This is a genomic window from Danxiaibacter flavus, from assembly GCF_041060425.1.
GTDB lineage: Bacteria > Bacteroidota > Bacteroidia > Chitinophagales > Chitinophagaceae > Danxiaibacter > Danxiaibacter flavus.
In genome coordinates, this window is sequence record NZ_JAULBC010000001.1 from 218558 (window position 1) to 276228 (window position 57671).

Sequence of the window (57671 nt, forward strand, 5' to 3'; positions counted from 1 at the left end):
TCTTCCAGATTTTACTCGGTTTCAATTGGATTATCGATAGTTGGCTAACGTATTTTATTGATTGACAATGGTATATCCTGGAATATGATAAAAATCATATTTCTGATTGAGGAATCTCATATCCGCTGACAACCTCGCATACTAAATTGCATTAAAACCATAATTGTATGCATTTTAAAGGGCCCAGGAATAGTGTGGAGCAGGTATTAAGGCCGGATAGCATAATGCATATTATCGAATCAGAGTATCATCAAAAAATAAATGAATGTTGTAATATTGTAAACGACTTTGTATTACAACATTCACATGGTGATGATGTGGATCTCTCTGTTTCGGAATTGTTGCATTTGCTTATTGCAAAACTGAGCGATGAAATAAAACACCTTACACTAAAAGAAAGCGGCATCTTATATCCCATCATCAAAAAGGATTTGAAAAACACCACAGGAAAAGTTACGATCGACAGGCAAATTTTTGAATCTATAAAAACGCGGCACCTCGTCATCTCTGAGTTAATAAAAAGAATCAAGCGACTATTTAATGATCAAAATGAGCTGCTGGACTTAAATGACGACTGGAAGATTTTTTTTGAAACGTTGATGCTTTTGGAAGAAAAGATATACGAATGGATTTACCTGGAGCAGGATCTGTTGTTTCCCCAATTGACAGGAACACTGCCAGCCGCTCAGGCAAACTGAATAATATGGAAAGCACTATACATTCGCAGATAACATGCTATCACTGTGGTGAGAATGTTGGAAAATCACCTATACATGCTCATGATAAAGAGTTTTGCTGTGAAGGCTGTAGAATGGTCTATGAAATACTCAATGACAATGGTCTGTGTAATTATTACGATATAGAAAAGCACCCCGGTCTTTCTCAAAAAATTAAAGTAAGGCAGAATAAATTCGCTTTTCTGGACGACCTGGCAATAGCGCAATCTTTAGTAAGTTTTAAGAATGAAGAACAAACGCATATATCCTTGTATCTTCCCCAGATGCATTGCAGCAGTTGCTTATGGTTGTTAGAGAATCTTCATAAACTGAACCATCACATAATAAGCAGCAAGGTTAATTTTACAAGGAAAGAAGTTTACATTGTTTTTGATAATAACAAAACCTCTGTAAGAAAAATTGCAGAATTGCTGACCAGCATTGGATACGAACCTTATATCAGTCTTAATAATCTTTCAAAACGAAAATCTTTTTTAGATAAATCCAAGATATATAAGTTAGGCGTAGCTGGTTTTTGCTTTGCAAATATCATGCTGTTCAGTTTTCCTGAATATCTCGGTATTGATAGTAAGGAGGCCGGTTTGGCGTATATGTTCAGGCTACTGAACGTTATGCTTGCCCTGCCTGTATTTTTTTATAGTGCTACCGAATTTTATAGCAGTGCCTGGAAAAGTCTGAAACATGGGTTTCTGAATATCGATGCTCCGATTGTCCTGGCAATTTGGGTAACATTTGGCCGAAGTATGTATGAAGTGTTGACGAACACCGGTGCGGGGTATTTTGATTCGATGAGCGGCATCGTTTTCTTTATGTTGGTGGGAAGAGTATTACAGGACAAGACCTATCAGCAATTAAGTTTCGAACGTGACTACACATCTTACTTTCCTATTGCTATTACCCGCTTAAAAAATAGTGTTGAAGAAAGCGTGGCCTTACCTGAAATTAAATTAAATGACACGCTGCTTATCCATAACGAAGAGTTGATTCCTGCTGATGGAATTATAACGCGCGGAAAAGCGCTAATCGACTATAGTTTCGTTACCGGCGAAAGTGTTCCTGTTGAGAAGCAAATGGGCGAGATTGTTTATGCTGGTGGAAAACAGGTTGGAGGAAATATTGAAATCCTGGTTATCAAAGAAGTTGCACAAAGTTACCTGACACGCCTTTGGAATCGCGACGAGCTGCAAAAAGCGGGAAAAAACGACAACGAGCGATCTTTTGTGCACTTGTTAAGTCGTGGATTTACTTGGATTGTTTTAGGTATTGCTCTCACAGCCGCCGTTTATTGGTATGTTCAAGACGCTTCAAAAGTTTGGAATGCTGTTACAGCGGTACTGATCGTAGCTTGTCCATGCGCACTTTTACTTAGCAATACATTTACCAATGGTAATATTATCAGGATTCTTGGCAAAAATCATTTCTATCTCCGTAACGCGCAGGTGATTGAAGATATCGCCAATGTGGATTATATCGTGTTCGATAAGACGGGAACATTGACGACCGGCAAATACAGTGATGTGCAATATGAAGGTGCGGAGTTAACTACCGCTGTGCTAAGAAAAATTGTCGTTCTGGCCAATCAGTCAACTCATCCGATGAGCCGCTCAATTGTTGCATGGGCTGATATGAAAATAGCTGATCTTCCGGTAATGGCGTTTAAAGAGCACCAGGGTAAAGGAATTGAAGGCATTGTAGACGGGGATCTTATCATGCTGGGATCGCCTGAATTTGTAACGGGTAAAAAACATGACGGTCTTCAGTCCTGCGTTTATGTTTCTATTGAAGACAACATTATTGGGAAATTTGTGTTAGGCAATAATTATAGGCAGGACGTTGACGTGCTGATCAATCAATTAAAAAAAAGATACGCTTTAGCTGTCCTTAGCGGGGATAATACCGGAGAGAAGAAGAAGCTTCTTCAAATGCTGGGAGCCGGCACCCATCTTCGTTTTAATCAGCAGCCGGAAAATAAGCTTGAAGCGATCGGTGAGTTGCAAATGAAGGGACATAAAGTGATGATGATAGGTGATGGTCTTAATGATGCCGGGGCACTCAAGGCAGCCAACGTTGGTGTTGCACTTACGGATAGTTCTAATAATTTTACTCCGGCAAGTGATGTTATAATTGAAGCCGAACAGTTGCCTAAACTCCTGACATTTATCAGGTTGTGTAAAGTCAATAAAAAGGTGGTGCTAACTGCATTTGTAGTATCAGTTCTTTACAACATTATCGGTATTTATTTTGCTGTAACAGGCAATATGTCTCCATTGATAGCGGCGATATTAATGCCCTCAAGCAGTATCAGCATTCTATTGCTGACTTTTGGGACAAGTAACATTGTCGCAACCCTGCTAAAATTAAAACAGAATAAGCTCAACCTTACAACTCCCGATTAAAACTCAAATGAGGAGCACCGGCCTGAAGAAGACCGGTGCTTTTTTAAAAAACTGATTTATTGCGTTATTGAAAATTGATTGTTATATTTGATTGACGAGTAAATACGGTGTTTAAAGAGATTTAGGTGTTGATAATTTTTATTTGTGCCCCTTGTCATATGAGGAATGAAATAGCAAAAACACCGGCAAACTTTCTCCCGTCCCCCACCAGCAGAACATGACAAAAATCATAATGGCCCGTGAGTAAAATCATGTCGGCGCCTCCGTGCTCATTCTACATTTGTGAAATATTTAATCTATGAGTGTAATCATCGTGTTACTCTGTGCGAGTATATCTGTTGCAGGGTTATTTCTTGCGGCATTCATCTGGAGTGTAAAGAACGGGCAATATGATGATGAAGCGAGCCCACCAATCAGAATGCTATTCGATGACAATCCGGATAAAAAGAATGTTTCATAACGTCCCTCTCATAATTCTCAATACCAAACAAACACAAATCGCATGCAAGTAGAAAAGTTTTATTATGATAACAAGATTGTAAAGATGTTTGCCTATGCCACTATACTATGGGGTGTAGTGGGTATGCTTGCAGGTTTATTGGCCGCGATACAAATTTATCTTCCCGGCGCAAATTTTAATTTGGCACCCACAACCTTCGGGCGCGTAAGGCCGGTACACACTAACGCCGTAATCTTTGCATTTGTTGGAAACGGCATCTTTATGGGCGTTTATTATTCTCTTCAACGTCTTTGTAAAGCCCGTATGTTTAGTGATGCACTAAGCAAGTTCCACTTCTGGGGTTGGCAGTTGATCATTGTTTCTGCCGCAGTTACGCTTCTTGCCGGTTATACTACCGGTAAAGAATACGCAGAGCTGGAATGGCCCATCGATATTGCAATTGCTGTTGTTTGGGTGGTATTTGGCATTAACATGTTCGGAACGATCATTAAAAGAAGGGAAAGCCATCTGTATGTTGCTATTTGGTTTTATATAGCAACCTGGGTAACGGTAGCAATGTTGCACATTGTAAATTCCTTTGAAATACCATTCTCCGCATTTAAGAGCTATAGTTGGTATGCTGGTGTTCAGGATGCACTTGTACAGTGGTGGTATGGACATAATGCAGTTGCCTTCTTCCTTACAACGCCATACCTCGGTTTAATGTATTATTTCTTGCCCAAGGCTGCAAATCGTCCTGTATACAGTTACAGGCTATCAATTGTGCATTTCTGGGCCCTGATCTTTATTTATATATGGGCAGGACCACACCATTTGTTGTATACAGCTTTACCTGACTGGGCGCAGAGCCTGGGGGTTGTATTTAGTGTGATGCTTATTGCTCCAAGCTGGGGAGGTATGCTGAATGGTTTGTTTACATTAAGAGGCGCCTGGGACAAAGTAAGGGAAGATCCGGTTTTAAAATTTATGGTAGTTGCTATTACCTGCTATGGGATGGCTACATTTGAAGGCCCAATGCTGAGTTTGAAAAGTGTAAACGCAATTTCACACTTTACGGATTGGACGATTGCTCACGTGCATGTTGGTGCTCTTGGCTGGAACGGCTTCCTGACCTTTAGTGTTTTATATTGGATTATCCCTAAAATATTTAATACAACGCTTTATTCTAAAAAGCTGGCATCTACACATTTCTGGATAGGAACAATAGGCATAGTTCTTTACGCTGTGCCCCTCTACTGGGCTGGTTTTACACAAGCAATGATGTGGAAGAATTTTACAGATGACGGAACCCTTAAATTCCAGTTCCTTGAAACTGTGACCAACATCATCCCAATGTATATAACACGTAGCGCTGGTGGTGCTTTATATCTTGTTGGCGTGTTTGTGATGGTTTACAATTTATGGAAGACAGTTGCGTCCGGCAGTCTTGTTGCAAATGAAGAGGCAGAAGCTGCTCCGCTTGCTAAAATCACAGAAACTCACGGCAAAGAACACTGGCACAGATGGATTGAAAAACGTCCTGTTCAGATGTTGGTGTTTAGTTTGATTGCAGTTGCCATCGGCGGTGTGCTTGAATTAGTACCTACCTTTTTGGTTAAGAGCAATGTTCCTACAATTGCTTCAGTAAAACCATATACACCATTGGAACTCCAGGGACGGGATATTTATGTGAGAGAGGGTTGTTACACTTGCCACTCTCAGATGATCCGCCCGTTCAGAGATGAAGTAGCGAGATATGGTGAGTATAGCAAAGCCGGTGAATTTGTCTATGATCACCCGTTCCAATGGGGAAGTAAAAGAACCGGCCCTGACCTGGCAAGGGAAGGCGGTAAATATCCGGACAGCTGGCACTACAATCACATGCTTGATCCAAGAAGCATGAGCCCAGGATCAATAATGCCAAATTATCCATGGTTGTTTAAAAATGATTTGAATACAGAAATTACTCCTGCGAAGATCAGGGCAATGCAAACGCTGGGTGTGCCTTACGAAAAAGGATATGATGAAGTTGCAAATAAGGACCTGAATAAACAGGCCAAAGCAATCGCTGGACGACTGCAAAACGATGAGCAGATTAAAAAACTGGCGGCTGTAAGTGATGAGATAGATCTCAAGAATATTGATAAGAAAGAAATCGTTGCCCTGATCGCTTACCTGCAACGCATTGGTACGGATATAAAAGGCGAACACAAGCAAGTGGCAGAATTAAAATGATTCGAAATAATTAGTGCTGATTATGTGTCAGCCTCGGTATAAGAGTTAATTAAAAACATCTCAATTACTAAAAATGAAATTCATTCATTATCTCGAAAAGATTACCGGTGTTGATATTTATGCAATGGCGGCTTTTATCATCTTTTTTTCCATATTCATCATTATGGCTATTTGGGCATGGAAGGCAGATAAAAAAATGATCAATTACTTAAGAAATATTCCCCTGGAAGATTAAGGTTTCGATGCTTAAAAAAATATTTATGACTACAAAATGTTATACACCTGATAAAAAAATAATCGCAAGATTATGCTCCCTTTTTGTGCTTTGTCTTCCTTTGACGGCACTGGCAGATGGCCCGAGAAAGCCGTCTGATATCAGCAACCCTATTGCGCTAATCTTTCTTACTGTTATAGTGGGCTTATTGATAGTAATATGTCTGTTGGCAGGAATAATCATCAGCACAGCCCGGACATACGCTGAGCGGTATAGAAAAAATAATGCGGCCGGTGTCGGCAAAACATTATTAATACTTGCACTCTGCCTTGCTTCAGCACCGTTGATGGCTCAGGATAGTACTGCTGTAGCAACCGAGGCAATTAAACCGCCTGTAGCATTATCCAGCATGTCTTTGTATGCTCTGGTAGCAACGGTATTTGTGGAGATCATTATCATATTGGGCTTGCTGCTAAATCTTAGGTCTTTACTGGCAAAGGATAAGGAAGTTGTGGAAGTTACCGCTGCAGTTGAAAAAGAATCTTTCTGGAAACGGCTATGGGCAAAGATGAACAACTTCAAGTCAATGAAGGAAGAAGCATCGCTTGATTTGGAACATAGTTATGATGGCATACGCGAGTTGGATAATCGCCTGCCACCATGGTGGTTGTACGGTTTCTATCTTACAATCATTGTCGCAGTAATTTATTTGTGGCGGTATCATGTGTCTCACTCAGCACCTTCAAGCATAGAAGAATATACTATGGAAGTTCAAAAAGCTGAAGGCGAAAAAGAAGCTTACCTGAAAAAATCTGCTAGCAATGTTGATGAAAATACTGTTGTTATGCTTGACGCATCAGGCATTGACGCCGGCAAAAAAATCTTCACAACAAATTGTGCCCCTTGTCACGGTCCTGATGGCGGAGGAGTAGTAGGCCCTAACTTAACTGACGACTACTGGCTGCATGGTGGAAACATAAAAGACGTTTTTAAAACCATAAAATATGGAGTTCCTGAAAAAGGCATGAAAAGCTGGAAAGACGATTTCTCACCAGTGCAAATTGCCCAGCTTTCAAGCTTTATAAAATCATTGCATGGAACAAAACCCGCAACCCCTAAAGAACCACAAGGAGAGATATATAAAGATGGTGATGGAGCAGCTCCGTCCGCAGACTCTACCGGCAAACAGGAGGTTAAAGGTGTTGCCGCAATAAAATAGAATATGGCTAAAGTTGTTGACCACAATGAATTAGACGATCACGAAACGTTTCGGGACAGATTAGCAACCGTTGATGAAAAGGGAAAACGAAACTGGGTATATGCGCAGAAACCGGTGGGTAAATTCTATAATATCCGCAGCTTTCTCAGTTATTTTTATTTTTTAATTTTCTTTGGTCTGCCCTTCATACACGTAAATGGCAGGCCTTTGTTTCAGTTTAATATTCCTGAAGCCAAATTCATTTTATTTGGAAAAGTGTTCTGGCCGCAGGACTTTTTCATATTTGGTCTTGGAATGGTGACTTTTATTTTCTTCATCGTTCTTTTTACTGCTGCTTTTGGTAGATTGTTTTGTGGATGGGCTTGTCCGCAAACCATTTTTATGGAAATGCTGTTCAGAAAGCTGGAGTATTTAATAATAGGTAACGCAAACGAACAGAGAAGACTGAAAGCTGCACCGTGGACCGCTTCCAAAATTGCGAAAGTTAGCACCAAGCATGTGGCTTTTTTTCTGCTGTCATTTATAATCGCGAACTTTTTTTTAGCGTATATAATCGGAATAAAGGAACTGGGAAAGATCATTACAGAGCCCGTTTTTGATCATCTTGCAGGATTGTCTTCGCTGCTTCTGTTCACCGGCGTTTTCTATGGCGTATATGCTTTTTTCCGCGAGCAGGTTTGTACAGTAGTTTGTCCTTACGGGCGGCTTCAAAGTGTGCTTGTTGATAAGAACTCTATGGTAGTTGCTTATGATTATAAGCGCGGTGAGCCAAGAGGTAATTTCAAGAAGAAGCATGAAGCTCCACTGGGCGACTGTATAGATTGTTTTCAGTGTGTGAAAGTATGTCCAACAGGTATAGATATTCGTAACGGCGTACAGATGGAGTGTGTCGGCTGCACTGCTTGTATAGATGCCTGTGATGCGGTAATGGATAAGATACACAAGCCAAGAGGCTTGATAAGATACGCTTCAGAAAATTCAATTGCGAATAATGAGCCTCTCAGATATACTACGCGCATGAAATTGTACACAGGCTTATGCCTGGTTGTTTTAGCCGGATTGTCTGTGTTGTTGATTACGCGTAAAGATGTATCCGCCACGGTTATTCGCACCCCTGGTATGCTCTTCCAGGAACGTGGTGTTGACAGTATTTCTAATTTGTACAATATCAAAATGGAGAATAAAACAGCCCATAATATGAGGCTCACGGTTAAAGATGAGACTACAGGCGGCATTGTACAAATAATTGGAAAACCTTTTATTGATGTGCAAAAGGACGGACAAGGCAATGGGACTTTCTTTATAGTGATGGATAAGAAAAGTATTAAGAAAAAGAAGACTGAAATAAAATTAGGCTTGTACGAAGAAGGTAAAAGGATTGCAGAAGCAAAAACAACATTTCTTGGACCCGTTGGCGAGTAAAGTACTTGCCAGCCAAAATATAGTATATGAACTGGGGAAATAAATTGCTAATCGTTTTTGGTGTATTCGCCATAGGCATGGGAACACTTGTATATAAATGCATGAATGTAAAGTTTGACCTGGTAAGTAAGGATTACTATAAGGATGAGCTGCGATACCAGGACAAGATTGACGGAATGAAAAATGCTTCTCAAATAGGGGAGATCAACGTGAGTGAAAATGACAGGCAGGTGATCATTGCTTTTCCCGCAGAAGTAAAGGGTTACAAAATAAAGGCAGATGCCTGGTTCTATTGTAAAACAAACGCAGATCTGGACAGAAGGCTTACATTGTCAGTTAATGATGATGGAACGAGCGTAATTGATAAAAACCTTTTACTGAAACAGGATTATCAATTGAAATTAAGCTGGGAGACAGGTGATAAAAAATACTATACAGAAAAAGATATAAAAGTGAATTAATGAGTTGGGGAATTATGATATCAGGTTTAGCGTTGGGTGCAATTAGCAGCTTTCACTGTGTAGGGATGTGCGGCCCCATAGCATTTGCATTGCCTGTGCAATTATTACCACAACAACAAAAAGTTATTGGGATTATATTGTACAATCTGGGGCGGATTACAACCTACAGCCTGTTTGGATTAATAGTGGGTTTATTTGGAAGGCAGATCTTTATAGCGGGCTATCAACAGGTGTTTTCCATAATAGCGGGCATCCTGGTACTGATAGTTTTGGCAGGGGGAATTTTGCAGCGAAAGATTATCCGGATTGGGTTTATTGAGCGAAGCAAAATCAGGTTGCAAAAATTAGTGGCGGAGCAGTTGAAAAGAAAAAGTCTTTTGAGCATGTTTACAATAGGGATGGCAAATGGCTTTTTACCTTGCGGATTGGTTTACCTGGCTTTAACTGCCGCAATGGCGGCCGGTTCGCTGCAAAATGGCATCCTGTTCATGACAGCATACGGAGCAGGAACCCTTCCTGCAATGTTTGCAATTTCCTATTTCGGTGCTATGATAAATTTAACAACCAGAAATATGATTAAGAAAATGTTACCTTATGGGATAGCAATCGTCGGTATATTATTGATTCTCAGGGGGATGAATCTGAACATACCGTATGTAAGTCCTTTTTTTGACAATTCCTCAGCAAAAGTTATCATTTGTCACTGACACTTAACATTTTCTTATTAAACTTTTATAGCATCTTTGTGTCTCAGAATTACAGATGACAGAAGATAAAAAGATTGAAAAGCGAGTTTGGTTTGTGTTGAAAAAAATCTTAACTTACGAGTAAACAATCTGGCATCTCGTTTGTAAAATATAAATAAGCAAGTAGTCAATTTTCTCATAAGCAGTTAGTTTTGGTTGCGGCCCCTGTTTCCACAGGGGCTTACTTTTTTAGCTTACTTTTGCTTTTGATCTGTTTCTTCTTTTTAAAAATAAATATGCTATAAAACAGCCCACTCCGTCGGCAATAATGTCAGTAATATCAAACGAACGGTTCGGAACCCAATATTTCTGAACAAATTCCATCACTATACCATAAGCCCATCCCCAGATAGCTATTTTGAAGCATAAGGTAACGAAATTTGCCTGGTTTTTCAACGGAACGCAAAAGAGATAAACCAGCGCGCCAAAAAGTACTATATGCACGATTTTGTCGAAATGGATAGCGGCAAGAAACGGCGCGGGCGGAAGATCGTTTCCCGGAATGATCAATAAAATTAAAGAGAACGCAAACCACAATACCGCCGGCAGGAAGTAGAAAATCTTCGTTTTCAACATTAATGTTTTTGGGATTGAAATAAAATCAAGAGGATATTGTATTATAAAAAACGGCATTGATGAGATTGTCAATGCCGTTTAGGTATATTTTGGGATTCGATCTATTAGGCAACGAGTTTTTCGTAATCTTCGGCGCTCATTAATCCGTCAAGATCAGCAGGATCGGTTAGTTCAATTTTAACCATCCAACCATCACCGTAAGGATCGGTATTCACAAGCTCAGGTTGTTTTTCAAGTATAGCATTTACTTCGAGCACCTTGCCTGTTGCAGGTAAAAATAAATCACTTACAGTTTTAACCGCTTCAACTGTTCCAAATACTTCTTCTGCATTTAAACTCTGGCCGACGGTAGTGATATCAACATATACAATGTCTCCCAACTCGCCCTGCGCGAAATCTGTGATACCAATTAACGCGATATTACCGTCAACCAACTTGATCCATTCATGATCCTTAGTGTATTTTACGTCTTGTGGAAAGTTCATACTGTAAGTTTTTTGATGCACAAATATTCAACAAATAGTGATAACAAAATAATCATTTTTCAAACACCGCTTAAAAAGTCTCTTCGATGCTTTCACGTTGCATGCATTCAGTGCTAGTGCTTGTTGATATATTTTTTTATGGTTACGAAATTAACAATCCACAATACCAACATAATGAGTGCCGCGGAAATGATTGTGGTTATTGAGATAAAGCCGCTTACATAAATATGTTCTCCTGATAACCAATGTTTTACCCAGAACTGGAGAAGAGCGATGATGGCCAATGTAACAAACACGATGATAATATTGGGAGGGAAAAACTGCTTTATCAAAAACGTTTTTAGTTGTTTTGGCGCTGCACCAAGTGTAATGAGCAAAGCAATTTCATCTTTGCAGGATGCGATGGTGAGCTGGATAAACAAAGTAAAAATCAATAAAGCAAAAAGCAGCATTACTGCGCCGGTTATCCAGGAAATATTTACCACAATGTTTACAATCTGCCTGTACTTGCTAAAACGGGTTTTATCTGCATCTGTCGTTAATCCATGTTCTTTCAGATAGTTTAATAATTCCGGATTTCCAGGGTCTTTTGTCCTTATAACAATTCGTGAGGGACTTGCGGGCGGCTCAGTGCCAAATTTACTATTCGCCCAATCCATAAAACTTTGTGGAACAAGGATGGATGCGATCCGGTCGCTAAACCCAACAACTTTTGCATAATACTTTACCGGTCCGTTTGCTGACTGAATATTTATCTGCAAAGGGATATTTCTTACAAGGTCCTGCGAAAGTTTAGGCAAGCCTTGTGATGAAGCAAATCCAAAATTGTACATATCAAGAAAGGAATTGGGTATGATCAGTGGGATGAAGGTTGACTGGTCGTTCCATGCCCAATCCTTGTTATTTACATCCAGAAAATCATCAGGCACGCTTTCAAAAAAAAGATCTGTGTAGAACGGCAACTGATTGCTTGCGCCTTGAGCCGAGACTTTAAAGCGGCTGGATGTCAGTACGCCTAGTGCCTGAACAAAAGGCTGTTTTTTAACATCGCTGATCTGATTTTCGGTCAAGGCAGTTTGTCCAATAGTTTCGGACGTGATGACTTTATTAATAACCAGGAAATTGGCAATGCTGTCCTGGTTGGTTTTGTTGTGAAGGAGGTCGTCATAATTTGCCTGTATCTGCACTGCTGCAAGTATTAAAAACAAGGCAACAGATAAGCCAAGTATAGCAAGGATGAACCGGCTTCTGCCTGCACTCGTTTTGATCAGTTTTTTTAAAAGCAATGAAAGATTCATAATGTTTTTGATTGTTCTGGATAAAGGACTATAACGTCAGATTACGGGTGTAAGAGAAGTGTGTATCTTCATCAAGATCCGTCAAAATAAAACCAGCATTTCTTTTCCTGCATTCCTGAGCAATAAGCCGGGCAGCTCTTTCAGAGTTGTCCATATCAAGGTGGCTAAATGGCTCATCCATAAAAAGCCATTCAAAAGGCTGCATCAGCGCGCGGACTATTGCTATGCGTTGTTGTTCTCCATAACTGCACAGGCCGGTTCTTTGATTTAAAATATGGGTGATCTGAAGCGTATCCGCCATCTGTTCTATCATAGCGCTTTCGTAGTAGGGAGCCTGCAAAACTCTGTTTAGTTCGATGTTTTCTCTCGCGGTAAGATTTGCAAACAATCGCAAGTCCTGAAAAATGATGCTTATGTTTTGTTGCCGTAGCGATGCCAGCGCATCATCCTGTACTTCAAGAATGTTTTTATCATTATATGAAACACTGCCTTCATAATCTGTGCGAAGTTTATACAGGGAATGAATCAAGGTTGTTTTCCCCGTGCCGCTTGGCGCTTTGATCTTTATCCATTCGCCTTTATTGAACGTCACTTCAGTATTCCAGATGCTGGATTTGCGCACCTGGAATTTCTCTTTTAAGGGAACGGGAACAAGATTTTTTAGTTGTATCATTTTATTAAATAGTATTGCCGAAGATAACAAGATATGGCTGAAAGCAGAACGATCAATGATGGATGGCTGCTTGCTTATACCACGCATACTATTACTTTTGTTATAAACTTGATATAATTGAGCAGTATAAAAAAGCTGGCCGGACAAACTATTTGGTATGGATTAAGCAGTATTGCAGCCAGGTTCATAAATTATTTACTTACACCCTTGTTAACCTACTCGGCGGTAGTAAAGACTGCTGATTTTGGCAGACAAAACCTGTTATACTCAGCGCTTCCCGTGTTGAATGTGTTGTTTACTTACGGTTTTGAAACTGCTTATTTCAGGTTTTCCGCAAAGCCTGAGTACAAAAAAAGCATCTACGACACTGCCTTCTTTTCGCTATTTTTCTCAACCATCATTTTCACTTTCATATTGTGGCGGTTTCAAGGATTCCTGGGTGACATATCAGGCTTTCAGGATATCCCTCAGATCATTCAGCTTGCCATATTTATAGTAGCAACTGATGCGTTAAGTACAATACCATTCGCAAGGTTAAGGCAGGAAGGACGACCCAAGAAATATGCTTTTGTAAAAGTTGCCGGTATCATCACCAATCTTTTGTTGACCTGGTTTTTTATAAATTATTGTCCCGGCAAGATCCAGGAAACCCCGAATACCTGGGTGATTATGATTTTTGATGGAAACAAAAATCCGATTTACTATGTAGTGCTTGCCAATCTCGTGGGATCGTTGATTACATTATTATTGCTTAGCAATGAGATCCGGTCTGTGAAATTTAACTTTAATGCGAAGTTGTGGAAGGAAATGATTATTTACTCAATGCCGTTGGTGATTGTAGGTTTGGGCGGTATTGTAAACGAAACTTTTGACCGGTTAATGATTAAAGCCTGGTTGCCGGGGACGGAAGAATATAAAAACGAGCAGGTAGGTATCTATGGTGCTTGTTACAAATTGTCCTTGCTGATCTCCCTTTTTATCCAGGCGTTTCGCATGGCTGCAGAGCCTTTTTTCTTTAAACAGGCAGAAGGAGAGAACCCGCAGCGTACTTATGCCCGGGTTATGAAGTTCTTTGTGATTGTAATAACGTTCATGTTTTTGGCGGTCGCATTGTTCCTTCCCATTTGGTCGCTGATGGTAGGTCCGAAATACCGGGAAGGACTTAAAATTGTGCCTGTTTTATTACTTGCAAACATGTTCCTTGGCATTTACTATAACCTAAGCATCTGGTTCAAACTAAGTAATAAAACAATTGCAGGGACCTATATCACCCTGATCGGTACCGCCATTACAGTTGCTGTCAATTACTTTTTTGTTCCGCGGATCGGTTATATGGCAGGCGCTTGGGGTACTTTTTTATGCTACGGCACAATGATGGTAGTTAGTTATGTGTGGGGGCAGAAGGTTTATCCGGTGCCATATGTAAGGAAAAAGCTGATAGCTTATATGGTGATCGTGGTATTACTCTTCTTTATACACAAAGGCCTCACTGGTTTATATTCCAATCAGTATTTTTCTCTTGGGCTTGGTGCATTGCTAACTGCTATTTATGGATGGTTTATATTATTGGTGGAAAGGACTGAGTTTAAAAAGTTGCCTTATGTTGGACGATTCATCAGATAATCGTTCCGAAAAAAATCCAAACTAAATTTGGTCAGTTCTGCAAATCTGTTATTTTTGCGCCCCGTTGCGGATGTGGCGAAATTGGTAGACGCACTAGACTTAGGATCTAGCGCCGCGAGGCATGGGGGTTCGAGTCCCTCCATCCGCACCAGAAAAAGGAAGTCTTTGGCTTCCTTTTTTATTTGTGTCAATCGAAATGGTCTTTTTTCTGTCCAAATAAGCCAAAAATGGATTAAAATAATTGATGATTGCACATCTATAGCTAAAAAATATTAAAAAACCAATTACAAAGCTGTAACTTTGCAGCCCATTTTAGTTGAGTAAACGCAATCTTTATTCAACTGATCAAAATAACAATAGAAAACGATAAACAATATGGCTACAATCACCCGTGAGAATCTTGGCCTGCTGAATGATAAGCTTACTGTAAAGGTGGCCAGGGAAGATTATTTTCCGGCTTTTGAAAAAAGCATAAAGAATTATGCAAAAACTGCAAATATTCCGGGCTTTCGTAAAGGAATGGTGCCTGCTGGGCTTGTAAAGAAAATGTATGGCCAGAGCGTATTTACGGAAGAGGTTTTGCGCACGGTTGAAAAAGAGCTGAACGACTATATGGTGAAAGAGCAGTTGGACATTTTTGCTCAGCCTTTGCCTCTTGAAAGCCAGGACCGCATGTTTGATTTCAACAGCCCAAGCGATTATGTTTTTGCTTTTGAAATTGGGCTGAAACCCGCTTTCGACATCAACACAAAAGATTTCGCAGTTACACGTTACAAAATTCAGGTTACGGAAGATCAGGTAAACGAAGAAGTTAACCGTCTGCAGATCCGTAACGGTAAAATGACTGAACCTGAGGTTGTTGATTCAGAAGAGAACGTGTTAAATCTTGATTTTAAAGAAGTTAACGCTGACGGAACTGAGAAAGAAGGTGGTATTACTAAATCAAATTCCCTGCTGGTTAAATACTTTACTGAAGACCTCCGTAAAGAATTGATGGGTAAGAAAAAAGATGATTCTTTTGTTATTCAGCTAAGCAAAGCTTTTGCTGAAAAAGAAAGAGAGTGGGTAATAGGTGATTTGGGATTGAACAAAGATAACGCTGAAGATGCCGATAAATTCTTTTCATTGACCATTACAAAAGTTGGGTTGATTGAAAAGCCTGAAATGAACGAAGAGTTTTTTGAAGCTTCTTTCCCTGCAAGAGGTATTAAAACTGAAGAAGAGTTTCGCAATGCTGTAAAGGTTGAAATTGAAAACTACCTTGACAGCCAAAGCCGCAATCAGCTTCATGATCAGCTTTACCACCAGTTACTGGACAACACTCAGATCGAGTTCCCTAAAGAATTCCTGAAACGTTGGTTGCAGAATGGCGGTGAAAAAGCAAAAACTGTCGAAGAGGCAGAAGCTGAATACCCTTCATTTGAAAACCAGTTAAAATGGACATTGATCACATCCAAATTGATCAACGATCACAAAATAACTGTTGAAAACAACGAAATTAAAAACCATGCTGTAAAGCAAATGCTGGGCTATATGGGTCAGAGCGATGTTGACAACATGCCATGGTTGGATGAATATGCAAACAGAATGTTACAGGACAGGAAGTTTGTGGAAAACACTTATTTCCAGCTGCAGACTGAAAAGCTGTTCAACATCCTGGAAGGTGAAGTAAAAGTTACAGAAGAGCCAATCAGTGATGAAGAGTTTGCAAAAAAATTGCATCACCACCATCATTAACAGATAGAAAGAATGTAGAGCCGCACCAAAAAGGTGCGGCTTTTTTTTGCCGGTTATCCAGGAAATATGGGCCGAACGATGTTGTTATCATATCTTTAGTACATTCATAAAAATATATTATGCAGGAACTGATTGATCGTTTAAAGGATAAAGGGCTCACGGAAGAGCAAGCCTACGCGGCAATCGAAGTGATTAAGGATTTTGCCAAGGAGAAGTTCCCACTCTTTGCAGGAGCCATAAATAAGCTTTTTAGCAAATACGGAAACAAAGAGGAAGAAGAGGATTTTTTGGGGTAGGCCTAATCCACCGGTTGTCGTAAAACTGCCCTTTTGGCGGTAGAAAGTGTTTGCATGGTATTTGGTATTGAAAAAGGCTTTGACGTTAATTAGCGAAGGCTGATTGGTGTCAGAAAACCGCGATAGAGTACAATCGCTTATTTTCATTGAAAAATATTCAACTATGGATTTTGGAAAGGAATTTGAAAAATATGCTGTTAAGCATAAGGGCATAAGTAGCGCAACATTGCACAATTATAATAACAGCATAACCAACCTCACGCCATACATTATAGAAGAAAGGCCGCTAAACGTGGCTAGTATGGACGTATTTAGCCGTTTGATGATGGATAGGATCATCTTTCTGGGCGAACCAATTAATGACTACGTGGCAAATATTGTCACTGCACAGTTGTTGTTCCTCGAAAGTACAGACCGCACAAGAGACATCCAGATGTATATCAATAGCCCGGGAGGTAGTGTTTATGCCGGTTTAGGCATCTACGATACCATGCAGTTCATTAATCCGGAAGTTTCAACCATTTGCACCGGTATTGCCGCAAGCATGGGAGCTATTTTGTTGTGCGCAGGTGTTAACGGTAAAAGAACAGCGCTTAAACACGCCCGTATTATGCTGCACCAACCAAGCGGCGCAATAGGCGGACAGGCTACAGATATCGGTATCACTGCCCGTGAGATCAAGAAGATCAAACATGAGCTTTACGAAGTGATCAGTCATCACAGCGGAAAAGACATGGAAACAGTTGCAAAAGATTGTGACAGGGACTTTTGGATGACAGCCCAGGAAGGTAAAGATTACGGTCTTGTGGACGAAGTGCTTTTGACCAATCCGCGAAAGGAGAAAAAATAACCATTTTCGGTACTGTTTCCGAATGCTGATTTTACACTACTCTAAAATTTAGAAATATGATTAATTCAAAATATAGCGTCAATCCTTACTTAATGGAGGATGAAGAAGAAGAAGAACAGCCAAAAGATGATAAGCAGGAGCCGATGTCGCCTTTATTGATGAGGAAAATGGAAAAGCTTTTCCTTGAGAAAAGAGCGGTTTATTTATGGGGACCTGTTGATGATAAATCAGCAAGAGATGTAGTATCTAAGCTAATGTTGCTGGATGCTGATAAGCCAGGTGAAGAAATCAAATTTTATATCAACAGCCCGGGTGGAATGGTGACCAGTGGTATGGTGATCTATGATACCGTCAAATTGATCCAGTCTCCCGTTAGCACGATCTGTATGGGACTTGCAGCAAGTATGGGCTCAATATTGTTGAGTGTTGGGAAGAAGGGCAAAAGATACATTTATCCGCACGGAGAGGTAATGATACATCAGCCTAGTCTTGGTGGAATGTTTCAGGCTACTTCAGCAGACATTGAAATCCAGGCTATTCAGATGGAAAAAACAAAGCTGCTTGGTGCTAAGATCCTCGCAGACAATTGTGGCAAATCTGTAGACCAGATCCTCAAGGATTTTGACCGCGATTACTGGATGGATGCGCAGGAAGCGGTTCAATACGGAATCGTTGATAAGGTGTTAAATAAGCTTTAATACGAATATGTTCCGGAAAATGATCATTTTTCCGTAAAATTCCGGTTAAAGCGCCTTAAATAAATCTTTTCAAAACCGCTGTTATCAGCGGTTTTGTTATTTTTGTATTTAGGATTTTCTAAACGGCCTTAGGGCAAAAAAATATATCATGGCAAAACAATCGCATCTGCATTGTTCTTTTTGCGGTAGAAGTAGGGATGAGGTAAAAATTTTGATTGCCGGACAGGAAGGGCATATTTGCGAAAACTGTGTAGAGCATGCACAGGAAATTATAGCACAGGAATTACAGGCAAGGCAGGAACAACAATCTTCTCAGTTTAAGTTTACCGTTAAAAGACCAAAGGAGATCAAGTCATTTCTTGATCAGTACATTATTGGGCAGGATGAGGCTAAGAAAGTGATGTCCGTTGCCGTTTATAATCATTATAAACGAATTACTCAAAAGCAACAGGATGATATCGAGATTGAGAAGAGCAATATCGTAATGGTTGGTGAAACGGGTACGGGTAAAACGCTTCTTGCTAAAACGGTAGCACGTTTACTGAATGTGCCTTTTGCAATAGTCGATGCAACTGTATTTACAGAAGCCGGTTATGTAGGCGAGGACGTGGAAAGTATGCTTACCCGCCTGTTACAGGCATGTAACTATGACGTACAGGCTGCAGAAAAAGGAATTGTTTATATTGATGAGATTGATAAAATAGCACGTAAAGGAGATAACCCTTCTATAACGCGCGACGTTAGTGGGGAAGGTGTTCAACAGGGATTGCTGAAAATGTTGGAAGGTACAGAAGTACTCGTACCACCACAAGGCGGAAGAAAGCATCCTGAACAAAAAATGATCAAGGTTAACACGCAGAATATATTGTTTATATGCGGCGGTGCATTTGACGGAATTGACAAAGTGATCGCAAGACGTATCAATACAAATGCGATCGGCTTTAATGTTAACAAAGACGAACAGGAACTGCAACGTAAGAATCTGTTACGTTTCATCAATGCTACAGATTTGAAGAGCTTTGGTTTAATACCTGAGTTACTGGGCCGTTTGCCGATTGTTACGCATCTGGAACCACTGGATGTAGCAACATTGCGTTCAATTTTGACAGAGCCAAAGAACAGCCTGATAAAACAGTATACGAGGTTATTTGAGCTTGAAAATATCAAACTGGAAATTGAGCCGGCAGTATTGGATTTCATGGTCAGCAAAGCGATGGAGTTTAAGCTTGGTGCAAGAGGATTGAGAAGTATCTGCGAATACATTTTTACAGATGCTATGTTTGAAATGCCGGGTACTGATCAAAACCATTTCCTCGTGACGCTTGAATACGCCCAGAATAAATTTGACAAGAGTAAGTTGAGCTTGTTGAAAGTAGCGTAGAGAGGTGTGAGGTATCAGGTATCAGGTTTGAGGTATCAGGTGTGAGGTATCAGGTGTGAGGTATAGCACAAAGCATACAAATCTTTCACAGTAGGATAATTTAGAAAGGCTGTATCGAAAGTTCGATACAGCCTTTCTTTTCAATTAACTCAATATCGGTTTTCTAATAAAATCAATCAGGCTTGCTTTAGCTTTCTCATAAAAGGTAATTTATGAAATTGCACGGCTACAAACCTGAAACCTGACACCTGAAACCTCACGGCCTTACGCCTCACACCTGCCTCAAAATCCGTTGTTCTCAAAATACATCAGTATATGATCCTTCAGAAAGTTTTCCTGTTCTGGCAGAGCTATATTAGGCAGTTCCTTGAGTTGTTTAAAATGGGGCCAGCCATCTTTATCGTTCCCTTCAAGAAGGTAATATCCGCTGGGTGCAAGAATGGTACAGACGGCAACATGCATAAGATCCTGTTTTTGTTCTTTAGTGATTTTCTTTTGAACGAATCCCGTTTCCTGTACACCAATGAGAAATAAAATAGCGTCCATGTCCGGCTTTTTTCCAAAACGCTCAACCAGTTTTGCTTCCAGCGTCCACCAGCGTTGTTGTAAATCATCATTAATAAACATCATGGTGCAAAGGTAACAATGTGCGGCCAAAGGTTATCTTTGCGCAAATTTATTGTAGTATGCTCCAAGTAAGTGTTTTGCGTCAAAATGCGGAATGGGCCAAAGAAAGGCTTGCTGTGAGAAATTTTAAGCAGCCCGAATTGGTGGATGAGATTATAGCCCTGGATGATGAAAGAAAAAGAATACAGGCAGAATTTGATAACACGCAGGCAAAAGTAAACAGTGCCTCAAAAGATATAGGTAAATTGATGGCACAGGGGAAAAAAGACGAAGCAGAAGCCCTGAAAGCCGAAGTAGCCACACATAAAACCTCGATTTCATCCCTGAACGAAAAGATGTCGCAGACAGAGAAAACGTTGCAGGATAAACTGCTGTTGCTACCAAACTTACCCAGCGAAAAAGTTCCTCCGGGCAAAACACCTGAAGACAATATTATCGTAAGATCAGGTGGTGATGTTCCCGAGCTGCATGCAGGCGCGGTTCCTCACTGGGATCTTATAAAAGAATACAACCTGGTGGATTTTGAAACCGGGGCCAAAATAACAGGCAGTGGATTTCCGCTTTATCGCGGAAAAGGCGCCAAGTTACAAAGGTCTCTCATTCAGTATTTTCTTGATTTTAATACGGAAGCAGGCTATACCGAGTTTATTCCTCCATTTGTAGTGAACGAACTTTCGGCATATAGTACCGGGCAGTTGCCTGACAAAGAAGGACAGATGTATCATGTAACGGAAGATAACCTGTTCCTGATACCTACATCAGAGGTTCCGGTGACAAATATTTATCGCGATGAAATTTTGAAAGAGGCAGATCTGCCGCAAAAATTAACAGCTTATTCTCCCTGTTTCAGAAGAGAAGCCGGCAGCTTCGGAAAAGATGTTCGTGGCTTAAACAGGGTTCATCAGTTTGAAAAAGTTGAGATAATCCAGATCTGTCATCCGGAAAAAAGCTATGATGTACTGGAAGAAATGGTAAATCACGTCGAGAAGCTTGTTCAGTCGCTTGGTCTGCCTTACCGCATTTTAAAACTTTGCGGTGGCGACATGGGCTTTACCAGTGCGCTAACTTATGACTTTGAAGTTTACAGTACAGCTCAACAGCGCTGGTTAGAAGTAAGTAGTGTCAGCAACTTTGAAAGCTATCAGGCAAACAGGCTTAAATGCCGTTTCAAGGATAGTAATGGTAAAACGCAGCTTACACACACGCTTAATGGTAGCTCGCTCGCATTGCCTCGTATTTTGGCCAGCCTGCTGGAAAATAACCAAACAGAAGAAGGTATTAAAATACCAGGGGTGCTGCATGAATATTTCGGCGCAAAAGTCATAACTAAATAACCTCACTTTTAAATAGTCAAAAAGCTGCACAATTGTGCAGCTTTTTTCATTTGCGTCAGGCAGTAACAAGAAAGTTGTACGTTATAAGTTTTACGTTGTACGTTATTGGGCGTACAATCTGATACGAATCAATTAAGCTTTCACACAGACTAAAACGGGCTGGCAAGTTGTACGTTTTACGTTATAAGTTTTACGTTGATCGTAGCGAATGTTTAGTTACGAACCCTAAAATTAGACCTCCAACGTATAACGTAAAACGTACAACTTATAACTATCTCCTAATGGTAACCATTGTTCCAACGGGCACCATATTAAAGAGCTCATCTACATCTTTGTTTCTCATACTAATGCAGCCCCACGTCCAGTTTTGATAACTATCTACTGCAAAATCTTCTCTCGGCCACGTGCCATGTATACCGATTCCTCCGCCAATTTTTGCATTGGCCGGTATAACGCCCGCCGCTTTGCGTTGATTAAATTTGATCAGGCTTTCCTGGTTTGGATAATCGAGCATCATAAACTTGTGCCATTTTTCATGTACACGTTTATTGATGATATAAAAAGTTCCTTCTGGTGTTCTTCTGTCACCTTCCACAAATTTGTCACCTAAATCCTTGCTTCCAAAAACAACAGGATAGGTAACCAGCCAGCCTTTCTGATCATACACACTTAATTCGTAATCACTTTTATCAATGATGATGTAATACGGGTTAAACTTTAGAAAAGATGTTGAAATCAGCAGCACTGTAATCAATACACCAGTAACAGAAATTCTCCTCAACATGCAAACCTGTTTTGCATTAGAACGAAGAAATAAGTGAAAATTGTATGTGAGGGAAAGGAAAAGTAAAAAGTCAAAAGTAAAAACTATGCAGTTCAAATCTTTGATCTGTAAATGACCGGTATGCAGACCGCACCTAATGTTTTGAATTTTTGCTTTTGAATTTTGACTTGGCACTACTACCAGTTGCTAAACCGTATGCCCACTATGTAAGGGTATTGTTCAAGTGTTCTCTCGTGCAAGGGGTTAATGCTATAGCTGCCATAAAGTCTTACAGGTCCCATGCCCAGCTCACCTACATAAGCAAACCGCCAGTTGTTAAGACCTATATCGCCCTTTATTTTTTGCTTGCCTCTTTCATCGCTGATCTGTTTGTTACGGCTGTTATACAGGTAACCTGCACTTACTCCAAAGCTTATGCTAAGGCCATTTCTGCGGTCAGGCATGGTGTTAATGTTCACCATCATTGGAACTGTGATATAGTCGGCGGCCAGTTTGTTTTTAGAGAATAAAATAGTATCTCGGATTATATGTGGCGGATTGCGCAGATAGGATACATTGGTCTCGTAGCGGAAATTATACATGTTAATACCCAAACCATATTTCAGGTTGATAATGCCTTTATATACATTCAGCTTTTGCATAAAAAGCCAGATGTTTACGTTGGACGATTTTACAGTTCGAAGGTTAAAATCATCCTTTGTATATGGCTTGTTGGTTACGCCGGGTGTTTGCTGCAGGTATGTATCCGATGGACTGATGGCAGAGTAGTTTGTCTTGTCATTCCAGTTATTGAAGCCGAGATCGAAAATAAGCCAGTTGGTGCTTATAATGCTCCTGCGACTTTTTTTGTACGATGATGGTGTAGAACTGCTGCCAATCGTAATATCGAACGAGTTGCCGCTTGTGTCAGTTGGCGGGGAAGGCTCGCTATAAGCTTCCTTTTTGTCTTTCTTTATTATTATAAAGTTTCCAACACGGATTGTATCAGTCTTTTTGGTTGTACTGTCTGTCTGCGCAAAGCCTGACTGTGCCAGTAACATGGCTGCTGCAATGAATACAAATTTGTTCATGGCCGTAGATTTGATCGTTTATTTGGTTTCCTTTTCTATTTCAAAATTGGCAATCTGCAGCTTGCCATCGCTATCCTCATCCTGGGGTTTATTAAATAGGCGGGATGCTTTCTTAAAAAAGCCTTTTATCTTGGTTTTGTTGAGTTGCATAGATCCTACATAAACAGTGCGTGTGTTTGCGTCATCTGTATCCAGTTCTTTATAAACTATCGGTTCATCTGTCGGCAAAGATGCAGTTACTGCCTTAACGGGCGCTGCATCTTTATTGACGATCAGCTCCGGTTGTTGAGTTTCTGCTGGCTTATTATGTGCAATAACAGGCTCATCATTCACATTATTATTAGCAGTTTGCGATCTATAAGGTTCATTCGAAGCCGTTTGCTCCTGTTTAACCTCCGGAGCTTGCTTTATCCTGTTTATGTTCTCTTCTGTATTTCTCTTAGCCGTACTTTGGTTATCTGTTGGTGAAGCAGTTTGTGCAACTTCATCCTTTTTAGTACCCTCGTTCTGCAATTCTTTTATTGTGCCGGGTTGTTTAATTGGTTGAGTTTCTTCTTTGGGGGCAACCCGGGGCTGAACTTTTGTTATGTCATGATTGGTTAAAGAAGTATCTTTTTTACCAACTACCATCCATATTCCGGCGCAGGCTATCAGAATGGCTGCTGCAGCTGCTATACGCAGGAATGTAATGGGTATTACTCTTTTCTTTGAATGCCTGTATAACTTCTCTTTATGTTCAAATACAATTTCTTCCGGTTCCAGAACTACTTTTTGTAACAGGCTGAATTGCGCTTGTAATTGTGGATTTTGCAATACAAACTTTTCTACCGATTTCTTATCAGCTTCGTCAAGTTCATTGTCAACGTAAGAGAGCATGTACTCTTCATAGTTGCTCGCGTTTATGCCTTTGTTTGTTACATCCAGGAGAGATTGTTTGTCGTGGAATTTAATGTCCTCGTCAGGGTGCAGGCAGGCCTGCTGTAAAAGAGAAAGCTCATTAGCAAGATCTGGGTTCTGCTGAACAAACCATTCCACTTCCATGCGTTGATGAATACTGAGTTCATCGTCGATGTACATCAGAAAATACTCTTCATAATTTTGCCTGTTGATAGACATAGTTACTCCTGTTTCCAGTTTCAAATTTAAAAACCTTTACAACAATCGCACGCCGTTGTGCAAAAATGCGACGATTACATTACATTTTCCGGGCTCACCAAATAATTTCTCAGCGTTATTCTTGCCCTGTGAAGGTACACCTTCACCTGGCTGGCATTCAAACCGGTTATATGCCCTATTTCTTCATAGCTGTATCCTTCATAATCTTTCAGCATAACCAGGCTTTTTTGTGTGTCATTCAGCTTGTTTAACGCTTCACGTAATGTCTTCTTTACATCATGTGCGGGCGACTGGTGCGCCCTGGCATCGGATTGAACCTCATCTTTTAACTGAACCCTTTTCACTTTGCGAATGTGATCGATCATTTGGTTGTACGCAACAGTAAAAAGGTAAGATTTGGATTTGGCAGCGTCAACTGCCTCAATATTCCGCCAAAGCTTTTCGAAGGCAGTCTGAACAATATCCCGTGCGTCTTCCTCATGCCTTAAATTTTTCACTATAAAACGAAAAACATTATCTGCATAAAGGTTAACACATTCGTTATATTCTTTTTCTGTCATAAACGGTTTAATTCAGATTGATTGCCTTTCGTGATTGTTGTACGTAACAGCGAAGTAAATGTTACATAACAGGCGAAAATTTTTTACCGCAGGGTAGTTTTTATGGGGAACAGGCTTTCATGAAAAAGAAAATTGCCGTAATTGGAATCGCTGGAGTTAGCGCTTTCTCCATTGCAGTTCTCCTGCAAAAGCTGCGCATTGCTGGCCCGGGAAGTATAGATGTATGACAGCAAAAGCCAGGAAAGGATGAATATTGCAGTCATAACAAATAAGGGTAATATATTGATTGAGTATTTCACATTAGGAAGATTTGGTTCTACGAAGATAATCGTATATCTGAATTAAAACAACATTTTTTCCGCGATAATATCCATTTCACAAATCATTAACTTGAACGTTGAAGACTGTTTTTTGTTACAGGGCCTTTCTTAAAATGTTGAGTTTATTTCGCCGGGAGTTTAAACGTTAATGCTGTAGGATTGTTGTGTAATGGATTGTTAATTCGATTTTCCAGGTACGATTTACATGCCTACCCGTATGAATCCATTCAGGCGGGTACGAAGTACCTTACTCGGAGCGGGTGTATTTTTATTCAACTACGTAAATAACAATCTTGTTTTTATATTGTGATAATATATGTCTGAATTTAATATAACCTGTAAAGACAAAATGCTTACTGCAGGAAAGTAATAACTGCATTTGAAAACTCTTTCGTTTTTGATGCACCGCCATGATCTCCCGGAACCTTCACATATTTACTTCCCGGTATCATTGCTGCAAGATCAGGTGCAGCACCGTTATCCTCATCCTTATCTCCGCACACTAAAAGAACCGGTTTGCTTATTGTTCCCAGTTGTTTGGGTGTTGTAAACGGCTGCCATTTTTGTTGAAGAGCAAGTGCTGTTTGATCAAGTCCTGATTGCTGTACGTTTTTTACCACTGCAGCGAGCTGAGGCACATCTTTACCACTAAGTGCTTCATAGAACATGATCCTTCTGGGCCATGCACTATCAGTAAAGCCAGTGCCCATTCCACCCATCACTGCTTTTTGAACATTCTTGTCAAGCATTAATAATCTCGATACAATAATTGAACCTCTTGAATAACCCACTGCATAATAGTCATTGACATGCAGATAATGCAACAGACCAATGATGTCTTTGGCTTCAGCATCATTACTATATCCCTCATCAGTGTGCGGTTTCCCGGATTTGCCATTGCCGCGCAGATCAAGCAGTATAACTTTATATCCTGAAGATATAAGATCTGTATATAACTGGCTTTTTTTCCATGATTCGCCTTTCCCCATAAAGCCATGAACCAATACAACGGGTTTGCCCGCTCCGGACGTTTCATAGTAAATGGGCGTATTATCAAACGATTTGTAAAACCCGGAATCAGTTACTGGTGCAGTAGCTTTCTGTGCGTGGATCGAACAGGTAATAAACAATGCAAGTATGCAAAAAATATTTTTCATCGTAAGTAAGTTCGGTTTGTGAAATGCTGGTAATTTATTTTAGAGCCTGGTACACAACATTCCTGAATTTTTTTACAAATTCGCCATACTGCGCAAAGGGCTGTATGTTGGTATAAACTAGTAGAATCAAGTCTTCCTTCGTATCGATGGTATACTCACTGCAATACATTCCTCCCCATGTTAAAGATCCGGGCGAGGCGTTGTCTCCATAGTGCGATTCAGCTGTAATAATCTGCAGGCCCAAACCAAATTTATCTTTTCTGTCCCACACTTCAAGATCACCTATCTGATTCTTTTCCATCATTTCAACAGTCTTTCTTCCTAAAATTTGGGCATGATTAAAGCTGCCTTTGTTTAGAATCATCTGGCACAGGTTCGCGTAATCTCTAATGGTACTTACGATTCCCGCGCCGCCAGAAAAATATGTTCTGGCACCGGAAATAGAAAAGTTGCGGTAATCATTATTCGAATTCACTGTCAACTTATCGGCAGGGTTGTTTTTGCTGTACAGCTCAACGAGCCTGCGGGCTTTATTCTCAGGTAAATAGAAGTATGTATCATTCATGCCAAGCGGCTGCAATACTTTTTCTTTGAGAAAAACATCAAGTGGTTGTTTGCTTAATACTTCAATCAAATATCCGAGCACATCTGTATTGAGACCATAAACAAACTTTTCTCCCGGATCTGCAATTAAAGGACGGGCCGCAATCTTTTTTACAACTTCAGCCAGCACATCTGGTTTGGTAGAACCGAAATAGGGAATGCTGTTGAATGGGTCCAGTTTTTGCAATGGATGGTCATACGGAATACCTGCGGTATGCGAAAGTAAATGGCGTATCGTTATTTCCGAAGCAGCAGGCCTGGTTTCGTATTTGCCTGTTGCGGTATCGTAACTCACCAACACTTTTGGCTGGCGGAATTCTGGAATGTATTTGCTGATCGGATCATCCAGTACAAATTTGCCTTGTTCAAACAACGTCAATAGTCCCACCGTTACCACAAGTTTTGTTTGCGAGGCGATGCGGTAAATGTCATCCGTTTTGGCAGGCGTTTTCTTTTCCAGGCTGCTGTATCCGTATGCTTTATACTGAACTATTTTACCTTTTCGTGCGACAAAAGTAATTGCATTGGGAGCTATGCCTGCGTCAACGAAATATTGCATTAATGAATCAATCCTGCGCAGCCTGCTTTCTGAAAAACCATCCTGTTCGGGATTTGTTGACTGCGAAAATTGTTGAGGTGCTTCGTTCTGACTGAATGCAACTAGCGCAGCCAATACTAACGAGAAAAGCAAAGCAAGTTGTTTCATGGTTAAGTAGCAGTTATTGGTTATTTAAGATAGTAAGAAATCGTATTGCTACAAAACGACCAGGGAATATAGTTGACAAAATGGTAGCAGACACTGAAAAATGGCCGCAGGAAGAATAAAAAAAGGAGCGTTAAGCTCCTTCTTTTATTCAGTTTATCGATTACAATCTTTCTAAGGCAGGCTTTTCTTTATCCGGTTGTTTTTTGGATAAAGAGTTTATCAGTACCGGTAACAACACGAGGTTGGTAAATGTTCCGGTTACCAACGTGAGTGATGTAAGCCATCCTAATGTTTTAGTGCCTCCAAAGCTGCTAAAGCAAAAGATCACGAAACCTGCAATCAACACCAGTGAGGTATAAATAATACTCACGCCTGTATGGTGAATGGTTTGAACGAGCGTTTGCTTTACATGATTGTGATGTAACGGCAATTCCTGTTTATAATTGACCAGGAACCGTATCGTGACGTCGATAGCAATTCCTAATGCCACGCTGAATACAAGCACAGTCGATGGTTTTAATGCAATCTCAGTCCAACCCATTACGCCCGCCGTTACCAGCAATGGAATAACATTTGGAATTAAAGAGCAAAGCAATATTCTGAAAGAACGGAACAGGTAAAGCATACATAAAGCAATCAACAGGAATGCCCAGAAAATACTTTCTTTAAGGCCATTGATAATAAACGCAGATCCTTCTAAAAAAGTAACAGTGCTTCCGGTAAAAGTTACTTTGTAGTGAGCCGTATCAAATACCTTGTTAGCCTCTTGCTGAAAGTCATTTAATAATGCCGGAAGTTTTGCACTACCAATATCTTTCATATTTACACTTATTCTCGCCATTTGTTTCGAGCTGTCCATAAAAGTGTTCAGCAGTTTCGAGAAGCCGTTGTTTTTAGCGGCAGTGTCTTTGCTGCCTGACCCTTTAAGATATTTAGCCATTAAAGGAATATCAAACTCCGTCGGCGTAACATAATTGGTACTATCACCATCATAGTACCCCTGTTTAGCAAATTTTAAACCTTCCACGAACGAAAGTGGCTTTGCTGTTTCAGGCCTTTCTGCTACATAACGCGAGAACTCATCAATCTTTTCAATTGGTGAAAGCGATTTTGTAAGACCGTTTTTCTTTTTTGTGTCAACCACAATTTCAAGCGGCATAACACCATCAAAATTGCCTTCAAACCATTTCAGGTCTGTATAGATCTTATCGTTCTTGGGAAGGTCATCTACAATAAAACCTTCGCTTTTGATCCGTAGTATTCCAATTACCGCAATAGCAGTGATAATAAAAGAAATACCATACACCCATTTGCCGTGCTTAAATGCCCAGCGCTCAATGGTAAATAGTTGTCTTTGCAGAAACGCGTTGTCAAGATATTTTATATGGCGTTTTTTAGGCACCGACAAATAGCTTAGAACACTTGGGATGAATATCAACGAAATGATGAACAGTGCCATAATGTTTATGCCTGATACCACACCAAATTCTTTCAACAGATCGCTTTTGGTAAAAGCAAAAACAGCAAAACCAATAGCGGCTGCGATATTGCAGAATAATGTAACAATACCCATGCGTCCGACCATTGTGACCAGCGCTTTTTCTTTATTGCCGGTCTCCTTGTAAGCCGAGTGATATTTATTCAGGAAATATATGCAATTGGGAATGCCGATTACAACTACCAATGGGGGAATTAGCGCTGTTAGCAATGTTATTTTGTAACCACACATAACCATTGTTGCAAGGCTCCAGACAACACCCATTCCCACAACTAAAAGGCTCATTATTGTGGCGCTAACAGACCTGAAGAAAATTATTAAAGTAACAGCAGATAAAACAAGCGAACCAATAAGGAACCATCTCATCTCTGCTGCAATGCGGTCCGCTACCACTGTTCTGATAAAAGGCAACCCGCTTACATGTATTTGTCCACCTGCGGTCTGCTCAAATATTTTAACTTTTGCAATAATGTCATTTACGAGTATTGTCCGGTATTTGCTGTTTGCCAACTCTTTGTTCAGGCGAACACCCATCAGGTATGCATGTGTTTGGCGATTATACATGCGCGTGTCATAAAATGGAAGGTTTTCAAATACGGCCTTGTCGCTGTCCAGAAGAGCCTGGTCTGTATAGGGATAATTAAAGATTCTTTTGGGCACCAACTTTTCAGATGTGTCTTTTACCAGGTTAAGTGCTTCAGGGATACTGATGATTTCTTCAACACCCTTAACTGTTTTCAGTTCTTTATGCAACTTGCCGTATGCATTGAACACTTTTGTTGTATAAAAGTTTCCGGATTCAAGTCCAAGAACAAGTGTGCTGCCGTCGTCGCCGAATTTATTTCTGAATTGCTGGTATTCCTGGTATTTGATATTGTCGGTGGGAATGGCTCTTGTAAATTCATAACTCAACTGCACTTTTGATGCTTTAAATGCCATGAATGCTGTAATTCCCGCTAATACTACCAATAACGCAAGTCGATAACGTAAAATAAACCTGCCTAAACTATACCACATGTGCTAAATAGGTTATATGAAGAATGGCACAAAGAAAAGAATTATTGGCGAATGTGCTATCGGTTAAGGGGGCGGAGGGCCCTGCCGGAGTCCAAAAAATTCCCGGCATTTTAAAATGCTGATGGATATTAGGTGGATGACGGCTTTTTTTCAGTGTTTCGTTACCGATTCGGGGTAGTATGCAGCGCCTTTTCTTTTGAAAAAGAATGTTTTAACAAAATAAAAAGTTGGATGCATCAGTTTTATGTATTTACTTTGAATCACAAAGTGCTTTTATGGATGAAAAATCACAGCATCTGGATTCAATCAGGGATATTAAAAAAATGATGGAGAGAAGTAGCCGCTTTATCAGCCTCAGTGGTTTGAGCGGAGTAGCTGCAGGAATTTGTGCCCTGGTAGGAGCCTGGTTTGGTTACGGCATCGTTCATGGCAGCCATGGAGATGAAATTCGCAACAATCTGCTTCGCCTTCGTGATAAGGAGGGTGATATTTCCCTTGCTGATTATGCGGGCAATTCTTTATTAAAGATCGGTTTGCTGACATTTGCGGCAGCTTTTGTTTCAGCGTTTATTTTTACTTATATCAGAAGCAGGAAGAATCATACGCCGCTGTGGGGAACCACTGCAAGGCGCTTGATGGTAAATGTGTGTGTGCCAATAGCTGCTGGTGGCATTTACCTTTTAACATTATTGAAGTACGGCGTGTTTGGTCTGATCGCTCCGGGATGTCTTATATTTTATGGCCTGGCTTTAATTAATGCAAGCAAGTACACGTTGGTTGAAATCCGGTACCTCGGATACGGCCAGTTAATATTGGGAATAATAAATTTAGCTTATCCGGGTTACGGTCTTTATTTTTGGGCATTTGGATTTGGAATTTTACATATCGTGTATGGAACGGTAATGTGGTGGAAGTATGAGCGAAATTCCGGTGATGAGTCAGCCGTTCATAACCAATAGCGGTATATACATTAGCAGATAATGGCAATAGTTGCGCATGAAGAATCCCATTGAGCATTTAAATAAAGTTTTTGACAGCAGGATCCGCCTGGGTATCATGAGCTCCCTTATGGTAAATGAGGAAGTAAGCTTTAATGAATTGAAGGAGTTGATACAGGTTACGGATGGTAATCTTGCCAGCCATTTAAAGACGCTTGAGGAACATAAATTCGTTAAGGTACAGAAGGGATTTATCGGAAGAAAAACGAATACAACTTACTCAATTACAAAATCAGGTGAAAAAGCATTTAAGTCACACATTGAAGCATTGGAGCAAATGCTCAAGTTCTTAGAATAAATTTTTTTGTATTTAAACTTTGTAATTCAAAGTGCTTTTAAAAAATAAAATTGATATGACAAATCCTTATGAACCCGGTACAGTACAGCCAAGAAACTCAAACAAAACATTGGTTAAAGGTTTTATAACAGGCTTACTGATACTTGTTATGCTTATTCCGACCTTGTTTGTTCAAAGTCTTATCGTCGAGAGAAAAGAAAGGCAGAAAGAAGTGGTCGAGGAGGTAAGTAGTAAATGGGCGGGCGCCCAGGTTGTTAGCGGGCCATATATTGTGGTTCCATATGTAGACCCTTTAGCATATTCGGAAGCGCAGAAAACTGGCCGTAGAAACATTATACTACTTCCTGATGATCTTAATCTGACAGGTGATCTGCTTCCCGAAAAAAGAAAAAGAAGCATTTACAATGTAATGCTCTATCACAGCAATTTTAATGAGAAAGGTGCATTTAAGGTGAAATTACCTGCTGATATTGATGTGAAGAATCTTCTTTTGAAAGATGCCAGGATTTGCGTGGGAATAAAAGATTTTAAAGGGATAGAGGAGAAAATGAGCATTGCGTTCAATGGCAGTCAATATGAACTATTGCCCGGACTGCCAACAGCACTTATTGACAGCCGGGGATTATCTGCGCCTGTTGATCTCACTAATGTGGACTTTGCAAAACCAATGCCTTTTGAAATTGATGTGAGATTAAAAGGAAGCGAAATGATTCGTTTCATGCCGTTAAGCGCTAACAGCAAATTTGCCTTACAGTCTTCCTGGCCAAATCCATCCTTTACCGGAAATGTAGTTCCATCAGATTATACAGTTTCCGGTAAAGGATTCAATGCAACGTGGAAATTCAACTCTGCAAATCTTCCATTTCCAACAGTTATTACTGACTCGTTGCCGGACAAGCAAGATATCTCGTTCGGAGTGAGTCTTGTTCAACCGGCTGATCAGTATGCGAAAACTGAAAGATCAATCAAGTATGCGATATTGATTATTGGCTTGAGCTTTGGTCTTTTTTTCATAATCGAATTATTGCAGGATAAGCCATTACATCCATTACAATACATATTGGTAGGTCTGGCGCTCATTATATTTTATACGTTGCTGTTGTCTATAAGCGAGTTTATTTCTTTCAATTACGCCTACTTAATTGCCGCAATTGCAACAATATTTTTGATTGGCATGTATGCGCAGTCTCATTTTAGAAACAGGAAAACATCTGGCATACTTACAACTGGGCTTACGGTACTCTACGGTTTCATTTTCGCACTGATTAGTCTTGAAGATACAGCGCTTATCGTTGGCTCAATCGCGCTGTTTATTATACTGGCATTAGTAATGTTTGTAACAAGAAAAATCAATTGGTATAATCCGACTTTTAAGCCTTCAACGTTAAACCCGTTATAATCCCGATCCTGAACGAAAAACAAAAAGCAAAACCTTAAGTACGTCACTGAAGTGCAATACTTATTTAGTACATTACCTTAGTCAATCCGGTGTTAAATGGTATTGCGCTTCGCGTACTTAAACTGAAAATCATGAAACAACAGAATATATTTTCCACTTTCAAAAATGCAATAGAAGGTTGTGGTTATTTTTTTAAGAACGAAAGAAATGGAAAGATTCAATTGGTTGCAGCCATCATTACTGTTGGGGCTGGAATATGGTTGAAGATATCCGGAATGGAGTGGATCATATTGTTGTTGTGCATAGCGGCCGTGTTTTCTCTGGAAATGCTAAATAGTGCCATCGAGCGAATATGCGACCTGGTTCAACCCGGGTTTCACCCTCTTGTAAAAATTATAAAAGATGTGGCTGCGGCAGCAGTGCTTGTTGCTGCGATTGCGTCAGTAGCAGTGGGGGCAATCATTTTTGTTCCCAAATTAATAACTCTGTTAAATGGCCATGGCCATATTTAAAACTTTGATGAAATGAAAATGCGTGTTAAGTTATCTGCAGCGGAAAAAATGCTGGCAATTTGTATCTTTTTTAATCTTGCTTTATTTGTTGCGAGGTTCATTTATACCCGCGAACTGAATTATGGATTTTATATCTGGAATACTTTTTTAGCTGTTGTGCCAATGCTATTCAGTCGCAGGCTTTACAAACATGAAAAAATCTCTTTCTCATCTTCAATGTTGGTGGCCGGATGGTTACTGTTTTTCCCGAATGCACCCTATCTTATCACCGACTTGTTTCACTTTGAACAGCGCCCTAATGTGCCGTTCTGGTTTGATCTTTTATTAGTTGTTTCCGGGGCCTGGAATGGTCTTATTCTTGGATTCATCTCTTTAATACAAGTAGAACAATTTCTAGCCAAACATGTAGCTAAGAAATGGATGAAGATCATCAGCGCGGTTCTTATCCTGTTATGTGGTTATGGTGTTTATCTCGGCCGTTTTTTACGATTTAATAGCTGGAATATCATAGATCAGCCTTTTACTTTGATCAGGTCTTCGGCAAGCCACGTGCTGCTTCCACATCAGCATTTGCAGGCCTGGGCATTTACGCTGTCATTTAGCGCGCTTTTATATATAATCTATGTTACCATAAAAAAGCTGCCGGGGTGGAGTGAGGCGTAGGGACTAATCAGGCGCTGCACGTATTACGAATTCTGCTTCAGCCTGGTAATTTGTTGTTGGCAGGCTAAACTCATACCGGCGCCTAATATCAACAATGGCGGTCAAAATCTACATCCGCATTGTTACGTCGACAGGAAAATATGGTGTATTACAATCAAAGAAGTAATGACAGTATATTTTTTGTCGGTAGCCCGTAGGGCTTTAAGCTCAATAGAAGTCCTGACATACAAGGTCCTTATTGTCCGTAGGACATTAACCCCTTTTATAGTGTTAAAACCCCAGCCGGGATAAGATGTTCGCAGTTCAAAGATTTCTATTGAGCTTAATTCCCTACGGGAAAAACTGTCACTGTTGTAAAAATTGTCATGTGATGTAACCAATATCCAATGATGCCAAAAAAACGGCCCCGCATGTGCGGGGCAGTTGCGTATCAAAACCCATTTGAATTTGTACTGAATTGATTGTTTTATTTCGTTTCTTAAAACATCTTAGAAATCCAGACCCAATGCAAAGTACCACATTGGCTTGCCTCTGAAGAATCCATTCATTGGCCAGGCTGTATCAAGTTTCAGGAAGTAGCCCAATAAAGTGCTTCTCACACCAAAACCATAACCACCGGCAAACGGACCAACACCACCTGCTTTAAGACGTAACACTACAGGATTAGAAGAACCTTCACCCGGTAATACCATTGTTGGTCTTTCTATATTCTTGGGGGAACCGTTCCATGCAGTTCCAAGATCAAAAAACTGTACAACCTGGAAATTACGAAGGAACGCATTGTTCACCGGCTTATTAAAGAATGTGGTGAAGATCGGCAAACGGAATTCACTATTGATTACAACAGCATTGTTGCCGTTCGCGATGTTTTGCTTAAATCCGCGCATATTCAGCGTGAGTGACTGGAACGCATATTGCGCATCCGGCGCCGGTCTGTTGTCGTTATAGAACTTCGGACCAACCCATCCGTCCACACCACCCAGGTAATACAAAATTTTTGCATCGCCGTAAGAGAAGTCACCTGCACCTCTTACCGCCCAGATAAAGTTGCGATAGATCTTTAAATAATGACGCGCGTCAAATCCTACGTTCAAAGTGTTTTTGCCTTTTAAGGAAGAGCCTTTGCTCAGGGGGAAATAATAATCAGCATATACTTTCCAGCGCAAACCATTCCAAATATTTTGTGCGGGATTCAATGTGTTGTCATGCACGTATTCTATGTGTGAAACAAAAGTTGTTGCTGTTGAATCACCCAATGTAAGTCCTAAAGAATCAGGAACTACGCCAGCGAAATAAGGACGAACAACACCTTTATCTGTTCTTACACCAGCCTGCAACCTGATGCTTTTAACTTCGTTCAAAGGCATGGCAAGGTTAACCTGGTAAAGATTAGTGTATACCATGTTTGAGTAATCAGACTTCAAACTGCCAGGTCCGAAGAACAGCGGATAATTTCTAACATTACTTCTGTAATAAGTAAGCCCCCAGTCTATTCTCTTGCGTAAATTCTGGAAAGAAATAAAGAAGTCTTTATCACTGATGGTAGTGCCAAACCTAAACCCGCCGATAAACTTAATGTCCTCAAAAAGGTCACTTACGCCCACCCTGAAAGTGAAGTTGATATCGTTGGCATTGTTAAGCTGAATCGGGCCATAACCATATGTATATGGTTGGAACCTATTCACCAGGATGTTGTTGGTAATGCCTGCAACCAGGTAGTCCGCGCTGAACTTAAGGCGATAATTGAATAGCTGCGATTTTTCCAGCGTTGTAGGTGCGGGCTTTAGTTGAGGAACAAAAAAAGCATTGTTTTGTTGAGCTGCAGATGTGTCAGGATGCGCAATTGCAGAATCATTTTTGTGCTCCTCCTCAAACTCATTCTGGAAAATGTTATCAAATGGTTTGGCAGGATTGGATGTGTCGCCTCCCGGCCTTACCTGTATCGCTTTACCGGAAGCTGCCTTTTGCTGATCCAGCAATCTTTTTGCATATACGGTAGGCCTTGCATTTACATTGCGTTTGCGCAGCGTAACAGAGTCCACCCTTAATTTGTACAAAAACTTGTAGTCACCTTCTCTTCTTACCTCTGTAACCTGTCCGTTGTTACCTGCAACTCTTGATTCAAGCAGGCTGCTTTGGTAGTTGGTAATCGGGAAAGTGTACGTAGAATCTTTGTAAACCTGGAAATAGCTCAGGCTGTCCGGTTCCGGCTTCTGCCATGCTTTTAACGTAGAGTCAAGTTCTTTCTCGTCAGGGTTACGTAATATTTCATCTCCAATGTAATACAACGTATCCAGTCCATCTCTCTTTGTTGAAAAGAAGCCGGCCCAACGGTTTCCAATACCATTTTCATCACTTACAAATGTAAAGTGGTTGGTATTGTACTGTGTAGGATAGCGTGCATTACCGAGCTTCACATTGGTAAGCTGGGTTATTTGTTTTAACTCGCTGTTATTGTTGATGTCAACCAGGAATACATTATACCTGTTGCGGCTGGGTAATACGGTATCTCCTTTTGGCGCGTTAGGGCCGGGACGATTGGATGAAAAAATAATACCTGTTCTGTTCGGGAACGAAACGATAGAGGGATCCAGATCGTCATAAACATCATTGGTGATCTGCTTAAACTTGTTGTTGTCTATCTTATAAGTATAGATGTCCGTATGACCATTTTTTACCGCACTCATCAGGAGCGTATTGGCATCCAGCATGAAGCTGGCATCAACTATCTGGTCAACGCCTTCAATAACCTGTTTAAAGCGTTTGAGATTGGCAATAACATCATATACAAACATGTTGATCTTGCCATCTCTCCAGTAAATGACCAATAGTCTTGAACCTTTTACATCCCATGCAACTATCGGATAATTTGGATTGATATTACCGGAATAAGTACGAACACCATATTTCAATAATGTTTTTGATTCGGAGAAGTTGTCAACGAGTTTTACGCTGTAAACGCCTTTTTTGAACTCAACAACAGCATAAGCGTTGTTTTTAGCATTTGGGTTTGCTGCAAATCTGTAATAATCGGCTTTAGTTGTTTCTTCAACAACGGTCAGCCGGCCTCTGGGTGCATTGCGGCGTTGTTTAATATCTTTCAGGTATTTATCCTGTTCATATTGCATGAATTCTTCCAGTACTTCTTTGAATTTCTTTTTGCAGATTTTCAGCGCGGCAGTATTCAGGTTTTTGTATAAACGCGCCAGGTAAAGGAAATAAGTAACATTCTCGGGTTTATATCTTTCTGCAATATAATACCAGAAGCTATGACCGGCCAATGTGGGTTTGTCAAATGCAAACTGGTAAAAGGTATTGTAGTTGCCGCTTAAAATTGCACTTTTAAGATCATCATCTTTTTGCGGGTTCCACTGTTCAGCTATATATTCAACGTAGCCATCTGTAAGCCACTTGGGCAAATCAAGCAATGCCTGGTTGCTTGCAAATTCTCCAACATCATCACCAAACAGAATATTATCTGTTAAAATACGTGCAATACCCTCTCTTATTTGTCTGCGTAAAACATTGTGGTCGCCATTGAAGTACATCACCATTTTGTTATTAACAAGTTTGGTAAGTCCTCCTGCATTTTGCCAATCAATGCCAATGCCTATGTTGCTGGATTTATAGTCGTCATAAGTATTATATACCACAATGTTGGCTCTGCGTTGCAATGAATATTCCACGGCATCTTCAAGTCCCTGCAATTCTTCTTCAGCAACCTGGGCAACATACTTACCTAATTCAAGACCGTTCTGATTAAAGTAAACGTTGAAATTGGGTGACTGATAATTTTTCCAAACGAACTTTTTATGCTGAATGCGGTTTTTACCAAACTCTACGGTATTAACCTGAGCCTGAAGCAAAAACGGAAGAAAACTTGCAACGATAAAAAAACACAAGCCATTCTTAAGGCATTTAACTTTCATATCCGATCTTTAGAATTTTAAAATTAGCATAATACTTTTATACTTGACAAGGATTAATTTGTTGCGATTCGGTGCTTATCAGGGCGTAAAAGTATAAGGCGTCGTAAAAATACAATTATGATCTCCATCTCGTTCTTTACATTCAGTCCTATCCAGGAAAATACATATTTGCTCCACAACGAAAAAGGCGAAGCGCTTATTATAGATCCGGGTTGTTATTTTTCCGCTGAGAATGAAACGTTAAAAGAGCATATTTTAAAGGCTGGATTAACACCTGTTCAGCTACTTAATACCCACTGTCACCTGGATCATGTTTTTGGGAATAAATGGGTGGCTAAAACATACGGTTTGGAACTATACATACATCCTGATGAAGAGAAGATGCTGGAGCTGGCGCCACAATCAGGATTGATGTATGGCCTGGGCTTTGACAATTACAAGGGGTCTTTACATTTTCTCAACGAAGGAGATGTTGTGAAACTAGGGGATGATGAACTAAAAGTTATTCTTGCGCCAGGCCATTCACCCGGCAGTATTTGCTTCTATAACGAAAAGCAGCATTTTTTAATTGGGGGAGATGTACTATTCCAGGAAAGCATCGGCAGAACGGATCTTCCTTTTGGAAATCATGAACAGTTACTGAAAAACATAAAGGAGAAGCTGTATATTTTGCCGGACGAGACAGTTGTCTATCCCGGACATGGGCCATCAACAACAATCGGGCACGAAAAAAAGCACAATCCGTTTGTGAGAGCATAGAGGTTAATTTTGATTATCGATGATAAAAAACAAAAGCTGCTTAACGGAATGCCGGGAAGCAGCTTTTGCCATAATAGCTTAGGCTTATTTAATAATCAGAGTATTCTGTTGGATGCAGAAAAATGATGTCGCTTTTTGAAACAGTATTTTTATATTCTGGCATTGCGGACAATTTTTTCCAAAACGCATCATCGGAAAATGCCTTCCAATGAGCATCCCTGTCGGCCATATTTTCAAACGTTGTCATATACATCAGGTTAGGCATACGGCTACCTGCGATAACTTCGGAATAGAAAACAGCATTAAAGTTTAATCTTTTAAACAGATCAATCTCGCCGCCTTCATTAAACATTTCCACTTTTTTGCGATACAGCTTTTCTGTTGGTCCTTCATAACTGCGAAGTTCATAAATACGTTCTGACTTAGGTCCTTTGAGATTTGGTTTGGAAGACTCTGGTGCCAGGTGAAATGCATGTAATAAAATGGATTCGAAGCGGGTAAATGGTGCCTGGTTATAAGCTGCATCAATATAGTCTTTACCCGCAGATATATAGGCTGCGTCGTTGTCCAGTTTCTTTTGAATGCCTGTCATGTTCTCCAGAGATCCAAACGGAATGAGTACATAGAAAGATTTTACGGCTGCAGTATCGTTGGCAACAGCTTTAAACGCACCCACAGAGCTAACACCATTCCTGTGCAACGCCGGTATAAGTGCCTGCTGAAGATACGTGTCAATTGCTTTTTCCTGGGAAGCAGAAGTGTAATGGTAAACTTTGAGTTCGTAATACTCCCTTTTTTTGTCTTTCGCAGTGGCAGCAAACGATAGGAATAATGCAATGCAAACGGTTGCATATTGCTTTAGAAAATTTCTCATAATAACAAGATTGGTGTTTTAAAGTGGATCTAAAGGTATCCAAATTAGGATAGCATGCCAATTAAATGGGTTTTGCTAAGGAATTATTTAGTATGCAATTCGGCACTGTCTTGACCGGGAAGTTGCATGAGTTAGCGATAAAGCAGTATTGGTGTGCTTTTTCATGTAATTCATTTGCCAGCTCAAGTTTGGCCGCATCGGAAATTACCACTTCCGGGTACAGAATAACTTCTGTGAAACGGCCGCTTCCGTTTGCTTCTTCCGTCATTTCGCCCTTAGCTGTGTCTGAATAACTTTCTACTATAATACCTGCTTCTGAACACAAATGAAGGTACCAAAGCATATGACAGGAAGAAAGTGAGGCTACCAGCAATTCTTCCGGATTGTACCTTGTTTTATCGCCCCTGAACGAAGGATCTGACGATGCTGGTATTTCCGGTTTGTTTTCTACCGCTATTATATGGCTTCGCTCATAAGATGTGTAACTTTTGGTGCCCTGTCCCGTATTGCCGGTCCAGTTAAGTGAGGTTTGATAGTGGTGTGTTTTGGCCATTAACGAAGATTTTGGTTTTATAGAATAATAAAAGCCCGCTTAGGGGCGGGCTTTTCGATAATATCTTAAAATAAGTTCACCAGGGTTAATCCTGCAGGTTCGCAGTTCTCAACAACTGTTTTGAGTTGGTGATTTTTATCTTTTTGCCCTCAAGGTCGATCATGCCGTCCTTTTTAAACTCGGATAGAAGACGAATGGTCGATTCGGTGGCGGTTCCAACAAGGTTGGCGATCTCTTCTCTCGACAATCTTACATTCAATGTAGTGCCATCGGGTTCGCAGCCGTATGTTTCTTTTATAAAGAGCAGCGTTTCGGCCAGTCTTTCCCTAACAGGTTTCTGAGCGAGGTGCGTTAGTTTAACTTCTGCACGATGCAATTCGTTACTCAGTAATTTCATCATTTCGAAAGAGATACCCGCATCTTTCTTTAAAACGGAAACAAAAAGATCTTTAGGAATAAAACAAACATTGGCATCTTCCAGGGCAATTGCGGAAGCACTGTACCGGTCTCCACTAAGAAGGGCCCGGTAGCCAATAACATCTCCTCCCTTCAAAAGACGGATAATCTGTTCTTTTCCGTCGTCACCGAGGTGAGATAGCTTTATTTTCCCTGAATTAATGCAATAAATTCCAAAGGGGTAGGATCCCTCATTAAAAATTACCTGTCCTTTCCGATAAAAATTGCAAACCTTGTAATTGTCAATTTCCGATAAATTTTCGTCTTTAGCTGAACAAAGTAGCGAAGTGAAATGGTGTTCGCAGTGGTGGCAATCTAAGCATTCATTTGATGGTAACTTCATGTAGAGCCATTTTGAGCCGCAAAGATACCTTATAATGACACACAAAATAGCGCCCAAACTAATTGATTTGGATATAAATATATCCCTCTAACGCAAATGCAAGGTCCGTAAGGCGGAAATTGCATTTGGTTGGTTATAAATTCAAATGAAAAAATACCGCATGGATGAACGTTGCATTCCGGAGACGTTGCAATGCAACGTCTCTACGAGAACAACCCTTTAATCGTATTTAATATTCCGCCGCTGTTACCCTTAAACATTGCCATTGCATCCTGCAAATCTGTATCGCCATCGCCATCAACGTCAAACGCACCGCTTTGAAATTTTGTCATTAATGACTGGACATCGAATCCACCTGTTCCGCCGCCAGACAATTGATTAAAAATGCCCTGCAGATTAAAACTTCCATCATTCGCATCATTGGTTTTGCTCACCAGTTGTTGCAAAACATTTGGTATAAGGCTGCCGGCCATACTTCCTGCCTGGGCTTCATTTAGCCCGAATTTACTCATAATATCCTGCGTAAAGCCGCTCTGTATGTTTTGCGTAACAGTGCTTGACGCTACATTGCCGCTATTGCTAAACATATTCAGCACATCTTTTAATCCACCACCGGCTATAGCATTCTGCAAGCCGCTTGTGATGGAATTGCCGGCCATGGCAACAGCTTCTTCATTACGTTCATTTGGAATGTCCGGATTATTGATAATTGAGCTGTCACCCTGTTGTGTGATAAGGCTAAGAAGATTCTCTAGCATATGAAGTTTTTAGAATAGAAAAGTACTAAAGCAAAATGGAAAATACCAGTGTTGAGGAAGAAAAAGCTTAAAGACTGAAGCTCAAAGCCTAAAGCCTAAAGCTCAAAGCCTAAAGCTCAAAGCCAGGCAACTCCAATTAGAGTGATTACAGGTATTTTGCTTAAAAAGCCGAATACACGGTACCCCCTCAGAACAAAATATTTAGTAGTTTATTTTAATTGCGCTTTCTAAAATTGAACAGCCAGTTCTAGGCTTTGGGCTTTAGGCTCTAAGCTTAACTAGTCAAAACTCTGGTTGCTGGCGGTGGCCAGTTTCAACAGCCGGTCGTATTGTTCGGGGGTGAGATCATTGTAGAAATAATAAACCGGATCTACAGGCTGGCCGTTGCGATGTACTTCATAGTGGCAATGTGGTCCTGTGCTTTTTCCGGTACTTCCCACATAGCCGATAACTTCACCTCTTTTTACCCTGGTGCCATTTCTGGCTTTGATGCGTACCATATGGCCGTACAGCGTTTCATAACCATAGCCATGATTAACTACTACATGGTTTCCATAACCACCTTCATTATAGCTGGCTTCTTTAACAACGCCGTCTGCAGTGGCATATATCGGAGTTCCCTGCGGTGCCGCGAAGTCTAACCCTGCGTGAAATTTTCCGATCTTATAAATCGGGTCAATGCGTGTTCCAAAGCCAGAGGCAACGCGCGTGAGGTTTTTGTTGGCTACGGGCTGTATCGCGGGAATAGCCGCAATCAGCTTTTCCTTGTTTTTAATAAGGTTGTTGATGTCGTCATAAGATTTTGCCTGGTAGGCTATCCGAAGGGTTAGATTGTTTAACTGGCTACTAATGCTGTCAACCAGTTCGCTGTTCCCCAGGCTTTGCACCAGCTGAATTTCCTTATCGGCCTGCATGGCTTTAAGCCTTGCACTGTCAGGGATTGGGGAAGATTCAAAAATGGAGCGGTACACATCATTATCTCTTTTTTCCAACTCGCCCATTTTCTGTTGCAACTGTACTACTTGCTGGCTCAGTAACTTGTAATTGTCATTCAGCGCCTCATTTTTTTGCTTTAATATCAACTCCTTGGGAGAATCTATGTAACGGAACGCAATGGCCACAATAATACCTGCAGTAACAAGTGCAGATGCTATAAATCCAAAAATACGCAGCAACTTCACCCTTATAGGGGTAATGAGTTTTTCGTATCTTAAAGTATGTGTGTTATAATAGTATTTAATCTTTTTCATAACGGGTATGCGGGAGTTTTTCAGTTTGGCACTCGCAATCAGCAAAATCTGTTCCGAAAGTGACGCAGATATTTTCTCTTGTAACCGGCCTGGCATTCGCCCGGCGTCAATGCATAACTAATGTTTTTCATCGCTTCGCCGGCAATTCACATCCGTTACATCTCACACCAAACCTTTACCTTTGTTGCCCTTTGTAAAAAACAAAGATAGCTGCTAATACAGCAAACCAAAGTCAAATTTTATTGAAAGATTATGTTATCAAGCGTTGAGATAAGACAAAAATTCCTCGATTTTTTTGTATCGAAAGGTCATCAGATTGTTCCTTCTGCTCCGATTGTTGTAAAGAACGATCCTACGTTGCTGTTTACCAATGCCGGCATGAACCAGTTTAAGGATTATTTTTTGGGTAATAAAACTCCGCAATCAGCGCGTGTTGCAGATACTCAGAAGTGCTTGCGCGTAAGCGGAAAACACAACGACCTGGAAGAAGTTGGGGTGGATACTTACCACCATACAATGTTCGAGATGCTTGGTAACTGGAGCTTTGGAGATTATTTTAAGAAAGAAGCCATTGAATGGAGCTGGGAGTTGCTGACAAACGTATTTAAGATTCCCGTTGACAGAATTTATGTATCTGTTTTTGAAGGAGATGCTACGGAAGGACTGCCGAAAGATGAAGAGGCTTTTGAAGAATGGAAAAAATGGATAGCAGAGGATAGAATACTACTGGGTAAAAAGAAAGACAATTTCTGGGAAATGGGTGATACCGGTCCGTGCGGGCCATGTACCGAAATACATGTTGACTGTAGAAATGATGAAGAGAGAGCTGCCGTGGATGGAAAATCTTTGGTGAACAATGATCACCCACAGGTTATTGAAATATGGAACAATGTATTCATGCAGTTCAACCGCCTGAAGGATGGACGGCTGGAACCATTGCCTGCCAAGCATGTGGATACGGGAATGGGCTTTGAAAGACTTGTTCGTGTGTTGCAGAACAAGCAAAGCAATTATGATACGGATGTATTTTCCGGAACGATTGGTGCCATCGCAAAAATTACAGGTAATACTTATGATGGAAGTGATAGCAAGCAGGCTGTTGCCTTTCGTGTGCTGGCAGATCATATCCGTGCCATTGCTTTCTCTATAGCTGATGGTCAGCTTCCTTCCAATACAGGCGCCGGTTATGTGATCAGAAGGATTTTAAGACGTGCTGTTCGCTATGCCTATTCTTACCTTGATTATAAGCAACCAATACTGTTTCAATTGATGCCGGTGCTTGCGGCTCAATTTGAGCATGTGTTTCCAGAACTTAGCAAACAAGTAGAGTTTGTGAGTAAAGTTGTGAAAGAAGAAGAAGAGTCCTTCTTACGTACGTTGGATAAGGGCTTGAAGCGAATAGACGATATTATCAAGAGCGCTTCCGGCCAGATTGAGGGAAAAGCTGCATTCGAGCTTTTTGATACATATGGATTTCCGATCGACCTAACGAGACTGATTGCGAGCGAGAATAAACTTACCATTGATGAGCAGGGTTTTGAAAAAGAAATGGAGCAACAAAAAGGAAGGAGTCGCGCGGCAACAGCTATTGACACGGAAGACTGGATTATTTTGCATGATGATGCTGCCGTGAAATTTGTTGGATACGACGATTTGAATGTGACCACAAAAGTTATCCGTTACAGAAAGGTAAAAGCTAAAGGCAAAGAGCAATACCAGCTTGTTTTGGAAACTACGCCATTTTATGCCGAAAGCGGTGGTCAGGTTGGCGACACAGGGACGCTGCAATTTGAAAAAGAAGTAATAGAGGTTACAGATACCAAAAAAGAGAACGATCTTATTGTTCACTTTACTGAAAAATTGCCCTTAGAAATAGAAGGAAAAGTAGTGGCTCATGTAAACTGGGAAAGCAGGATGCTTGCTGCTTACAACCACACGGCTACACACCTGTTGCATGCCGCATTACGGGCGGTTCTGGGGACACACGTTGCCCAAAAAGGCTCTTTTGTATCTCCGGATGTTTTGCGTTTCGATTTTTCTCATTTTGCTAAAATGACACCTGATGAAATCCGCCAGGTAGAGTTATTGGTAAATGAAAAGATCCGCGCAAACATTCCCGTTGTTATCAAAGAATTGCCGAAAGAAGAAGCAATGCAACTTGGAGCGATGGCATTATTCGGTGAGAAATACGGCGACATTGTGCGCGTGGTGATCATCGATCCGTCGTACTCAGTAGAGCTTTGCGGAGGTACACATGTAATGCACACCGGTATGATTGGGTTCTGCGCAATTGTATCCGAATCAGCCGTTGCTGCTGGTGTTCGCCGTATTGAAGCGCTAACCGGTCCTGCGTCTGTGCGTTTTGTAATGGATAAAGTAGATCAGATCAAAAGCATTGGAGAACTGGTCAAATCCAGGGATCCGTTGAAGGCTATTGAAAAATTGCTGGAAGACAAAATTGCGTTGGAAAAGAAGATTGAATCTTTTGAGGCAAAACAGCTTCAGGTAATTAAAAAAGAATTGCTCGATAAGCAAACTACTTTCCCTTTAACCGAAGGACTTGATGCTGTATTTATTGGAGAAATAGTTGAAGTAAGCAATGCGGACGCATTGAAAAAATTGTGTTTTGAATTAAAAGCGACATTGGGATGTTATGCTGTTGTTCTCGCTGCAAATATTGATGGCAAGCCGAATGTTGCTGTAATGTTGGACCAGAGCATTATTGATGCAAAACAGATTGATGCGCCTACCATCATTAAAAAACATATAGCACCACTGATCAAAGGCGGCGGCGGCGGTCAAAAAACTTTGGCTACTGCAGGTGGTACCGATGCAAGTAACTTGGATAAAGTAATAGATGTTGTAAAGAACCTTTTATAGCGTGATGCGTATTGAATAGTTAATGGTGCGGCGGTTGCGGTGAATCTCCCCGGGGATTTCTACAGACTTAACCGTTCGGGACATTTTTGTTCGGATTCGATTGGTCCAAAAATCATCTTCAAAAGTGAATTGGGAAGACAATTTTTAAAATGTCTCCTCAATTCACTTTTTTATAGAACAAAATGCTGACTTTTTTTGAAATGTTTAAAAAAAATACTTCTTTTAAGAATCATTTTAAAACAACCCTATTACAGTATGTTTTTTGAGTCTGGCTACCTGTATTATATCTGTATCCTTTTGCAGGCCATCTGTGTAATTCACTGTTTGAGAAAGGGCTATCAACAAAAATGGATATGGATTATTGTTTTTCTCCCCTATGTTGGAGCGCTTGCTTATTTTTTCAGTGAAATAGTTAATGGCAACCAGGTTAAACAGGTTGGCAATACTTTTGGAGCCATTATCAATCCTTCCGGAAGCATAAAAAAATTACGTGCGCAAGTGGAGTTTTCTGACACGTTCCAAAATCGTATGGCATTAGCTGATGCATACCTCGCAACAGGCCAGGTAAATAATGCCATTGAGTTGTATGAAAGTTGCTGTAAGGGTGTTTTCGTGGAGAATGAATATTTGCTCGGCCAAATGATCGTGGCTTATAGCATGGTCGGGCGTTATGACCATATACTTCCTTTAGCCAGAAAAATTTATAACGCGCCTCAGTTTTCGCGTTCGCGGGCGCACATGTTGTATGCACTTGCACTTGAAAAAACAGGAGATAGTCAGACCGCAGAAAGCGAATTTCAAAAAATGCAGGCAAGATTTTCCTATTATGAACAGCGCTATAATTACGGTTTATTTTTAATAAGAGCCGGCCGGGATAATGATGCCAGGCAATTATTCACCACTATAAATAAAGAGGCCCAACAATTAAGTTCCCGCGAAAAAAGGGACAATCGTATTTGGTTTGCCCGTGCCAAAGAAGCGATCCAGAAAATGGACCAGGTGGAGAAAGTGTAAAAGTGATGCAGGCCGAAAATAAGGTCTCAGGTATCAGGTGTGAGGCTTGGATTCAGGAATGTCCCGTAGATGATTTTTTGATTGCTGGTTTTTGCCGATCGGCAAAGCCAATTCGTCTGATCAAATCTTTGCATCCTGTATCAACCCTCCGCTTTACCTGAAGCCTGAAACCTGACGCCTGAAAACCTGGTACCTACCCCTCAAACCTTCCACCTTACCCCTCACTTTCTTAAGAAAATTTAAACATTTCCGAAGTTTTTCGTATTTGATAAATTTTCCTATATTTGATCTACTAAATTCTTCGTACAAATAAAAATACAAACATGAATAAGCTAACGTTATTTACTGCCTGCCTGTTAGGAGCGTCTATTGTAACAGGGACCGCAATAGCTCAGGCTCCGCCGCCCGCGCCCAAAAAGAGTACAGCGCCAACAAAAGAAGAAACAATTGTCATTCGTAAAAAAACAGACAATAAAGAGAAATACACCATTGTGGTTGATGGTGATAAAGTAACCGTTAATGGCAAACCTTTATCAGATTTTGTGAGTAAGGATGTTGAGATTATGAAAACCGACAATGACGCTTTTGCTATAGCGCCACTTGCACCTATGGCGCCTTTTCCTCCGGAGGGTGGTGTTAAATCTTTCAGAGGTGTATACCGGGTTCATTCAAATAAGGCCATGTTGGGGGTTGTATCTGAAAAAACTGATGACGGTGTAAAGCTGAAAGAAGTTTCTAAAGAAAGCGCTGCGGAGAAGGCTGGACTAAAGATTGGTGACATCATCACTAAGGTTGGTGAAACCAAAATAGAAGACTCTGATGACCTGGTGGAAGCTATCGGAAAGTTCAATCCTGGCGATAAGGTAAACGTGGAGTATAAAAGGGACGGGAAAACCAATACAGCCGCTGTCGTGTTGGATAAAAACACGGTCTCTAATTACAACTTCAATTACAAGTTTGACAATGACATGAACATGACCTGGGATAATTCCGAAGGTAAAAATTTCGTGTTCACAAGAAAGCCGAGATTAGGTCTCCGCATGCAGGATACCGAAGATGATAAAGGCGTTAAGGTTCTGGATGTAAATGATGATACGCCTGCCGATAAAGCTGGTTTAAAAGAAGATGATTTGATTACTGCCATAAACGGCAAACCCGTAAACAGTGTGGAAGATGTAAGGATGGCACTGAAAGAGTTGAAGGACGGAGACATTCTTAAAATTACTTATAGCAGAGCGGGTAAAAGCCAGAACGCGGAAATAAAAATCCCCAAAAGATTAAAACAGGCCGACCTGTAAATTCTGCTGCGGATACACGCCTGATTATGCACGCGCATTAAAACACTTTTTCAGAAGTTGGGTTATAAGAGGTATGCCTGACGGCCAATTGCAATAATGTCAACTGGTACGTCAGGCATACTTCATTTTATTTAGACAGCTTTTTATCAAGAACGATTTACGAAGCCTGCCCGAACTGACTTCATTCAGGCGGTACGAAGTACCTAAGTTTTATCAGGTTGAGTTTTTGGCAGTCCGGTTTCTTCCCGAGCATGCGATTAGATTGTGTCAGATGCAATATGCCGGATGAATAACACTATGAGTATCTAGCACTTTAGCTGATAGCCATCAGACCTGATTTTGCGCTTTCCCTTCCAAAAACATTTTCAGATTTTCCACGGCTTTATTCAGCAATCGCTTTCTTGCTTCCAGGGTGGCCCAGGCGATATGGGGTGTAATAATGCAATTCTTCGCACCAATTAAAGGATTATCTAATGAAGGCGGCTCTACTGACAACACATCTAAACCTGCACCGCTGATAACATTATTATTTAATGCTTCAGCAAGATCCGCTTCATTGATCAACGGCCCGCGGCTGGTATTTAAAAGAATTGCTGAAGGCTTCATTTTTTTTAAAAGAGATGCATTCACAAATCCTTTATTCTGATCGTTCAACGGGCAGTGTAAACTAACCACATCACTTTGTTCAAAACATTCTTCCAGGCTAACGAAGGAAACACCTTCCATTTTATCCCGGTCAGGATGTTTGTGGTGCGCAATTACTTTCATTTCCATTGCCAGGGCTATTTTCGCTACTGCGCGGCCGATCGTTCCTAAACCCACGATTCCCAGTGTTTTTCCTGCCAGTTCAACCAGTGACTGGTGCCAGAAAGAAAAATCTGCCGAATTGGTCCATTCACCACCTTTAACAGCATTGGAATGTAATCCTGCACCATTTGTTATTTCCAGCAATAAAGCAAATGTGAGTTGGGCAACAGAATTGGTGCCATAAGCCGGAACGTTTGAAACTATTATTCCTTTTTCCTTAGCCGCCTTAATGTCTACAATATTATATCCTGTAGCTAAAACGCCTATATATTTCAGGTTTTTACACTGTTCAATTACTTCTTTGCTAACAATCGCCTTGTTGGTAAGCAAAATGTCAGCATCAATACTTCTTTCTAAAACCTGCTCTTTTGGCGAACGATCATGGATCTGTATTTCGCCGAGTTCCTTTAGTCCGTCCCAGGAAAGATCTCCCGGATTTAATGTATAGCCATCTAAAACAACTATTTTCATGTTATTCAATTTATATTTGACTGAAGTGGTTTTCTAATATTTGGCCGTCAGGTAATTAATGCCACAAATACATGTAAATCAATTATTCCTGTAATTCTATGGTTTACGGGCAAAAATATAGCTCAATCTTCACAAAAAAGCGCATCATTTCTGGCTTTTTCCTTGTATAAAACGTAACTTTGCAGCCCCGAATTAAAACCATCGGGATTTTTATCATGAGTGAAAACAATATTGTTAACCCAAACGCTGATGCACAGGAGAATGCTCCGGTAGCTGAGAATGCTGCTGTTGAAGCAACTACAGCGTCAACAAATGCACCTGTACAGGAAGAGCCTGTTGTAGAAACAGCTCACGATGATTTTGACTGGAGTATCGACAAACGTAACGTTTCTCATTACTCAGCAACTGAAAAAGAAAAATATGACAAAGTGTATGAAAATACCTTTGTTACAATTGAAGACGGCGAGATTGTTAACGGTGGCATCGTTGCCTTAACAAAAACTGACGCTGTTATCAACATTGGCTTCAAAAGCGATGGTCTTGTGAGCCTGAACGAATTCCGCGATCTTCCTAACCTGAAAATTGGTGATGATGTGGAAGTTATGGTAGTAGAAAAAGAAGACCGCCAGGGTCATTTACACCTGAGCCGCAAACAAGCACGTATTCACCGTGCATGGGAAAGAATTGTGGAAGTTCACAAAACCGGCGAAGTTGTTACTGGTACTGTTACCAGCAAAACTAAAGGTGGTTTGATCGTTGATGTATTTGGAATGGAAACCTTCTTACCTGGTTCTCAGATTGACGTTAAACCTGTTACTGACTACGATCAGTTTGTAGGTAAAACAATGGAATTCAAGGTAGTTAAGGTTAACGAAACTATCAAAAACGCAGTAGTTTCTCACAAAGCCCTTATCGAAAGCGATATCGAAGCTCAAAGAGCAGAGATCATCAGCAAACTGGAGAAAGGTCAGGTGTTGGAAGGTACTGTGAAGAATATTACAGACTTCGGTGCTTTCATGGACCTAGGTGGATTGGACGGTTTACTGTACATCACCGACATTTCATGGGGCCGTATTTCTCACCCAAGCGAAGTATTGAAACTGGATCAGAAACTGAACGTGGTTGTATTGGATTTCGACGACGACAAGAGAAGAATCAGCCTTGGTCTGAAACAATTAACTCCTCATCCTTGGGATGTGCTGCCTGAGTGGATCCACGAAGGTGCTACTGTAAAAGGTAAAGTAGTTAACATTGAAGACTACGGTGCATTCTTAGAAATTCAGCCTGGTGTTGAAGGTCTGGTTCACGTAAGTGAAATTACATGGGCTAACACGCCGATCAACGCTAAAGAATTCTTCAAACTTGGCGATGAGCACGAAGCTAAAGTGGTTACTTTAGACAAAGACGCCCGCAAGATGAGCCTGTCAATCAAACAATTGTCAGACGATCCTTGGAGCACTATCGAAACTAAGTTCCCAGAAGGAAGCAAACACAAAGGTCTGGTTAAAAATATCACTCCTTACGGTGTGTTTGTTGAACTGGAACCAGGTATCGGTGGTATGATCCACATCAGCGACTTAAGCTGGTTGAAACGCTTCAATCACCCATCTGAGTACACTAAAGTTGGTGAGCAGATCGACGTGATCATCTTAGGTATCGACAAAGAAAACCGCAAACTTCAGTTAGGACACAAACAACTTGAAGAAGATCCCTGGAACGCGTTGGAAGATACATTTGCTATCGGAACAACGCATGAAGGAACAGTAGTACGCCGCGATGACAAAGGCGCCGTAGTACAACTGCCTTACGGTTTAGAAGGTTATGCTCCTGCCCGTCACCTGTTGAAAGAAGATGGTAAAGCAATCGCTGCGGACGAAACTGCAGAATTCGTAGTAATCGAATTTGATCGCAATGAAAAACGCATCTTGTTGAGCCACACAAGACTTTGGGAACAAGCTAAAGCTGAGGAAAAAGAAGTAGCGAAGAAAGAAGCTAAAGTAGAAGCTGAAAAAACCAAAAAAGCCGTTAAGAACATCCAGAACAAAGTTGAAAAAGCAACTTTGGGTGACTTAGGTGCTTTGGCTGAGATCAAAGAAAAATTACAGAAAGAAGAAGAGAACAAAGACAACAAATAGTTTTTTCACTTCTTGAAATAATAAAGGGTCGCTCCGCAAGAGCGACCCTTTTTGTATTTAGCTGTAAGCTACTAGCTATCAGCTGTCAGCTTTTGTATCACGCCACAAGGCCTATCGCATTGATCAGGGCATTTTATCACCCCGTTCCCTATGCCTTATATCTCACACCTTACACCTCACGCCTTACACCTCTAAAAACGTACAACGTAAAACGTACCACTTACTATGTCCTCCCTAAAAAGCTAATCGCCGGACAAGCCGGCGATTTTGCAAATGGGTTCTAATTCGGTTGAAATCGGGGGTAGGGTTGAAAAAATAATTTTTAAAATTACCAGGCGATTGGTTTGAATCGCCTGGTGATATATTCAGGAAGGAAACCGGGTGCAAATTAGGTAGCGGAAAAAGTTGCGACAATGTAATTTTTAAGCAATTTTACTGTGATTTTTCACAGTAGCAGGGAATGAAGCAAAAGCCAAATCTCCAGAATCGGGCTTTCGATCAGTTAGTAGCTATAATCAATTCTTAGTCCCCTGATTGTTCTGATCTCTGTATCGCTTAATTTTCCCAGCATACTGATCATAATGTAGTATAGATACTTTTCTTTTATCTTATTATCGCCAAAATGATTGATCACAACTGAAGAAAAGTAATCAGGAGCAATTCCCGCAGGCGAAAGTGCCTCGTAACTGATAAGATATTCTTCTGTGCTGGCCCAGTGTTCAGTGTGCTTGCGAACGAAGTTTACCTGGATGTCGTCTTGAGTAGTGTTTTTGTAATAAACCGTAATAGTATTGATTTTGGCTCCGACCGGCAATACAATCGGTGCCTGTAGAGTGCCGGTTCCGTCATCTGAATTTGCATAGCGGCCAGCCTGGTAATCATCAGAATAACCGTCTGAGGAATATGCCGGGAAGAAAAGGCAGGAATCAATATAAATAATTTTTTTGCCAGCCCTTGGAAGTGGAAGCTTCGGTAACGGTGCCGGAATCTTTTTGGTTGGAGTTGGTGCTGTCTTTTTGGGTGCTGCTTTTTTAGCAGGAGCAGCCGCTTTTTTTGTTGCTTTTGGTGCAGCCTTGGCAGACTTTTTTGCCGTGACTACTTTTTTTGTTTTTTGAACTTTAGCCATAGTACATGTATTTATATATTAAAAGGAAACCTCAACAAATGTCGGGGCAGGCATAAAGTATAACAATGTTGTTTTTCATGCAATAGATGTGATTTCTCCCCACTGCACTACAGATCGTTATTTTTATCATATGAGGGATAGAGTTTCAGAAAAAGGCTTAATGCAATGGTCAGTTCAATGATTCCAATCAGTGCAAATTGCTTTAGCGCTGTCACTTCCAACAACGTTGCAATCAAAAACAATTGATAGCGCAAGTTGGCAGAACAGTCAATCCGTAAAGCGCCAGCATTATCCGGCCCATCCTTCTCTGTCCAGGCTTCTGTATTGAATAGCTTCAGCCAAATGTTCAGCTTTAATATCAGCGGATCCAGACAAATCCGCAACAGTTCTGCTCACTTTTAAAATTCTGTCGTAGGCGCGGGCACTCAGGTTCAATCGTTCCATTGCTCTTTTAAGAAGCGCTTCGCCGGCAGTATTAATTACACATATTTCACGCAGCTGCTTACTGCTCATTTGCGCGTTTGCATAAATGCCATTGCTGTTCTTATAACGTTCCGATTGTATTTCCCGTGCTTTTATAACCCTTTCCCTTATTTCAGCAGAAGATTCCCCTTTGGTTTTAAGACTCAGCTCAGTAAAAGAAACCGGAGTAACTTCCACATGCAAGTCTATCCTGTCGAGTAAAGGGCCCGATATTTTGTTCAAATATTTCTGAACAGCGCCCGGGGGGCATGTACATTCTTTTTCCGGGTGATTGTAAAATCCGCACGGACAAGGATTCATGGACGCGATCAGCATAAAGTTGGCTGGAAAATCGAGTGCAACCTTTGCTCTTGAAATTGTCACACGTCTTTCTTCCATCGGTTGGCGCATGACTTCAAGAACCGACCGCTTAAATTCAGGTAACTCATCCAGAAACAAAACGCCGTTATGCGCTAATGATATTTCGCCCGGCTGAGGAATTCCGCCACCGCCCACCAGTGCGGCATCGCTTACGGTATGGTGCGGAGATCTGTATGGCCTTTTGTTGATAAGGGAACTATTTTCCGGCAACTTTCCTGCTACACTATGGATCTTCGTTGTTTCTAATGCTTCATGCAGACTGAGCGGTGGAAGAATAGTGGGTAGTCTTTTTGCAAGCATTGTTTTTCCCGCTCCGGGTGGTCCGATAAGAATAGCGTTATGTCCACCAGCAGCCGCAATTTCCAGTGCGCGTTTGATATTTTCCTGGCCTTTTACATCGTTGAAATCAATATCAAAATTGTACTGCGCATTAAAGAACTCTTCACGGGTATTTACTTCAACCGGTTTCAGATTTTCCTTCCCGGAAAAAAAATCAATCACTTCTTTCAGATGACTAACGCCATAGACCTGCAGATTATTGACCAGACCCGCTTCACGTGCATTTTGCTGGGGCACTATCAAGCCCTTAAATCCTTCTTTGCGTGCCTGTATAGCTATTGGTAATGCACCCCTTATGGGCTTTATAGCTCCATCAAGGCTCAGTTCTCCCATTATAATATACTCGCTTAATCTTTCGGGTTCGTCCAACTGTTCACTGGCACCTAAGACGCCAACTGCTATTGGCAAATCAAATGAAGATCCACTCTTTTTTATATCTGCCGGCGCAAGGTTTACAACCAGCTTGGTTCTCGGCATGTGAAGGTTATTGGTTTTGATAGCGCTTTCAACACGTTGAAGACTTTCCTTAACCGCGTTATCCGGCAGGCCTACAATAAAATATTTCTGACCATTACTAACATTTACTTCTATGGTAATAGTGATTGCTTCTACGCCATACACTGCGCTGCCAAAGGTTTTTATGAGCATGAGGGTTGATTTACAGTTCTTTTCAAAAAAATGAAAGTAGTCATTCGCTTAATATGACGGAAATTTTATTGGCAAAATCGCCATTGAACAAAAAATGATTACATTTAAGAAAACGATTGTTATTATGCCGGTAAAAGATTTAAGTACCGTTAATCATTTGATTGACGATCTTTTTAAATGGCCCACAACAGAAGAAGAGTGGGGCCAGTATGCACTTACAGATGAACAAATACAATTCTTTAATGAAAATGGTTTTTTAGCAGGAGTTAAACTGCTGAATGAAACACAAATTGAGCGGTTACGAAATGAACTGGCAGAACTTGTAGATGCACATCATCCCGGTCATGGGTTGTTTTATGAATTTCATAGCAACGAGTCAACTTCTTCAGACAGTATCCTGTTTCATGCGTTAGGTGCATGGCGCATAACCAACGGCTTTCACGATGTGTTGTGGAATCCGGCTTTTGTTATGGCCGCTTCTCAGCTTTTAGGCAATAAGGCGGTAAGATTCTGGCACGATCAACTGTTTTATAAGCCAGCTAAGAAAGGTGGCGTTGTCGCCTGGCACCAGGATTATTCCTACTGGACGAGAACTACGCCGCTTGCGCATCTGACCTGCTGGTGCGGGCTGGATGATTCAACTGTTGAAAATGGTTGTTTGCAATACGTTCCGGGAAGTCACAAATGGGGACTGCTGGATAAGCCAGAGTTAGCCGGAGATTTGATGGGGATCATGGATTATCTCACGCCGGAACAGCAAGCTGAGTTTAAGCCCATTCCCGTAGAAACCAAAGCCGGTGAAGGTATTTTTCACCATGGGTTAACCTTGCACGGTTCCGGAGAAAACAAAAGTGACCGCCCAAGACGGGCATTCGTGGTGAATGTCTTTGCTGATGGGGTTAAGTCTGATGCAGATGCTGAGCTGTTAAAAGGTGTGCCTATCATTAATAAGGGAGAGCAAATGCAAGGGCAATTTTTCCCATTGCTATTTAATCCGGCAGAAGTATTCGCTGCTGTATAAATTTAAAAAGCTTCATTTTATTCTTGTTCGTATTGTCCGGAATAAAATGAAGCTTTTTTTAGTTACTACCTGCTGGTGTCGGTTCTTTGTGAAAATCCTTCAGGCAATCATTGATGTAATATTTAAGATCTTCCTCGGTTCCATGAGTTCGCAGCCACTTAAATTCAGGCCGGTATTTTTCCATAAACAACTGAAGTGAATCTCCTTCAAGACCAGTATACTGATGTACAAACGAAGGAGGGAATCTGTAATTGATATATTCCTGCATTTCGTTTGTATCGAAGAACTCGTAGGCGTCGCGTTTTTTCTTTTCCTTCTTTTTAAAACGGTCAAGGTTCAGTGCAATGCCTGCTCCTGAGTTGGCGCCGCTGATCGCCGGAATTTTGTTAGTGCCCACATCCGCCAGAAATTCTTTCCTTCTCTGCATACTATCCAACTGGTACTGGCTGTATCCTTTTGTTTTCACTGTTACATTACCCAGGTTAGCTACCAGTGGATTCAAAATAAGTACAAGCTGAGACTGGTTTGCGTAGCGGAAGTTGTAATGCAGTGTATCGAAGTGATAGCCTACTGCTGAAAAAGTAAGAATATCATCTTCGTCAACAAGAATATTGAAGATCCCTTTATCGTTGGTGATTACCGTTTTATTGGTAACGATATTGGTAACGCTTGCATAGCCGATAGGATTCAGCGTAGCACTGTCCTTTAATACTCCCTGAATTATCTTCTGCCCAAAAACCGGCATTATCATCACACAACACAAAAAAGCCAGTAAATTTCGCTTCATAGATTATTTCTCCGGTTTTCTTTTCACACCAGGTTTAAGTGAATTAGTTTTTGCTGAAATTATAATTGATATAAACCGTTTTTCCCTCGAACGGAACGGCGGACTGCAGTACCATCGTGCTTCCCTGCAATGATTTTATTTGTAATCTGTAACCTTCCGTAACCTGTTTCGCTTTGTCGCCTTCGTTTAATTTTTTAAACTGAAAATATTGAACGCCATTGGCAGTTTGTACACTCCAGAAAATTTTTCTCTGTGCACCGGAACAATTATCATTCGCTGCAATTGTGTAAGAGCCATTCCCATTTTGAACCAGTGTCCATTGGCTTCCGATAAAGCAGGAGTACAATGCTTCATCAAAAACAGAAACTTTTAAACTTCCTTTTGATGCGCCTTCTATATTAATGTCATTTACCACCCAATTTCCCTTCAGATCAACGGCATTGCCTTCCGGGCCGGTCACTTTACTGGGTGAAGTGCATGCACCAAGCGTAATAAATACTAACAATAAACAGAGTGCTACGGTTCTTTTGCTGATCATTTTTCTCATCATCCTAATTTTTTCAAATGTAAAGTAAATGGTTATTATTTGTTGGCCAACAGCCAAATTTTGACTATTTAGACAAAATCCGGGCCGGGTGAGGAAAGTCAAAGGCAAAATTAAAAAGTCAAAACATTGAGACTGAATTATTTTCTGTAGCGCAATGCGTATTCGAGAAATTTTGCATGCTGAAATTTTCATTCAATTCTGTCCGCTTTTTTTCGCACCTGTTGACTTAATTGCCTTGAGAACCCGTTTTACAACGACAATAAGTAAGGCATGAAATTTTTAATGTTTTCAAGTAAGATCAAAATTCGATAACGCTTAAAAACATTTTTATGGGTGATGTAAAAAATCTTCAAAGTCGCGAGGCCGTTGAAAAGCTAAAAGAGCTTGTAAATGAAGTAAATACCTGTATGTTTTGTACTTATTCAGGAAAAAACGAGCTGCAAACCCGTCCAATGGCAAGTCTGAAAATAGATGAGGCGGGCAATATTTGGTTTATGTCCGATAAAACAAGCAAGAAGAACAGTGAGATTCTGAGCAATGACAAGGTTGATCTGCTTTATTCTCATCCTTCGAAAGACAATTTTCTTTCTGTAAAAGGATCGGCAGAAGTGATGCCGGATAACAAAATGGTAGATGAGTTATGGACACCGATCGCAAAGGTTTGGTTCACAGAAGGAAAAGATGA

Annotated in this window: 53 protein-coding genes and 1 tRNA gene (2 of these 54 running past the window's edge); 30 read left to right on the forward strand and 24 right to left on the reverse strand. The window is 40.7% G+C overall.

Translation table 11 applies throughout. The annotated features are described in order from the left end of the window. The 10 genes from QTN47_RS00825 to QTN47_RS00870 all read left to right on the forward strand — a co-directional run. On the forward strand, positions 1 to 40 hold the 3' end of the coding sequence (locus tag QTN47_RS00825) for a serine hydrolase (protein WP_369327403.1). 1208 nt of this gene lie to the left of the window's left edge; only the last 40 of its 1248 coding nucleotides appear in the window; the start codon falls outside the window, past its left edge; it ends in the stop codon at positions 38 to 40. A 127-nt stretch (positions 41 to 167) separates the two neighbouring features. After that, a complete protein-coding gene (locus QTN47_RS00830) occupies positions 168 to 698 on the forward strand; it encodes a hypothetical protein (protein WP_369327404.1) in 531 nt (176 codons plus the stop codon). A 5-nt stretch (positions 699 to 703) separates the two neighbouring features. Then, positions 704 to 3133, forward strand: a complete 2430-nt coding sequence (locus QTN47_RS00835) for a heavy metal translocating P-type ATPase (RefSeq protein WP_369327405.1) — start codon at positions 704 to 706, stop codon at positions 3131 to 3133. A gap of 298 nt (positions 3134 to 3431) precedes the next feature. Beyond that, positions 3432 to 3593 carry a cbb3-type cytochrome oxidase assembly protein CcoS gene (gene ccoS, locus QTN47_RS00840; protein ID WP_369327406.1) on the forward strand — a complete coding sequence of 54 codons (162 nt, stop codon included), beginning with the start codon at positions 3432 to 3434 and terminating at the stop codon, positions 3591 to 3593. A gap of 42 nt (positions 3594 to 3635) precedes the next feature. Beyond that, entirely contained in the window at positions 3636 to 5807 is a 2172-nt protein-coding gene (gene ccoN / locus QTN47_RS00845; protein ID WP_369327407.1) for a cytochrome-c oxidase, cbb3-type subunit I, read from the forward strand. Positions 5808 to 5880: 73 nt separating this feature from the next. Further along, positions 5881 to 6042, forward strand: a complete 162-nt coding sequence (locus QTN47_RS00850; RefSeq protein ID WP_369327408.1) for a CcoQ/FixQ family Cbb3-type cytochrome c oxidase assembly chaperone — start codon at positions 5881 to 5883, stop codon at positions 6040 to 6042. Positions 6043 to 6067: 25 nt separating this feature from the next. Beyond that, positions 6068 to 7240 (forward strand): cbb3-type cytochrome c oxidase N-terminal domain-containing protein, encoded by a 1173-nt coding sequence (locus QTN47_RS00855; protein WP_369327409.1) that lies wholly within the window; start codon positions 6068 to 6070, stop codon positions 7238 to 7240. A 3-nt stretch (positions 7241 to 7243) separates the two neighbouring features. Next, positions 7244 to 8662, forward strand: coding sequence for a cytochrome c oxidase accessory protein CcoG (ccoG, locus tag QTN47_RS00860; RefSeq protein ID WP_369327410.1), 1419 nt, complete (start codon positions 7244 to 7246; stop codon positions 8660 to 8662). Between the two features lie 26 nt (positions 8663 to 8688). Continuing rightward, a complete protein-coding gene (locus tag QTN47_RS00865; RefSeq protein ID WP_369327411.1) occupies positions 8689 to 9123 on the forward strand; it encodes a FixH family protein in 435 nt (144 codons plus the stop codon). Further along, positions 9123 to 9830: a sulfite exporter TauE/SafE family protein gene (locus QTN47_RS00870; RefSeq protein WP_369327412.1), complete on the forward strand. Its 708-nt coding sequence runs from the start codon at positions 9123 to 9125 to the stop codon at positions 9828 to 9830. Before QTN47_RS00865 ends, QTN47_RS00870 begins: the two co-directional genes overlap by 1 nt. Before the next feature lie 228 nt (positions 9831 to 10058). Here QTN47_RS00870 and QTN47_RS00875 read toward each other — a convergent pair whose 3' ends face one another. The 4 genes from QTN47_RS00875 to QTN47_RS00890 all read right to left on the reverse strand — a co-directional run bounded on the left by QTN47_RS00875 (position 10059) and on the right by QTN47_RS00890 (position 12988). Next, positions 10059 to 10445, reverse strand: coding sequence for a VanZ family protein (locus tag QTN47_RS00875; protein WP_369327413.1), 387 nt, complete (start codon positions 10443 to 10445; stop codon positions 10059 to 10061). 104 nt (positions 10446 to 10549) lie between these two features. Next, the gene (gene gcvH, locus QTN47_RS00880; RefSeq protein ID WP_369327414.1) at positions 10550 to 10930 is read right to left on the reverse strand and encodes a glycine cleavage system protein GcvH; all 381 of its coding nucleotides are present in this window, start codon (positions 10928 to 10930) and stop codon (positions 10550 to 10552) included. 113 nt (positions 10931 to 11043) lie between these two features. Beyond that, positions 11044 to 12228, reverse strand: coding sequence for a transporter (locus tag QTN47_RS00885; protein ID WP_369327415.1), 1185 nt, complete (start codon positions 12226 to 12228; stop codon positions 11044 to 11046). 28 nt (positions 12229 to 12256) lie between these two features. Beyond that, positions 12257 to 12988, reverse strand: a complete 732-nt coding sequence (locus QTN47_RS00890; RefSeq protein WP_369327416.1) for an ATP-binding cassette domain-containing protein — start codon at positions 12986 to 12988, stop codon at positions 12257 to 12259. A gap of 30 nt (positions 12989 to 13018) precedes the next feature. Here QTN47_RS00890 and QTN47_RS00895 point away from each other — a divergent pair, with 30 nt between their 5' ends. The 7 genes from QTN47_RS00895 (at position 13019) to clpX (ending at position 19486) form a co-directional block, all read left to right on the forward strand. Beyond that, the gene (locus QTN47_RS00895; protein ID WP_369327417.1) at positions 13019 to 14524 is read left to right on the forward strand and encodes a lipopolysaccharide biosynthesis protein; all 1506 of its coding nucleotides are present in this window, start codon (positions 13019 to 13021) and stop codon (positions 14522 to 14524) included. A 66-nt stretch (positions 14525 to 14590) separates the two neighbouring features. Then, a tRNA-Leu gene (locus QTN47_RS00900) sits at positions 14591 to 14675 on the forward strand. A gap of 224 nt (positions 14676 to 14899) precedes the next feature. Further along, the gene (gene tig, locus QTN47_RS00905) at positions 14900 to 16261 is read left to right on the forward strand and encodes a trigger factor (protein WP_369327418.1); all 1362 of its coding nucleotides are present in this window, start codon (positions 14900 to 14902) and stop codon (positions 16259 to 16261) included. A gap of 119 nt (positions 16262 to 16380) precedes the next feature. Further along, on the forward strand, positions 16381 to 16557 hold the full coding sequence (locus tag QTN47_RS00910) for a hypothetical protein (protein WP_369327419.1): 177 nt from the start codon (positions 16381 to 16383) through the stop codon (positions 16555 to 16557). 163 nt (positions 16558 to 16720) lie between these two features. Further along, entirely contained in the window at positions 16721 to 17407 is a 687-nt protein-coding gene (locus QTN47_RS00915; protein WP_369327420.1) for a ClpP family protease, read from the forward strand. 56 nt (positions 17408 to 17463) lie between these two features. Continuing rightward, positions 17464 to 18105: a ClpP family protease gene (locus QTN47_RS00920; RefSeq protein ID WP_369327421.1), complete on the forward strand. Its 642-nt coding sequence runs from the start codon at positions 17464 to 17466 to the stop codon at positions 18103 to 18105. A gap of 148 nt (positions 18106 to 18253) precedes the next feature. Then, complete coding sequence (gene clpX, locus QTN47_RS00925) at positions 18254 to 19486, forward strand: ATP-dependent Clp protease ATP-binding subunit ClpX (protein WP_369327422.1); 1233 nt, start codon at positions 18254 to 18256, stop codon at positions 19484 to 19486. 282 nt (positions 19487 to 19768) lie between these two features. Here clpX and QTN47_RS00930 read toward each other — a convergent pair whose 3' ends face one another. Next, positions 19769 to 20116, reverse strand: coding sequence for a hypothetical protein (locus tag QTN47_RS00930; RefSeq protein WP_369327423.1), 348 nt, complete (start codon positions 20114 to 20116; stop codon positions 19769 to 19771). Positions 20117 to 20172: 56 nt separating this feature from the next. Here QTN47_RS00930 and serS point away from each other — a divergent pair, with 56 nt between their 5' ends. Further along, complete coding sequence (gene serS / locus QTN47_RS00935) at positions 20173 to 21447, forward strand: serine--tRNA ligase (RefSeq protein ID WP_369327424.1); 1275 nt, start codon at positions 20173 to 20175, stop codon at positions 21445 to 21447. Positions 21448 to 21718: 271 nt separating this feature from the next. On the opposite strand, the gene QTN47_RS00940 is transcribed toward serS, so the two are convergent. The 8 genes from QTN47_RS00940 to QTN47_RS00975 all read right to left on the reverse strand — a co-directional run bounded on the left by QTN47_RS00940 (position 21719) and on the right by QTN47_RS00975 (position 30278). Next, complete coding sequence (locus QTN47_RS00940) at positions 21719 to 22231, reverse strand: L,D-transpeptidase family protein (protein WP_369327425.1); 513 nt, start codon at positions 22229 to 22231, stop codon at positions 21719 to 21721. 176 nt (positions 22232 to 22407) lie between these two features. Beyond that, positions 22408 to 23301, reverse strand: coding sequence for an outer membrane beta-barrel protein (locus QTN47_RS00945; RefSeq protein ID WP_369327426.1), 894 nt, complete (start codon positions 23299 to 23301; stop codon positions 22408 to 22410). Between the two features lie 18 nt (positions 23302 to 23319). Next, positions 23320 to 24441: an anti-sigma factor gene (locus tag QTN47_RS00950; protein WP_369327427.1), complete on the reverse strand. Its 1122-nt coding sequence runs from the start codon at positions 24439 to 24441 to the stop codon at positions 23320 to 23322. Between the two features lie 50 nt (positions 24442 to 24491). Further along, complete coding sequence (locus QTN47_RS00955) at positions 24492 to 24977, reverse strand: RNA polymerase sigma factor (RefSeq protein WP_369327428.1); 486 nt, start codon at positions 24975 to 24977, stop codon at positions 24492 to 24494. An 83-nt stretch (positions 24978 to 25060) separates the two neighbouring features. Then, the gene (locus tag QTN47_RS00960) at positions 25061 to 25240 is read right to left on the reverse strand and encodes a hypothetical protein (protein WP_369327429.1); all 180 of its coding nucleotides are present in this window, start codon (positions 25238 to 25240) and stop codon (positions 25061 to 25063) included. Positions 25241 to 25650: 410 nt separating this feature from the next. Then, complete coding sequence (locus tag QTN47_RS00965; protein WP_369327430.1) at positions 25651 to 26454, reverse strand: alpha/beta fold hydrolase; 804 nt, start codon at positions 26452 to 26454, stop codon at positions 25651 to 25653. Between the two features lie 34 nt (positions 26455 to 26488). Continuing rightward, positions 26489 to 27763, reverse strand: a complete 1275-nt coding sequence (locus QTN47_RS00970; RefSeq protein WP_369327431.1) for a serine hydrolase domain-containing protein — start codon at positions 27761 to 27763, stop codon at positions 26489 to 26491. Between the two features lie 160 nt (positions 27764 to 27923). Further along, a complete protein-coding gene (locus tag QTN47_RS00975; protein ID WP_369327432.1) occupies positions 27924 to 30278 on the reverse strand; it encodes an efflux RND transporter permease subunit in 2355 nt (784 codons plus the stop codon). 275 nt (positions 30279 to 30553) lie between these two features. On the opposite strand from QTN47_RS00975, the gene QTN47_RS00980 reads away from it, so the two are divergent. The 5 genes from QTN47_RS00980 (at position 30554) to QTN47_RS01000 (ending at position 34148) form a co-directional block, all read left to right on the forward strand. Then, positions 30554 to 31237, forward strand: a complete 684-nt coding sequence (locus QTN47_RS00980) for a hypothetical protein (RefSeq protein WP_369327433.1) — start codon at positions 30554 to 30556, stop codon at positions 31235 to 31237. 37 nt (positions 31238 to 31274) lie between these two features. After that, positions 31275 to 31574: a winged helix-turn-helix domain-containing protein gene (locus QTN47_RS00985; RefSeq protein WP_369327434.1), complete on the forward strand. Its 300-nt coding sequence runs from the start codon at positions 31275 to 31277 to the stop codon at positions 31572 to 31574. Positions 31575 to 31629: 55 nt separating this feature from the next. Next, a complete protein-coding gene (gene creD, locus QTN47_RS00990; protein ID WP_369327435.1) occupies positions 31630 to 32973 on the forward strand; it encodes a cell envelope integrity protein CreD in 1344 nt (447 codons plus the stop codon). 131 nt (positions 32974 to 33104) lie between these two features. After that, a complete protein-coding gene (locus QTN47_RS00995) occupies positions 33105 to 33485 on the forward strand; it encodes a diacylglycerol kinase family protein (RefSeq protein ID WP_369327436.1) in 381 nt (126 codons plus the stop codon). A 12-nt stretch (positions 33486 to 33497) separates the two neighbouring features. Then, on the forward strand, positions 33498 to 34148 hold the full coding sequence (locus QTN47_RS01000; protein ID WP_369327437.1) for a DUF1361 domain-containing protein: 651 nt from the start codon (positions 33498 to 33500) through the stop codon (positions 34146 to 34148). A gap of 488 nt (positions 34149 to 34636) precedes the next feature. On the opposite strand, the gene QTN47_RS01005 is transcribed toward QTN47_RS01000, so the two are convergent. After that, the gene (locus tag QTN47_RS01005) at positions 34637 to 38077 is read right to left on the reverse strand and encodes a hypothetical protein (RefSeq protein WP_369327438.1); all 3441 of its coding nucleotides are present in this window, start codon (positions 38075 to 38077) and stop codon (positions 34637 to 34639) included. Between the two features lie 117 nt (positions 38078 to 38194). Between QTN47_RS01005 and QTN47_RS01010 the strand changes: the two genes are divergently transcribed. Further along, complete coding sequence (locus QTN47_RS01010) at positions 38195 to 38836, forward strand: MBL fold metallo-hydrolase (RefSeq protein ID WP_369327439.1); 642 nt, start codon at positions 38195 to 38197, stop codon at positions 38834 to 38836. 88 nt (positions 38837 to 38924) lie between these two features. Here QTN47_RS01010 and QTN47_RS01015 read toward each other — a convergent pair whose 3' ends face one another. From QTN47_RS01015 to QTN47_RS01035, 5 genes are all read right to left on the reverse strand, one after another. Then, the gene (locus QTN47_RS01015; RefSeq protein ID WP_369327440.1) at positions 38925 to 39710 is read right to left on the reverse strand and encodes an NIPSNAP family protein; all 786 of its coding nucleotides are present in this window, start codon (positions 39708 to 39710) and stop codon (positions 38925 to 38927) included. Positions 39711 to 39771: 61 nt separating this feature from the next. After that, on the reverse strand, positions 39772 to 40263 hold the full coding sequence (locus tag QTN47_RS01020) for an OsmC family protein (RefSeq protein WP_369327441.1): 492 nt from the start codon (positions 40261 to 40263) through the stop codon (positions 39772 to 39774). Between the two features lie 85 nt (positions 40264 to 40348). Beyond that, positions 40349 to 41062 (reverse strand): Crp/Fnr family transcriptional regulator, encoded by a 714-nt coding sequence (locus QTN47_RS01025; protein WP_369327442.1) that lies wholly within the window; start codon positions 41060 to 41062, stop codon positions 40349 to 40351. Positions 41063 to 41265: 203 nt separating this feature from the next. Then, on the reverse strand, positions 41266 to 41820 hold the full coding sequence (locus tag QTN47_RS01030) for a hypothetical protein (RefSeq protein WP_369327443.1): 555 nt from the start codon (positions 41818 to 41820) through the stop codon (positions 41266 to 41268). 278 nt (positions 41821 to 42098) lie between these two features. Continuing rightward, entirely contained in the window at positions 42099 to 43070 is a 972-nt protein-coding gene (locus QTN47_RS01035; RefSeq protein WP_369327444.1) for a M23 family metallopeptidase, read from the reverse strand. 252 nt (positions 43071 to 43322) lie between these two features. On the opposite strand from QTN47_RS01035, the gene alaS reads away from it, so the two are divergent. The 3 genes from alaS (at position 43323) to QTN47_RS01050 (ending at position 48262) form a co-directional block, all read left to right on the forward strand. Next, the gene (alaS, locus tag QTN47_RS01040) at positions 43323 to 45950 is read left to right on the forward strand and encodes an alanine--tRNA ligase (protein WP_369327445.1); all 2628 of its coding nucleotides are present in this window, start codon (positions 43323 to 43325) and stop codon (positions 45948 to 45950) included. A 255-nt stretch (positions 45951 to 46205) separates the two neighbouring features. Further along, on the forward strand, positions 46206 to 46964 hold the full coding sequence (locus QTN47_RS01045; protein ID WP_369327446.1) for a PLDc N-terminal domain-containing protein: 759 nt from the start codon (positions 46206 to 46208) through the stop codon (positions 46962 to 46964). A 323-nt stretch (positions 46965 to 47287) separates the two neighbouring features. Next, a complete protein-coding gene (locus tag QTN47_RS01050; protein WP_369327447.1) occupies positions 47288 to 48262 on the forward strand; it encodes a PDZ domain-containing protein in 975 nt (324 codons plus the stop codon). A gap of 327 nt (positions 48263 to 48589) precedes the next feature. Here the strand turns inward: QTN47_RS01050 and QTN47_RS01055 are convergent, their stop codons facing one another. Further along, positions 48590 to 49540 (reverse strand): D-2-hydroxyacid dehydrogenase, encoded by a 951-nt coding sequence (locus QTN47_RS01055; RefSeq protein WP_369327448.1) that lies wholly within the window; start codon positions 49538 to 49540, stop codon positions 48590 to 48592. Positions 49541 to 49755: 215 nt separating this feature from the next. On the opposite strand from QTN47_RS01055, the gene rpsA reads away from it, so the two are divergent. Next, a complete protein-coding gene (rpsA, locus tag QTN47_RS01060; protein WP_369327449.1) occupies positions 49756 to 51675 on the forward strand; it encodes a 30S ribosomal protein S1 in 1920 nt (639 codons plus the stop codon). 502 nt (positions 51676 to 52177) lie between these two features. On the opposite strand, the gene QTN47_RS01065 is transcribed toward rpsA, so the two are convergent. Both QTN47_RS01065 and QTN47_RS01070 read right to left on the reverse strand, forming a co-directional pair. Further along, positions 52178 to 52801, reverse strand: a complete 624-nt coding sequence (locus QTN47_RS01065) for a hypothetical protein (RefSeq protein ID WP_369327450.1) — start codon at positions 52799 to 52801, stop codon at positions 52178 to 52180. A gap of 288 nt (positions 52802 to 53089) precedes the next feature. Next, complete coding sequence (locus tag QTN47_RS01070) at positions 53090 to 54631, reverse strand: YifB family Mg chelatase-like AAA ATPase (protein WP_369327451.1); 1542 nt, start codon at positions 54629 to 54631, stop codon at positions 53090 to 53092. Positions 54632 to 54725: 94 nt separating this feature from the next. Here QTN47_RS01070 and QTN47_RS01075 point away from each other — a divergent pair, with 94 nt between their 5' ends. Next, positions 54726 to 55652: a phytanoyl-CoA dioxygenase family protein gene (locus QTN47_RS01075; RefSeq protein ID WP_369327452.1), complete on the forward strand. Its 927-nt coding sequence runs from the start codon at positions 54726 to 54728 to the stop codon at positions 55650 to 55652. 58 nt (positions 55653 to 55710) lie between these two features. On the opposite strand, the gene QTN47_RS01080 is transcribed toward QTN47_RS01075, so the two are convergent. Together QTN47_RS01080 and QTN47_RS01085 are read right to left on the reverse strand one after the other, a co-directional pair. Next, the gene (locus tag QTN47_RS01080; protein ID WP_369327453.1) at positions 55711 to 56439 is read right to left on the reverse strand and encodes a peptidase associated/transthyretin-like domain-containing protein; all 729 of its coding nucleotides are present in this window, start codon (positions 56437 to 56439) and stop codon (positions 55711 to 55713) included. A gap of 43 nt (positions 56440 to 56482) precedes the next feature. Continuing rightward, positions 56483 to 56989, reverse strand: coding sequence for a lipocalin family protein (locus tag QTN47_RS01085; protein WP_369327454.1), 507 nt, complete (start codon positions 56987 to 56989; stop codon positions 56483 to 56485). Positions 56990 to 57315: 326 nt separating this feature from the next. Between QTN47_RS01085 and QTN47_RS01090 the strand changes: the two genes are divergently transcribed. Next, a protein-coding gene (locus QTN47_RS01090) for a pyridoxamine 5'-phosphate oxidase family protein (RefSeq protein ID WP_369327455.1) crosses the window boundary here: on the forward strand, positions 57316 to 57671 show its 5' portion. It continues 151 nt past the right edge of the window; the window shows 356 of its 507 coding nt (coding positions 1-356); its start codon is at positions 57316 to 57318; its stop codon lies beyond the right edge, outside the window.

Bases quoted from the DNA above. Each gene is read 5' to 3' on its own strand.
- QTN47_RS00830 (WP_369327404.1), top strand. From the start codon at position 168: ATGCATTTTAAAGGGCCCAGGAATAGTGTGGAGCAGGTATTAAGGCCG.
- QTN47_RS00835 (WP_369327405.1), top strand. From the start codon at position 704: ATGGAAAGCACTATACATTCGCAGATAACATGCTATCACTGTGGTGAG.
- ccoS (WP_369327406.1), top strand. From the start codon at position 3,432: ATGAGTGTAATCATCGTGTTACTCTGTGCGAGTATATCTGTTGCAGGG.
- ccoN (WP_369327407.1), top strand. From the start codon at position 3,636: ATGCAAGTAGAAAAGTTTTATTATGATAACAAGATTGTAAAGATGTTT.
- QTN47_RS00850 (WP_369327408.1), top strand. From the start codon at position 5,881: ATGAAATTCATTCATTATCTCGAAAAGATTACCGGTGTTGATATTTAT.
- QTN47_RS00855 (WP_369327409.1), top strand. From the start codon at position 6,068: ATGACTACAAAATGTTATACACCTGATAAAAAAATAATCGCAAGATTA.
- ccoG (WP_369327410.1), top strand. From the start codon at position 7,244: ATGGCTAAAGTTGTTGACCACAATGAATTAGACGATCACGAAACGTTT.
- QTN47_RS00865 (WP_369327411.1), top strand. From the start codon at position 8,689: ATGAACTGGGGAAATAAATTGCTAATCGTTTTTGGTGTATTCGCCATA.
- QTN47_RS00870 (WP_369327412.1), top strand. From the start codon at position 9,123: ATGAGTTGGGGAATTATGATATCAGGTTTAGCGTTGGGTGCAATTAGC.
- QTN47_RS00875 (WP_369327413.1), bottom strand. From the start codon at position 10,445: ATGTTGAAAACGAAGATTTTCTACTTCCTGCCGGCGGTATTGTGGTTT.
- gcvH (WP_369327414.1), bottom strand. From the start codon at position 10,930: ATGAACTTTCCACAAGACGTAAAATACACTAAGGATCATGAATGGATC.
- QTN47_RS00885 (WP_369327415.1), bottom strand. From the start codon at position 12,228: ATGAATCTTTCATTGCTTTTAAAAAAACTGATCAAAACGAGTGCAGGC.
- QTN47_RS00890 (WP_369327416.1), bottom strand. From the start codon at position 12,988: ATGCGTGGTATAAGCAAGCAGCCATCCATCATTGATCGTTCTGCTTTC.
- tig (WP_369327418.1), top strand. From the start codon at position 14,900: ATGGCTACAATCACCCGTGAGAATCTTGGCCTGCTGAATGATAAGCTT.
- QTN47_RS00910 (WP_369327419.1), top strand. From the start codon at position 16,381: ATGCAGGAACTGATTGATCGTTTAAAGGATAAAGGGCTCACGGAAGAG.
- QTN47_RS00915 (WP_369327420.1), top strand. From the start codon at position 16,721: ATGGATTTTGGAAAGGAATTTGAAAAATATGCTGTTAAGCATAAGGGC.
- QTN47_RS00920 (WP_369327421.1), top strand. From the start codon at position 17,464: ATGATTAATTCAAAATATAGCGTCAATCCTTACTTAATGGAGGATGAA.
- clpX (WP_369327422.1), top strand. From the start codon at position 18,254: ATGGCAAAACAATCGCATCTGCATTGTTCTTTTTGCGGTAGAAGTAGG.
- QTN47_RS00930 (WP_369327423.1), bottom strand. From the start codon at position 20,116: ATGATGTTTATTAATGATGATTTACAACAACGCTGGTGGACGCTGGAA.
- serS (WP_369327424.1), top strand. From the start codon at position 20,173: ATGCTCCAAGTAAGTGTTTTGCGTCAAAATGCGGAATGGGCCAAAGAA.
- QTN47_RS00940 (WP_369327425.1), bottom strand. From the start codon at position 22,231: ATGTTGAGGAGAATTTCTGTTACTGGTGTATTGATTACAGTGCTGCTG.
- QTN47_RS00945 (WP_369327426.1), bottom strand. From the start codon at position 23,301: ATGAACAAATTTGTATTCATTGCAGCAGCCATGTTACTGGCACAGTCA.
- QTN47_RS00955 (WP_369327428.1), bottom strand. From the start codon at position 24,977: ATGACAGAAAAAGAATATAACGAATGTGTTAACCTTTATGCAGATAAT.
- QTN47_RS00960 (WP_369327429.1), bottom strand. From the start codon at position 25,240: ATGACTGCAATATTCATCCTTTCCTGGCTTTTGCTGTCATACATCTAT.
- QTN47_RS00965 (WP_369327430.1), bottom strand. From the start codon at position 26,454: ATGAAAAATATTTTTTGCATACTTGCATTGTTTATTACCTGTTCGATC.
- QTN47_RS00970 (WP_369327431.1), bottom strand. From the start codon at position 27,763: ATGAAACAACTTGCTTTGCTTTTCTCGTTAGTATTGGCTGCGCTAGTT.
- QTN47_RS00975 (WP_369327432.1), bottom strand. From the start codon at position 30,278: ATGTGGTATAGTTTAGGCAGGTTTATTTTACGTTATCGACTTGCGTTA.
- QTN47_RS00980 (WP_369327433.1), top strand. From the start codon at position 30,554: ATGGATGAAAAATCACAGCATCTGGATTCAATCAGGGATATTAAAAAA.
- QTN47_RS00985 (WP_369327434.1), top strand. From the start codon at position 31,275: ATGAAGAATCCCATTGAGCATTTAAATAAAGTTTTTGACAGCAGGATC.
- creD (WP_369327435.1), top strand. From the start codon at position 31,630: ATGACAAATCCTTATGAACCCGGTACAGTACAGCCAAGAAACTCAAAC.
- QTN47_RS00995 (WP_369327436.1), top strand. From the start codon at position 33,105: ATGAAACAACAGAATATATTTTCCACTTTCAAAAATGCAATAGAAGGT.
- QTN47_RS01000 (WP_369327437.1), top strand. From the start codon at position 33,498: ATGAAAATGCGTGTTAAGTTATCTGCAGCGGAAAAAATGCTGGCAATT.
- QTN47_RS01005 (WP_369327438.1), bottom strand. From the start codon at position 38,077: ATGAAAGTTAAATGCCTTAAGAATGGCTTGTGTTTTTTTATCGTTGCA.
- QTN47_RS01010 (WP_369327439.1), top strand. From the start codon at position 38,195: ATGATCTCCATCTCGTTCTTTACATTCAGTCCTATCCAGGAAAATACA.
- QTN47_RS01015 (WP_369327440.1), bottom strand. From the start codon at position 39,710: ATGAGAAATTTTCTAAAGCAATATGCAACCGTTTGCATTGCATTATTC.
- QTN47_RS01020 (WP_369327441.1), bottom strand. From the start codon at position 40,263: ATGGCCAAAACACACCACTATCAAACCTCACTTAACTGGACCGGCAAT.
- QTN47_RS01025 (WP_369327442.1), bottom strand. From the start codon at position 41,062: ATGAAGTTACCATCAAATGAATGCTTAGATTGCCACCACTGCGAACAC.
- QTN47_RS01030 (WP_369327443.1), bottom strand. From the start codon at position 41,820: ATGCTAGAGAATCTTCTTAGCCTTATCACACAACAGGGTGACAGCTCA.
- QTN47_RS01035 (WP_369327444.1), bottom strand. From the start codon at position 43,070: ATGAAAAAGATTAAATACTATTATAACACACATACTTTAAGATACGAA.
- alaS (WP_369327445.1), top strand. From the start codon at position 43,323: ATGTTATCAAGCGTTGAGATAAGACAAAAATTCCTCGATTTTTTTGTA.
- QTN47_RS01045 (WP_369327446.1), top strand. From the start codon at position 46,206: ATGTTTTTTGAGTCTGGCTACCTGTATTATATCTGTATCCTTTTGCAG.
- QTN47_RS01050 (WP_369327447.1), top strand. From the start codon at position 47,288: ATGAATAAGCTAACGTTATTTACTGCCTGCCTGTTAGGAGCGTCTATT.
- QTN47_RS01055 (WP_369327448.1), bottom strand. From the start codon at position 49,540: ATGAAAATAGTTGTTTTAGATGGCTATACATTAAATCCGGGAGATCTT.
- rpsA (WP_369327449.1), top strand. From the start codon at position 49,756: ATGAGTGAAAACAATATTGTTAACCCAAACGCTGATGCACAGGAGAAT.
- QTN47_RS01065 (WP_369327450.1), bottom strand. From the start codon at position 52,801: ATGGCTAAAGTTCAAAAAACAAAAAAAGTAGTCACGGCAAAAAAGTCT.
- QTN47_RS01070 (WP_369327451.1), bottom strand. From the start codon at position 54,631: ATGCTCATAAAAACCTTTGGCAGCGCAGTGTATGGCGTAGAAGCAATC.
- QTN47_RS01075 (WP_369327452.1), top strand. From the start codon at position 54,726: ATGATTACATTTAAGAAAACGATTGTTATTATGCCGGTAAAAGATTTA.
- QTN47_RS01080 (WP_369327453.1), bottom strand. From the start codon at position 56,439: ATGAAGCGAAATTTACTGGCTTTTTTGTGTTGTGTGATGATAATGCCG.
- QTN47_RS01085 (WP_369327454.1), bottom strand. From the start codon at position 56,989: ATGATGAGAAAAATGATCAGCAAAAGAACCGTAGCACTCTGTTTATTG.